Raw genomic sequence first — 57,671 nt, 5'->3', positions numbered from 1 at the left:
GGACTTCTCCCACGATATGACCTTCGTCACCAAATTCCGTCAGGAGGCGCAGTCCGCGGCGGGTTTAGAGCATCCGAATATCGTAAACATCTATGACGTCGGCTCTGAGAACGGCCTTTACTATATTGTGATGGAGGTCGTCGAGGGTGTGACGCTGAAGACCTACATTGAGAAGAAGGGGCGTCTTAACTACAAGGAGGTGATCTCCATCGCCATTCAGGTGGCGCGGGGGATTGAAGCCGCCCACAAGAAGGGAATCATTCACAGGGACATTAAGCCTCAGAACATCATGATCTCCAAGGACGGCAAGGTTAAGGTGACGGATTTTGGCATTGCCAAGGCGGTTTCCTCCAATACCGTGCACGCGGATATGATGGGATCAGTCCACTATACCTCGCCGGAGCAGGCCAGAAATGGCTATGTGACCTATCGGTCCGACATCTATTCTCTGGGAATTGTGATGTATGAAATGGCCACCGGACAGGTGCCCTTTGATGGAGATTCCACAGTCGCGGTGGCCCTGCAGCATCTGCAGTCCGAGATGCCAAAGGCGTCAGCGATTGCGGAGGATCTGCCGATCAGTGTCGAGCACATCATCGAGAAGGCGACCATGAAGAGCCCTGATCGCCGCTATCAGAATATGGAAGAGCTGCTTCTGGATCTGCGCAAGGCTCTGGTGACGCCCAATGAGGATTTTATCAATATCGTTCCGCTGGTTGACGATGATAAGACCAAGGTCATTACTGAGGATGAGTTAAACGAGATCAAGAAGGAGGCCGGCGCATACGAGGAGGACGAGGATAAGGAAGCGGACCTTAACGAACAGAAGGCCGGGGCTCTGCCTGCCGCGGCTGAGACTGGGGCGCTGACCGCTTCCGGGGACAAGAAAAAGGGCAGGAATATTGAGAAGATCATTACGATCGGCGGTGTGATCGCTGCCATTATCATTATGATCATTATGATCTATGTCTTCGGCTCTCTTTTCGGATGGTTCAAGGGCTTCGGCACGAACACGGAGCAGACCAGTCAGATTCGTCTTCCCGATGTGACAGGCAAGAGTGAGGAGGAAGCCAAATCCACCCTGACCAATATGGGTTTGAAGGTCGTCACGGTAAGCGCGACGTCTGATGACTATGATCAGGGGATGGTAGCTGAGCAGGATCCGACGGCTGGTAAGAAGGTGGACAAGGATTCAACGGTGACACTGACCATTTCCACAGGGTCTGACAAGATCAAGGTGCCTGATGTGACAGGACAGACGGAGGATGCCGCGACCAAGACGCTCAAGGGGGCCGGTCTGACCGTCAATGTTCAGTATCAGTACTCCTCTTCGGCGGCCAAAGGGGTCGTGATCAGCACAGATCCGACGGCCGGCAGCAAGCTGGCCAAGAACAGTCAGGTGACCCTGCTTGTCAGCCAGGGGACCAAGGCGGTCCAGGTGCCCAGTCTGACCGGCATGACCAAGGACGAGGCGAGCAGCGCCCTGTCCGCGGCCAAGTTAACGCTGGGGAATGTGACGTCCAGCTACAGTGACAGTGTGGAATCGGGCAAGGTGATTTCGCAGAGTCCCAGCACCGGCCAGTATATCGATCCCGGAACAGCGGTTAATATCGTGATTTCCAAGGGGAAGGAGACGGCGGCATACCGGTTCTCTCAGTCGGTCACGAACAGCACGACAAGTGATGTCACCTACGTCTTAAAAGACACGGCCGGCAAGACGCTTAGGACCTGGAAGGTCGGTGCCGGCAAGACAGAGACCCTCTCTGTGGAGAATATTCAGACGTCGAGCGGAACTCTCTCCTGGTCCGGAGGAGCGAGCGGTTCTACGGCGGTTTCTTTCGCCAAGCAGTAAGATTTCAGACGCCCGGGGAACCGGGCGTCTTTACCATATCAGCGGAGGAAGGAGATGCAAGGGAAGATCATCAAGGGAATCGCCGGCTTCTACTATGTCTATGTCAGAGGAAGAGGGATCTACGAATGCAAGGCCCGGGGAGCTTTTCGCAAGAAGAAGATCAAACCGGTGGCGGGGGACGCGGTAGAGATAGAGATCACAGATCCTGTGGACGCGGAGGGGAATATCGTGTCGATTGCCGAGCGCAGAAGTCTTCTGATTCGGCCGACGGTAGCCAATGTGGATCAGGCCCTGGTGATCTTCGCGGCAAGTAAGCCGATGCCGAATTTCAATCTTCTGGACCGCTTCTTAGTCATGATGGAACAGGCGGAAATACCGACAACGATTCTCTTTAACAAGGTGGATCTGGTCGACAGGGAGGAGATTGAGCGAATCAGACGTATTTACGCGGCCAGCGCTTACCCCATCCACTTCATGTCCGCCAAGGAGAATCTAGGCCTGGATGAGATCCGGCGTCAGCTGTCTAACAGGACGACAACCGTGGCGGGTCCCTCCGGCGTCGGCAAGTCCTCCCTGATCAACCGCCTGCAGTCTGCCACCCGCATGCAAACGGCCGGCATTTCCGTCAAGCTGGGAAGGGGCCGGCACACGACCCGTCACAGTGAGTTGATTCCTCTGGAGGGGGAGCCCTCCGCAGTGGAGGGTTGCTTGAACACAGGGGGAAAAGGAGAGGCAGGGCCCTCTGGAGGGACAGGGGATCCTGTCGGTCGATTCCTGGTGAACAGGCATTTCATCGAGGATGAGGCCAGGGTTCTGGAGGAGGATTCCCCGGAGATGATCTGTGAGGAGATTCGGGGCAGGTACCAGGATGCCAGAGGATTCATCGTGGATACTCCCGGATTTTCCAGTCTCTATGTGCCGGACTTTGAGAAAGAGGATCTGGCCTTTTACTTTCCAGAATTTCTACCCTATATGAATGCGTGCAGGTTTCAGCCCTGCACGCATACCCATGAACCACAGTGCGCTGTGCGAGAAGCCCTTGACAGAGGGAAAATTTCCCAAAGCCGCTATGACTCCTACCTGCAGATGTATGAGGAGTTATCCGAGCGAAGAAGATATTAGACCAGACTGAAACGATAGTTCAGAGTACAGGGCAAGGATCTGCCCCGGAGAGGAGTTCCTGTTGAATTGTTTATCCCCATCTATTTTATCCGCGGATTACGGTCATCTGGCCGACGACATCGCTCTGGTCGATGAGGCCGGGGCCCAGTATATCCATGTTGACGTTATGGACGGCACATTTGTGCCCAACATCACAATCGGAGCTCCTGTCGTCCGGTCGATCCGCAATTACACGGATAAGATTCTGGATGTTCATATGATGGTGGAGGAGCCCGCCCGTTTTGTCCCTGATATGGCGGAAGCGGGCGCTGATATTATTACCGTGCATGCCGAGGCGACAAGGCACCTGGATCGAACGATCGCGGCGGTCAAAGAGCAGAAGGTCATGGTCGGTCTGGCTCTAAATCCTGCCACCTCCCTCGATGTCCTTGAATATGTCCTGCCTCAGCTGGATATGGTTTTGCTCATGAGCGTCAACCCGGGCTTTGGAGGGCAGGAATTTATCCCGTATACGATTGACAAGCTCCAGCAGCTGCGCCAGATGATGGACAGGCAGGGGCTGGATATCGATATTGAGGTAGACGGCGGGATCAACCTGGAAAATGTCACAGATGTCCTGAACGCCGGGGCCAATATCATTGTGGCAGGCTCCGCGGTCTATCGCGGCGACGCCGCCGATAATGTGCAGAGATTCCTGGAGATTATGGGGTAGATAGTTTCATGCGAGTGTGGATTGTCAGCGGCGGAAGCCTGGATGAGGGATTTGTGAGGAAAATCCTCGGAAAAGAGAATAGAGATGATCTGCTGATCGGGGCGGATCGCGGAGCCTGGTTTTTATACCGGCTGGGGCTCCGGCCTGACTATCTGATCGGAGACTTTGATTCGATTGACGATGATGAGCGGCAGGCTCTGGTCAGCTGGCAGCTTCCGCTTTCGGTTCTGCCGACACACAAGGATGATACGGATACGGAGGCGGCCCTGAATCTGGCGCTGCTCTTAGATCGGGAGCACTATCAGAGACTTGATCCGACGGAGCGCAGGATTATGGACCTTAAGGAGCTGCCGAAGGGAGCAGGGGAATATCAGATTGATTTTATTGGCATTCTGGGAGCGACAGGAAGTCGGCTGGATCATGTCTTCGGCGCGGTGGCCATTCTGGGCCAGGCTCTGAAAGCGCGGGCAGGCCGGGGGATTCCCGCCTGTATCTTAGACCCGGACAACCGGATCCGCATGGTGGATTCCGGGCATCCCCTGTCTGTGACCAAGGAGGAAGAGTGGGGACAATATCTGTCTGTGATTCCCTTTGGAGGTCCCTGTCTGGGGGTGACATTACGAGGAGTATCCTATCCCCTGCAGGACGCGCGGATGGACCTCTTTTCTTCCATGGGCGTGAGCAATGAGATTGTCGATCGGGCGGAGATTTCTCTTGAGCAGGGTTATCTTCTTGTGCTTGAGAGCCAGGACTAGGATTTGGCGCGCAAAAAGGGATGGGCTTTGCCCCGGTTCTCTTCCTGTGCTTGAGGGCAGAAATCAGGCAGGTTGCTTCTGCGTTTTTTGAAAATGAGGTGAGATAAGTGCTTGGAATTGTTGATGTCGGCGGAGGAACAAGAGATATCTTTGGCGCGGGGCTTCTGGATTATTTTATGGAGATCGGCCTGCGCGTCGATTACTTTATCGGAGTTTCGGCAGGCAGCGCCAACGGAATTTCCTATCTGGCAGGTCAGAAGGGACGCAATTACAAATTTTACGCGGACTATGTATTTCGCAAAGAGTATATGGGGATGGGACAGCTTCTTCGGAGGGGGTCTATCATTAATCTTGACTACGGCTACGGCAAACTCTCGAACCGGGGAGGGGAATATCCCGTTGACTATCCGGCATTTGCCAAAGACCCCACCCTCTTTGAGGTAGTGGCAACAGATGCAGACACGGGGAAGCCGGTCTACTTCAACCGGAATCATATCTGCCAGGACGACTACGATGTCCTCAAAGCCTCATCCTGTGTTCCCGTGGTCTGCAGACCATACCGGATCGGCAATTACCGTTACTATGACGGCGGTATTTCCGATCCCATCCCCTTTAAGAGGGCCTTTGCGCAGGGCTGTGACCGCATCCTGGTCATCCTGACCCGACCTAAGACATTGATGCGCACTGGAAAATCAGATCGAGGCTACGCAAGATTTCTCAAGTATACGCATCCTAAGGTGGCCAGGAAGCTGGCCGATCGGGGTTATCTCTATAATCGTCAGCTCAGACAGCTGCAGAAAGAGGAGCAAGTGGGAAGAGCTCTGGTGCTTGGGCCGGATGATATCAGCGGGCTGAAAACCCTGACCCGAGATCTGGAGAAATTGGATGCCCTGTATCAGGAGGGATATGCCAAGGGGAAGGTGGCGGAAGAATTCCTGAGGGGAGTCGGCGGAAATCTTCGCGGATGAGAGACGTCCGGTCTTTGTCTGTGTCGACCGTGAAGATCAGGTTCTGGCCTATGCCTGTGTTGACCGTGAAGATCAGGTTCTGGCCTATGCCCGTGTTGATTGTGAAGATCAGGTCCTGACCTATGCCTTCTGTGTGATGAAGGAGACCCGGGGAGAGGCGGTAATGGTCGATTATTTTCTGTCACTAAAAAGAGGAGGTCCCTTTGGACCAGCTGGCCTGCAGCTGCCCTGGGAGGGAACTCCTCTTTTTTGCGCGCCCTACGGCGCGCCCTTCTAATCGCCGATTGTAGATTGAAGAAATTTTCCTGGCCATCGGTTGATGGATCGATAAAATCTTCCTGGCCGCCGATTAGCGGATCAATGCAATCTTTCTGATCGCCAATTAGCGGATTAACGAAATTGTTCTAATCACCGGTTGGCAGGTCGATGAAATTATGCTTTATGACCCGCAGTCATCTTATGACCGCTCCAGATACAGAGAATCGCGGCAATCAGCATGATGATCGCAGTGTATTTATGGCACTTGAAATAGTTCATATTTATTACTCCCTTCCGTCTTCACTGATGACCGGAGTCATACTGTAAAGTCCGATTGCGATGGTAGACATGTTGTGAAACAGAGAAGCTGTGGCCGGAGATAGAAGGCCGAGAGCGCCCAGGGCAATCAAACTGCCGTTAAAGCCCATAATGGTCCGGTAATTCGCGTGGATCCGGTCAAAGAGCCTGCCGGCGATCCGGCGGATGGTAACCAGATTCTCCAGGGACCCGTCAGAGATGACGATATCCGCGACCTCTCTGGCAATTGCGGCTCCGTTGGAGACAGCAAAACCGACGTCCGCCTCCGACAGGGCAGGGGTGTCATTGATTCCGTCGCCGACCATGATAACCTGTCGCCCCAGATTGTGTTCCCTGCGAATGAAGGCGGCCTTATCCTCAGGCAGAACTTCCGCGTAGTACTCGTCGATGTTGAGCCGACTGGCGACAGCGGCGGCCGTATTCTTATTATCGCCGGTCATCATGCAGACCTTGCTGATACCCAGAGCGTGCAGGCGGTCGATCACATCAGCGGCCTCTTCGCGAATGGGGTCGTCTATGCAGAGAACAGCTGCCAGCTGTCCGTCCACGGCCAGATAAAGAGGAGAGTATTCCCGGGGGATATGCTCATAGCGCTTTCGGTCGAGGTCAGAGATCTGGATTTTCTCATCCTCCATGATGAAATGGTGACTGCCGATCACGGCCCGCTTTCCGTCAATGGTGGTCGCGATGCCGTGCGCCACGATGTATTCCACTTTGGTGTGCGCCTCGGCATGGGTGATATGACGGCGTTTGGCCTCCTTGACCACAGCGTTGGCAATGGAGTGGGGGAAGTGCTCCTCCATACAGGCCGCCAGACGCAGGGCCTCTGTCTCATTCCAGTCCCCAAAGGTGACAATGTCGGCCAGACGGGGACTGGCATGGGTCAGAGTGCCTGTCTTGTCAAAGACGATGGTCTGTGCATGAGCAACCGCCTCCAGGTATTTTCCTCCCTTGACAGAGATGTCGTGTCGGCTTGCATCCCGCATAGCGCTCATGACCGCAAGAGGCATGGAGAGCTTGAGAGCACAGGAGAAGTCCACCATAAGAAATGCCAGGGCTCTCGTGACGTTGCGGGTCAGGGCGTAGGTCAGTCCTACGCCGGCAAAAGCCCAGGGAACCAGTCCGTCCGCCAGATGAAAAGCGTTGTTGACCGTATTGCTCTTGAGTTTTTCAGAGTCCTCAATCATCTTGATGATCTGGTCATATTTTCCGCTGCCCATTCCCTTGGTCACAGAGCAGACTAGCTCGCCCTCTTCTACAACTGTGCCGGCGAATACAGTGGAGCCGGCCCTCTTGAAGACGGCAGCCGGTTCTCCGGTCATGGACGCCTGGTTGACACTGGCCTGTCCGGAGATGACCGTGGAATCAAGAGGAATGACGTTGGAGGTCCGAAGGATGATTCGATCACCCGGCTTGATGTCCTTGACAGACATCAGGACTTCATCGCCGTCCTCTGTCTGCACCCAGACATGGTCTACGTGCAGGCTCATCATCTCGGCCAGATCGTCGACAGATTTCTCGTGGGTCCAGTCCTCTAAGATGTCACCGATATGCTGCAGAAAAATGATACTTCCCGCTGTTCCGATGTCTCCGCGTACCAGAGAAGTGCCGATGGCGGCCGCGTCTAAAACGGAGACTTCGATTTTCCAGGACAGGAGAGACTTAAGGCCCTTGATGAAATAGGGGAGAGCATGAATCACTGTGATAGCTGTGTTCAGGCCCACCGGGAAGAAAAGGCTGCGAAAGCCCTTGGCCAGTACGCTCCAGACCAGTTTCTCCTCGTACTTGCGCTGCATGGCTCGGCTGGTGTGCTCGGGGACAAGAGATAAAAATGCCTCGTCCTCATAGTTGAGAGCAGAGAGGAAGTCAATGACCTTGCGGCGGCTGCCCCTCTGATAGGAGATGATGGCATCCCCGGTGCGGTCATAGACCTTGACTGATTTGACGAAATCCTGACTGCGCAGACTGTATTCGACAAGATCTGCCTGATCGAGCGTCATGCGAAAGCGATCGATGTGCACACGCATGCGGCCGGAGGATTCATGCAGGATCTTACAATTCATACCTTATTCCTCAGCGTCAGCTGCGGCGTCCTTGCGGGCGGCCTCGAGCTCCTCAAGGTGTGCTTTGGCCTCCTCGATCTTGGCCTTGGCGTCAACGATGGCCTTCTTCTCAGCTTCGTGAGCCCGCTTTTCATTGATGTCCTGCGCGTCGGCATAAATATCGTCACAGTTCTCCTTGAGGCTTGTGGCGGTCTTCATCACACCTTCCTTACCTCTGAGAGCGGCAGCTGTGCAGTGGGTATATGCCTTCTTTAAATCATCGCTCTTTAAGATGCTGATACCGGCTGTGCCAAAGATCACGCCGCCTACAAATAATCCGATTTTTCCCCAATGAGACATAGGAAATCCTCCTTACATGGAAAATGAGCTTTTTTGCTCAAAATTGATTGTAACGCTCCTATTGTAACACGAGTTTTATGGCAGGCAAGTTCGAATTATCCTATGAGACCGGTACACTGAAATCTGGACAGGAGATAGCTCTTGACAGACGGGGAAAAGCGGATAAGATATATGTTAGCTAAAGCTAACTCTGACACGATAAAAGACATTAAAACCTGTGTCTATGAACTTCAGATTTTGCCATGTGGCCTGCAAAATCGTCAGGGACCTAATATCTGCTTATACCTGTAGACAGGAGAGGAAAATGCCGGAGCGATATCTCATTGAACATTGCGCGCCCACATTGGCCGCAATCAAGACAGGGAATCTCTTTTCCATTTCGGTTTATTCGAGGGAGGAGGCCTATCAGGAGGCAAGGGAAATCAACCGGGTTCTGAGGAGACGGGGGCTTCGGGCCATCCCGGTCAAACGGAGGGGGAATCGAGCGCTGATTTACCTGTACCGGCCGGCATTTCTAAAGCGTGATCTCCTGGACCCGGAAGCCGCGGAAATCCTGCGAAAGCGGGGATATTGCCCGGGAAATACGCAATCCTGTCTGACACAGCTTCTGCAGCATCTGGCAAATGACGAGGACTTTCCCCATGAAATCGGCCTCTTTTTGGGATATCCGCCGGCGGATGTCCGGGGATTCATTCAGAGTCCCAGCCGGGGCGTCCAGTGCGTCGGTTATTGGAAGGTGTATGAGAACCGGAATCGGGCGGAGGAGACATTTCAGAGATACAGACAGTGCTCACTCTGCTATCGACGAGAGTATGAGAAGGGGGTGACCCTGGAACAGCTGGCAGTGCAGTCATAAACCTTGCCGGAAGACAGGGGCCTGACCTTGATCTGGCAGTAAAAAAAGTGGGTGAGACCGAATGACAGTGATAGGATTTCACAATCCAGACGAAAAATACGGCTTTTTAAGCAACTGGTATCTGTCCCATTTCACTGTTCAAGGAACAGAGTTTTTATCTATGGAACAGTATATGATGTATCAGAAGGCTGCCTGCTTCTATGATGAAGATATTGCTTCTCAGATAATGAAAACGGAAGATGTGGCCAAAATTAAGCAGCTTGGCCGTGCAGTCAGTGGATATGATGATCACGTCTGGAATGGCATTAGGCAGATTGTTGTTTATGAGGGGCTAATGGCTAAATTCTCTCAGAATCAGGAACTAAAGGAGCAGCTAATGGATACTGGTGGCGCGATTCTGGCTGAATGTGCAGTCAGGGACAGAATATGGGGCATAGGCTTATCCATGACAGACCCGGATCGCCTTGATAGAAGCAAATGGAAAGGACAAAATCTGCTTGGATATGCGTTGATGATGGTCAGGGACAGGCTCTAAACGCTGTTCCCAAGAATAATTACTTTGAGAAAGAGGAGTTCAACTGCTATACTATGGTAGTTTGTTGGACTCTTCCTTTTTATGCCGGCCATATGAGCGGAAATAAGGGAAGAAAGCCGCGGTGAATCAAACAGTCAAAGGAGAGCGGAAAAAGGTATGAAATTAGGTATCGTAGGACTCCCGAATGTGGGGAAAAGCACCCTCTTTAATTCATTGACCAAGGCGGGAGCGGAGATGGCCAACTATCCTTTCTGCACCATTGATCCCAATGTTGGGGTGGTGTCGGTTCCCGATGAGCGTCTGCGTGTTCTGACAGAGATGAATCACTCCAGGAAGACCATTCCGGCTGTTATTGAGTTCGTCGATATTGCGGGACTGGTCAAGGGAGCCTCCAAGGGAGAGGGCCTTGGAAATCAGTTCCTTGGCAATATTCGTGAGTGCGACGCGATCGTACATGTGGTTCGCTGTTTCGACGACGGCAATGTCATCCATGTTGATGGTTCGGTAGACCCCATCCGGGATATTGAGACCATCAATCTGGAGCTTCTCTTTTCGGACATGGAGATTGTTGAGAGGCGCAGGGCCAAGGTGGGCAAACAGGCCAGAAATGATAAGACCGCCCGCAAGGAGGCGGAATTGCTCAACCGTCTCTACCAGTTTTTAGAAGAGGGGAATATGGCCTCTGCCTTTGAACCCGCGGATGAGGATGAGGAGAAATACTTCAGGCAGTATGACCTTTTGACTGCCAAGCCGGTGATTTACGCGGCCAATGTCTCCGAGGACGACATGGCAGATGATGGCGCGAACAATGCTTACGTCAAGCAGGTGCGCGATTACGCAGGCGAGCACGGGGCACAGGTCTTCGTGGTCTGCGCCCAGATGGAGGCGGAAATCTCCGAGCTGGAAGACGACGAGCGGCAGGCCTTTCTGGAGGATCTTGGCCTGAAGGAGTCCGGACTGGATAAGCTGATTAAGGCTTCCTATGAGCTTTTGGGCCTGATCTCTTACCTGACGACCGGTGAGGACGAGACCCGGGCTTGGACCATCACAAGAGGGACGAAGGCTCCTCAGGCCGCGGGCAAGATTCACACGGATTTTGAGCGGGGCTTTATCGCCGCTGAGGTGGTCAAGTATAAGGATCTGATGGAGCAGGGGAGCATGCATGCGGCGAAGGAGGCAGGACTTGTCGGCCTCCAGGGCAAGGAATATGTGGTTCAGGACGGAGATATCATTAATTTCCGCTTCAATGTATAAGGGAGGATCAAGCTATGAAATGTCCATTTTGCGGCAGCGACAACACCAGAGTAATTGACTCCAGGCCGGCGGATGACAATACCTCTATCCGCAGAAGAAGGGTCTGTGACGACTGCAATAAGCGCTTTACCACCTATGAGAAGGTGGAGACGATCCCCCTGATTGTCATCAAGAAGGATAACACCCGGGAGCAGTATGACCGCAACAAGGTGGTCGGCGGCATTATCCGCGCCTGCCATAAGCGCCCGGTCTCTATAGATCAGATCAACAAGCTGGCGGATGAGGTTGAGGCCGCAATCTTTACGGGAGAGGGCAAGGAAGTCGAGTCGACAATGATTGGCCAGCTGGTCATGGACAAGCTGTCTGAGCTGGATCCGGTCGCCTATGTGCGCTTTGCCTCCGTCTATCGTGAATTTAAGGATGTGGACACCTTCATGAATGAGCTGGCGAAAATGCTCAAGGATGAGAAGAAGTAAAGTTGGCAAAATTTGAGCGCAAGGCGAGGAGCGGAAGATGAAAATCGCAATCGGCAATGACCACGCGGCAACGGCCCTGAAATTTGAGATGATGGATTATCTGGGAAATCTGGGGCATGAACTGGTGAACTTTGGCACAGACGAGGACGCCAGTGTCAATTATCCGGATTATGGAGAGGCAGTTGCCAGGGCGGTCGCAAGAAAAGAGGTGGATTGCGGGGTCTTGATCTGCGGTACCGGTATCGGCATTGCCCTTGCGGCGAATAAAGTAGAGGGAATTCGTGCGGCCAGCGTTTCCGACCCTGTCTCTGCCCGCCTGGCCAGAGAACACAACGATGCCAATATCATCTGCTTCGGGGCCCGCATTGTCGGCCCTGAAATGGCCAGGGCAATCCTGGACGCCTATCTTGGGGCGGAATTTCTTGGGGGCAGGCATGCAGACCGGGTTCGCCTGATTCATGAGATTGAGAAACGCACGATCGAGGGTCGGGAGCTGTGAGCGCAGGGGAGAAGTCGGATTTGTGCGCAGGGAGTGCATCGGCGTCGAGCAGAGATACACCGGTGTCGTACAGAAAATGCACCGATGTCGCACAGAGAAGACGCCGGCGCAGCGCGCAGAGGATAGGCTGCCGTAGACAGAGAAATAGGCCGATGCGCACAGCGGATGGGCTTTGGATGGGCTTGCTTGCGCGTCTTTTGGCTTTTCGCTATAATAAAGTGCAATCTGTGGATTTTTGAGCACGTGTGAATCAAGGGTTCATTTGCATCAAATATAAGGAGGATCATCACAATGGTAACAGCAGGCGATTTCAGAAATGGTGTTACAATCGAATACGACGGCAAGGTGTGTCAGGTTATCGAGTTCCAGCACGTAAAACCCGGGAAGGGAGCCGCTTTCGTCCGCACCAAGCTCAAGGACATCAAAAACGGCGGTGTTGTTGAGACCTCCTTCCGCCCAACGGAGAAGTTCCCCGCTGCGCATATTGACCGCAAGGATATGCAGTATCTCTACAACGATGGAGATCTCTATTACTTCATGGATGTTGAGACCTACGATCAGATCGCCCTTGCCAAGGACGCAATAGGAGACGCGCTCAAATTCGTCAAGGAGAACGAGATGTGCAAGGTGATCTCCTATCAGGGAGAGGTATTTGCCGTCGAGCCTCCTCTCTTTGTTGAGCTGGCTGTTACCGAGACAGAGCCCGGTTTTGCCGGCAATACCGCGCAGGGCGCGACCAAGCCGGCGACAGTGGAAACCGGAGCCCAGGTCCAGGTTCCCCTCTTTGTTTCTACAGGCGATGTCATTCAGATTGACACCAGAACCGGCGAGTATCTGAAGCGCGTCTGAGAGAGCAAGAGCCCTGTATCACAGGTTTGTTATGAGATTGGGAGGGCACTCGGAGATCATCCGGGTGCTTTCTTTAACTGGAAATGTCGCTTGACACTCCAGATAGGCTTATAGTATATTATCCAAGTCGGCGATAGAGCCAACAGGCTGGCGTGGCACAGATGGTAGCGCACCTCATTGGTAGTGAGGAGGTCACGAGTTCGATTCTCGTCGCTAGCTTTGTAACTCGTTATGGACGAGAGAAGAAAAGGGGCTGTTCCGCGGGAAACTGCGGGCGGTTCCTTTTTTCTCACCTCTATTACAGATGAGTTTTTGGGTCAGACTTTGAGAATCTTCTTTGTAGGGAACTTCTTGAAGATGAAGACATCGAATTAAGAGCTGAGCGAGCCTTTTGCAAATGAATCCGAGGAGGTAGACTGATGGATAAGATCCCTTTTTTGACCAGGGAAAAGGCAGAAGAAATTGCGGCCAGGTATCCCACGCCCTTCCATGTATATGATGAAAAGGGAATCCGACAGAAGGCGCGTGACGTGCGGGAGGCCTTTGCCTGGAATCCGGGCTTCCGCGAGTACTTTGCTGTCAAGGCGACCCCCAACCCCTTTCTGATCAAAATTCTGCAGGAATACGGCTGCGGGACGGACTGCTCTTCGCTGAGTGAGCTCATGCTCTCGGACGCCATTGGTCTGAAGGGGCATGAGATTATGTTCACTTCTAATGACACTCCGGCGGAAGAGTTCCGCTATGCCGCTCAGATCGGGGCTATCATTAATTTTGATGATATCAGTCACATTGATTTCTATGAGAGGGAGGTCGGCCCCCTGCCGGATACCGTATGCTGCCGTTATAACCCGGGCGGCATCTATGAGCTTGCCAATGGCATCATGGATAATCCCGGTGACTCCAAGTATGGTATGACTCACGCTCAGATTATAGAGGCCTATCGAATTCTCAAGGAAAAAGGGGTGAAGCACTTTGGCATTCATGCCTTCCTTTGCTCCAATACGGTGACAAACGATTATTATCCGACTCTGGCCAGAACCCTCTTTACCCTTGTCGCGGAGATCTCAAAGGAGCTTGGGATCAGGTTCGACTTTATCAACCTGTCGGGCGGTGTCGGTATTCCCTATTCGCCGGACCAGACACCCAATGATATTATGGCCATCGGCCAGGGCGTTCACAGGGTCTATGATGAGGTGCTGGTTCCTGCGGGCATGGATCAGATCGCGATCTATACGGAGATGGGGCGCTTTATGATGGGTCCCCACGGAGGCCTGGTCACGCGGGCGATTCACGCCAAACACACCTACAAGGACTATATTGGCGTGGATGCCTGCGCGGCTAATCTGATGCGGCCGGCCATGTATGGGGCATACCATCACATTACGGTTTTGGGAAAGGAGAATGCTCCGCTGACCGAGGTCTATGATGTGACAGGTGCTCTCTGCGAGAACAATGACAAATTTGCCATCGACCGCAAGCTGCCAGCCATTGAGAATGGAGATCTGCTCTTCATCCACGATACCGGCGCCCATGGCTTTTCTATGGGATACAACTACAATGCCCGCCTGTGGAGCTCCGAAATTCTGCTCAAGGAGGATGGAAGCTTTGAACTGATTCGCCGGGCCCAGACCCCCAGGGACTATTTTGCGACCTTTGATTGTTTTGATATCCTGGATGGGATGAACTGGGAGGCCGGCAGGTAAGACGAAAGTAAGACTCAGCAGACGACAGGACCTGGTCAAGCTGCCCGCAGACGACAGGACCTGGTCAAGCTGCCCGCAGACGACAGGAGCCTGTGTCAGAATTTGCCTTGCATTCTCTTTCGAGTCTATGATAGTATACTTTTCAGCGGTTCTGCAGAGGGCAGGATCATTCGCAGGAGTGGCGGAATGGCAGACGCAGCAGACTCAAAATCTGCCGGTAGCAATATCGTGTGGGTTCAAGTCCCATCTCCTGCATAGCCAAAGGGGCTGAGAGAACAGAAGGCTGATCACGAGAGATCGCACATGTACTTTGGATGCGGTGCGAAGAGGTGGTCAGCCTTTCTTGTCATAGAATTCCTATGTTTTTTCACAGGCTGATATGGACCCTTGTTAACACGGCCGCATTTTCAGACAGCCCTAATTCTTTTTCTCATGGTCTGATATGGTTGTCGATTTGTTATTGCATGGGGCTGGAAGTGACCTGCCTGCACACGGAGCTGCGGCGACGACATGGTCTGCGTTATAAATGCTACGGAGAGCGACCTATCAGCGCATAGGACAGTGAAAACGATATCGTCTACATTATAGATGCCATAGAGAGTAATCTGCCGACCTATGGGACTGTGCGTTTGACATCAGGTCTCTCCTGAAGGACAATAAGGACGGGAAAATTTATACGGAGGAGGTGAGTCCATTTGAAGTTCAAGAAAATCAGTGATAATGCCATTCGCTGTACGATTACAGCGGACGAGATGTCCAGCTACGACATTCAACTGGACGACCTCTTAGAGGATCGCAAGAAGGCGGAGACCTTCCTCCGCTATGTTTTGGAGGAGGCCAGGGAAGAGGTCAATTTCACAGCCAGTGAAGAGGCACTCTCGGTACAGCTGTCTGTTATGCCCGGAGGGGATGTATCCATGATGATCTCCGGCGGACAGGAAGAAAGCCTCCACGACGTGATAGACCAGCTCAAGGATACCCTGAGCGAACTCGGGCTGAACCCGGATGCCGGGGATGGTCAGAAGGAAACCGAGTCCGGAGAGGGACTATCGCTGACTCAGTCGGCACAGGAACTTGAAAACAGACCTGAGCAGAAGAGCGAGGGCGTCAGCCACGGCAAGGATGCGGCCAGGGCGCCTGCGGTTGCCTCCGCGGAGATTGATATCAGTCAGCGGCCTCCTACGGCGTCGGACATGGTTATGGCCAGAATGGGAGAGGAGATCGCCCGGCAGTCCGTCGGACGAAAGAATCTTCTGGCGCAGTTGGACAAGCCTCTCTGGGCGGAGTTTTCGAGCTTTGAGCATTTGCTGGGAATGCTGACTCATACAGAATTGCCCAGGGAGATCCCCTCTGAACTCTACCGAAGAGATCAAATCTACTATCTTCGTCTCTTCTTTGCGGATCAGGTGGATGTAGTGGCCAAATGCGCCCTGTCTATCTCAGAGTACGCTGATTTTATGTATGCGGAAGAGGAGGGCTTTCTGACCTTCCGGGAGCATGCCGACTTGATTTTGGACAGGGATGCTGTTGCCGCGCTGTACCGCTTGACCGAGTGACTTGGATGCATCAATCGTCACGAAATCCGTCTTGACTTGTGCCCGAACCACTTGTGAAAGTCTGACAGGGGCCGCAATACCATTTCATATTGCGCCTGGGGTTTTCGCCCGGACATCTTGCGGAAATGGCTGGATTTGAAAGAGATTTTCTCTCTTTCACAAGGCCGGATGCCTTCTGTAAAGGGGGGACTTTCTAGTGGATTTGGCAGATTGAACATACAAGATCTGGTAATTCCGCAGACTTTTGACCAAGTTGCTGAAAGTTACAGAAATCATAGATTTAGTGGAATACACAGTGGAAGATTCGCTAGATCTTGTATAAAATAGACCTAACAGGGGTGATAGCTATGTTAGGTATGAGAGAGTTGCGCTTTGACAAGCACATTAATAAGGATGTCGTGCTCTGTGTGTCCACGAATCACAGAGCTTCCAGTTCTACGATTGAGGCCTTGAACGAGGATTCCATTTCTTACTCACTGAATGTGAAGAAAGTACCCTTCTATCGGCGCAAGGAGTATCATGGAGCGTCAACAGTGTGTGTGATTTCTATCAACCGAAATCTTTACCACCGGGCGAGAAGGAGTCTGGAGCGGATAGATCCGATCTATCGGAGAAGATTACAGTTGAATGTAATCTAAGGGGGCCTGCCTGGAGGGATTTCTGTCTGGAGGTGTTTTTGTCCGGCAGATTCCCTGGATGGCGTAATTCTTTTCTTGGAGGGGTTCTTTATCCAACGGAATTCCTTTCCTGTCCAACAGTGCGGATGAGCTGAATATTGTATATTCTAAGGGGCGAGAAGAGATTCTTGGCCCCTTTCGTTATGACAAGAGACCACATGCGCTGCCTGTATTCCGGTTGATTTGAGGGATGAGGGAGATTTGGGAGTGGATTATTGAGGAGAGAAGCATGGAGACGAAGGCTTTATTTTTTGATATCGACGGGACCCTGGTCAATCAGAAGGGCGTTTTTTTGGACTCGGCAAAAAGAGCCCTGAAGCGGGCCAGGGCGAATGGACATAAGCTTCTTTTGTCCACAGGCCGCAATTTCGCCCAGATCTACCCGCAGCTGATTGACTTTGGCTTTGACGGCTATGTCTGCGCCGCGGGGGCCTATGTCAAATGCGACGGGAATCTGATTTATCACGAGACGATGAAGGAGGAGGAGCTCAAGCCCCTGACGGATTTCTTTCTGGCCCATGATATCATGGTGGGGCTGCAGGTGGAGGACGGATCTTACGTTACGCCGCGCGGTCTTAAGCAGATCAGAGAGGGTTTTAAGAAGCTGGGCATTTCCGGGGGAAATATGGACTCTGTCCTGGAAGGCGTCCATGTTGTGGATAATTTTGATCGGGTGAAGGGAGTGGAGAAGCTCTTCTACAACTGGGCGGATGTCACAGTCGACGAACTTGCCGATCAGACCAGCGACTATTTCTCGGTTTTGCCGGCCTCTTTCGCGGATGTCATGGACCAGTACTCCGGGGAGATCACCATCCGGGGAATTACCAAGGCCAGGGGAATGGAACGGGCGCTGGACTACTATGGAATTGACCGGGAGAATTCCGTCAGCTTCGGGGACGCCTTCAATGACCTGGAGATGATGGAATATGCCGGAATTGGCGTGGCTATGGGCAATGCCAGAGATGAGGTGAAAGAGGCGGCTGACTATGTGACGGATCATATTGACCGGGACGGGATTGCAAAGGCCGTGGAGAAGCTGGGACTGGCCTGAGCGCATATTAGAATTGCCCGCCGAAGATCTGTGCCCGGGGAAATACCCGCTGAAAATCCCTGCCGGGGAAATGTCCTTTAAAGATGACTCAGATCAATGGACCGCGGATTACAGGTGCAAGCCCTTTTGGTTATAGATTCGATAAGGGATTGCTATAGACGGGGACAGGCTGATTCATTGCATTAAAGAGGCAAAAACACTAAGATATGAAGCAATAGCCAAACAGGCAGTGGGCAGAGAGAGGAGAGCGATCTATGGATTATAAGATCGGCGTTATTTCCGGAGACGGAATCGGTCCTGAGATCGTCGCTGAGGCAAAGAAGGTCTTAGATGCCGTCGGGAAGATCTATGGGATTTCCTTCAATTACACAGAGATCCTGATGGGCGGCATTTCCATTGATAAGACAGGAAAGCCTCTGACAGAGGAAGCCATTGCGGACGCGAAAGCCTCAGATGCTGTACTCATGGGATCCATCGGCGGAAACACAGCGACCAGTCCCTGGTATCAGCTCCCGCCCAGTCTTCGCCCCGAGGCAGGTTTGCTGGCTTTGCGAAAGGCTTTGAAGCTCTTTGCAAACCTCCGCCCGGCCCTGCTCTATCCGCAGTTAAAGGAGGCCTGTCCCCTGCGCGACGAGATTGTCGGAGACGGCTTTGATATGATCATTGTCCGTGAGTTGACCGGGGGTCTCTATTTTGGAGCGAGAAAGACAGAGGAAATTGACGGACGGATCACGGCGACAGACACCCTGACCTACAATGAGGATGAGATCCGCCGCATCACCAGAAAGGCTTTTGACGTGGCTTCCAGGCGCAGGAAGAAGCTCACATCTGTCGACAAGGCCAATGTGCTCGATTCCTCTAGACTCTGGAGAAAGATTGTAGAGGAAGTGGCCGGGGATTACCCTCAGGTAGCTTATGAGCATATGCTGGTGGATAACGCGGCTATGCAGCTGGTGAAGGATCCGGGGCAGTTCGATGTAATTCTGACGGAGAATATGTTCGGCGATATCCTCTCCGATGAGGCCTCTATGCTGACGGGATCAATCGGGATGTTGGCGTCCGCCAGTCTGAATGAGACCAAGTTCGGTCTCTATGAGCCCTCCGGCGGGTCTGCCCCCGATATTGCCGGTCAGGGGATTGCCAATCCGATTGCCACGATTTTATCCGCGGCGATGATGCTTCGATTCTCTTTGGACCAGGATCGGGCCGCGGACGCCATTGAAGCGGCTGTGGCAGGGACTCTGGAAGAGGGATACCGTACGGCTGATATTATGCCTCAGAGAGAGACCCGGGGAATCCGGCAGGTCTCTACTTGTGAGATGGGAGATTTGATCTGCCAGAGACTGGTGTGAACAAAAGGAGATTGTTATGATCAGCGATAATATGAAAGCAGGCAAGCAGCAGGCTCCGGCTCGCTCTCTTTTAAATGCCCTCGGTTTCACTCCGGAGGAGATCAGAAAACCGCTGATCGGAATTGTCAGCGGCTATAATGAAATCGTTCCCGGTCATATCGATCTGGACAAGATCTCCGACGCCGTCAAGCTGGGAGTCGCGGAGGCCGGCGGCACTTCGGTTGTCTTCCCGGCAATTGCCGTCTGTGACGGCCTGGCTATGGGCCACATCGGCATGAAGTACTCTCTGGTGTCCAGAGATCTGATCGCCGATTCGACCGAGGCGATGGCCATTGCCCACCAGTTTGACGGGCTGGTGATGATTCCAAACTGCGACAAGACCGTTCCGGGGATGCTGATGGCGGCCGCCCGCATCAATATCCCTACGGTTGTCGTATCCGGAGGCCCCATGCTGGCCGGACATGTGAGGGGGGAGAAGACTTCATTATCCTCTATGTTTGAGGCGGTCGGAGCCAACGCGGCGGGGAAGATGGACGATGAGACCCTGGACTGCTTTGAAAACGGGGCCTGCCCCACTTGCGGTTCCTGCTCCGGTATGTACACGGCCAACTCCATGAATTGTCTGACCGAGGCTCTGGGCATGGGACTGCGAGGCAACGGAACCATTCCCGCTGTTTATTCCGAGCGCCGCAAGCTGGCAAAGAGAGCCGGCTATACCGTTATGGATCTGGTCAGAAAGGATGTTCGCCCCAGAGATATTATGACCAGAGATTCCATTTTAAATGCCCTGACTGTCGATATGGCCCTGGGCTGCTCTACCAACTCCATGCTTCATCTGCCGGCGATTGCCCATGAGATCGGCTTTGATTTTGATATCGCCTTTGCCAATCCCATCTCCGAGCAAACTCCCAATCTCTGCCATCTTGCCCCGGCGGGACATCACTATATTGAAGAGCTCAACGAGGCCGGCGGCGTCTATGCCGTCATGCATGAGCTGGCCAAAAAGGGTCTGATCCATGAGGACTGTCTGACCGTGTCCGGCAAGACGATCGGCCAGGCAATTGCGGGCGCTGTCAACTTAAATCCTGAGGTGATCCGCCCTGTCGAGAATCCGTATTCCGAGAAGGGGGGGCTTGCGGTTTTGACCGGGAATATGGCCCCGGACGGCTCTGTGGTCAAGAGATCCGCCGTTGCCCCGCAGATGATGCGTCACGAGGGGCCGGCCCGTGTCTTCGACTGTGAGGAGGACGCGATCAAGGCCATTAAGGGAGGAAAGATTGTATCGGGAGACGTCGTGGTGATCCGCTACGAGGGCCCAAAGGGGGGGCCGGGAATGCGGGAAATGTTAAATCCAACCTCTGCCATTGCGGGCATGGGTCTGGGTGAGTCGGTCGCCCTGATCACTGACGGCCGTTTCTCAGGGGCTTCCAGAGGGGCTTCTATCGGTCACGTCTCTCCCGAGGCGGCTGTCGGCGGCCCGATTGCTCTGATTGAGGAGGGAGATATCATCGAAATTGATATTCCCGCCATGCGTCTGAACGTCAGAGTCTCTGAGCAGGAGATGGCGGACCGAAAGGCCAACTGGAAGCCGAGAAAGCCCTCTGTTACAACCGGCTACCTGGCTCGCTACGCCGCCATGGTGACTTCAGGAAACCGCGGCGCCGTTCTCGAGATTCCCGGGCGGGAGTGAGGACAGGAGGAGACAGGATGATGCAAATGACAGGATCACAGATATTGATCGAGTGCCTGAAAGAGCAGGGGGTCGATACCGTCTTCGGATACCCGGGCGGGGCGATTTTAAATGTCTACGATGAGCTCTATCGCCACAGGGGTGAGATCCGACATGTTCTGACCAGCCATGAACAGGGAGCTTCACACGCCGCAGACGGCTACGCGCGGGCAACCGGCAGGGTGGGAGTCTGCTTGGCCACGTCCGGGCCGGGCGCGACCAACCTGGTCACGGGAATCGCGACCGCTTATATGGACTCCGTGCCCCTGGTCGCTATCACCTGCAATGTCGGAGTCTCTCTTTTGGGCAAGGATTCCTTCCAGGAGGTGGATATCGCCGGGATTACCATGCCCATCACCAAGCACAATTTTATCGTCAAGGACGTGCACCGGCTGGCCGACACCCTGCGCAGAGCCTTTGCAATTGCAAAGAGCGGACGTCCCGGCCCTGTTCTGGTGGATATTCCCAAGGATGTGACTGCGGCCACAGCGGCCTTTGAGAACAGGCCATTGACTCCGCTGTCTAAAAAGAAAGAGAAGATCAGTCAGGAGAGCCTGGAAAAGGCCGCCCGCATGATTCGGGCCTCCAAGCGCCCCTATATCTTTGTCGGCGGAGGAGCTGTGATCTCGGGAGCGGCGGAGGAACTGGCGACATTTGCCGGACTGGTGGACGCCCCGGTCTGTGACTCTCTGATGGGTAAGGGGGCATTTGACGGAGATGATCCCGCCTACTCCGGCATGCTGGGCATGCATGGAACCAAGGCATCCAACTTCGGCGTCAGTCGGTGCGACCTCTTAATCGCGATCGGGACCCGTTTCTCTGATCGTGTGATCGGAAATCCCAAGGCCTTTGCCAGAGACGCTAAAATTCTCCACATCGATATCGATCCCGCCGAGATCAACAAGAATATTGTGGTCAATGCGGATGTCATTGGGGATGTTAGAGAAGTTCTCATGGCATTGAATCGCCTCCTGGAGCCATGTGAGCACACGGACTGGAAGAGGGAAGTAGAAGAGGCCAAAGAGCGCTTTCCTCTGACCTATGACCGGTCCGAGCTCTCCGGCCCCTATCTGGTCGAGAAGATCTGTGAGAAGACGAAGGGAGACGCTATTATTGTGACGGAAGTGGGACAGCACCAGATGTGGGCGGCCCAGTATTACCGCTTTCATCGCCCGCGCCAGTTTCTGACTTCCGGCGGACTGGGAACTATGGGTTACGGTCTGGGAGCAGCTATCGGAGCGCAGATCGGCTGCCCTGACAAGCAGGTAATCAACATTGCCGGCGACGGCTGCTTTCGCATGAACATGAATGAGATCGCGACGGCTGTGCGGGAACATCTGCCCCTGATCGAGGTCATTGTTGATAACCGCGTTCTGGGCATGGTTCGACAGTGGCAGGATCTCTTTTACGGGAAACGCTACTCCCAGACCATCCTTTCTGACAATATTGACTATGTCAAGCTGGCGGAGGCCATGGGGGCGACAGCCTATGCGGCCTCTGCGAAAGAAGAGTTTGATGCCGCGCTCGATGCGGCCCTGGCGGCTAAGGGTCCGGTTCTCATCGACGCCCATATCAACTCCGATTTCAAGGTATGGCCCATGGTTGCGCCCGGGAAGTCGATCTCACAGGCATTCGACAAGAAGGACCTGGACGAGGGAATTGAGATCAAATGAGGGATTGTTTTAATACACCGATCCAGAGAAAGGAAATCAGAATGAGCAGAGTCTATAACTTTTCCGCTGGTCCGGCGGTTCTGCCGGAGGAAGTCTTACGGGAGGCGCAGGAAGAGATGATGGATTACCGCGGCTGCGGCATGTCTGTCATGGAGATGTCACACCGCTCGTCGATGTTTCAGCAGATCATCGACGAGGCGGAGGCGGATTTTCGCTCACTGCTGGGAGTCCCGGATCACTACAAGGTTCTTTTCCTGCAGGGGGGTGCTTCTCAGCAGTTTGCAGCCATCCCCATGAATCTGATGCGGCATAAGAAGGCAGGCTATATTATCACCGGACAGTGGGCCAAAAAGGCGGCTGCCGAGGCCAGGAAGTACGGTCAGGTTGTCGAGCTCGCCTCTTCCGCGGACAAGACCTTCTCCTATATTCCCGATCTCTCCCGGCTCCCCATCACAGAGGATATGGACTATGTCTATATCTGCCAGAACAACACCATTTACGGGACCCGTTATTCGGAACTGCCTGATACCAAGGGGCGTGACCTGGTCAGTGACGTCTCCTCCATGTTCCTGTCTGAACCTGTGGATATTTCAAACTATGCCATCATGTACGGGGGCGTGCAGAAAAACGTAGGTCCGGCCGGTCTTGTCATTGATGTGATCCGTGAGGACCTGATCCGCGAGGACCTGGACGAGGATGTTCCGACCATGCTCCGTTTTGCCACCCAGGCAACTGCCGGATCTCTCTATAATACTCCAAACTGCTGGGCCATCTACATCTGCGGCAAGGTTTTCAAGTGGCTTAAGAACATGGGCGGCCTTGCTGTCATGAAGCAGAGAAATGAGGAAAAAGCCGCTGTTCTCTACGATTTCCTGGACCGGTCGGAGCTCTTTCACGGGACGGTCGCCAGGAGGGATCGGTCGATGATGAATGTCCCCTTTGTGACAGGAGATAAAGATCTGGACGCGAAATTTGTCGCCGAGGCCAAGGGGGCGGGTCTGGAGAATCTCAAGGGACACAGGACCGTCGGCGGTATGAGAGCATCCATCTATAATGCCATGCCGAAGGCAGGCGTTGAGAAGCTGGTCGATTTCATGGAAGATTTCGAGAAGAAGAATCGCTGAGTAAGAATTGCCTATATCAGGAAAGGGAGAATCCTATGTATAATTACGCAACCCTGGATCATATTGCAAAGATCGGGACAGACCTCTTCAGCACGGATTACCGGCGCGTTGAGGAGGTTGAGAGAGCGGACGCAATTTTGGTTCGATCTTCCAAGATGCATGAGATGGCCTTTTCCGACCAGCTTCTGGCCATCGCCAGGGCCGGTGCCGGAGTCAACAATATTCCCCTGGATCGCTGTGCCCAAGAGGGAATTGTCGTATTCAATACTCCCGGCGCCAATGCCAACGCGGTCAAGGAGCTGGTGATTGCAGGCATGCTCCTGGCATCCCGTGACATTGTCGGAGGGATCGACTGGGTCAAGGCCAATGCCGCTGATCCGGATATCAGTAAGGCGGCGGAGAAGGTCAAGAAGCAGTTTGCCGGTCGGGAGCTGACAGGCAAGAAGCTGGGCGTCATCGGTCTGGGAGCAATCGGGCAGAGAGTGGCCAATACGGCTCTGCATTTGGGCATGAATGTACTGGGCTATGATCCTTATATCTCTGTCGGCGCTGCCTGGAATCTGTCCAGAAATGTACAGCACGTCTCCAATGTGGAGGAAATCTACAGAAACTGCGATTATATCACCCTGCACGTGCCCGCTTTGGACTCTACCAAGGGGATGATCTCCAAGGCCGCTGTTCAGCAGATGAAGGAGGGGGCGGTTATCCTAAACTTCGCCAGAGACCTGCTGGTCAATGAGGAAGCCCTCTTAAACGGGATTGCCGCCGGGAGAATCAGGGCCTATGTGACTGACTTTGCCAATCCGACTGTCGCCGGCGCCCAGGGCGTGATTGTAACCCCCCATCTGGGCGCGTCCACTGCGGAGGCAGAGGACAACTGCGCTGTCATGGCTGTCGAGGAGATTCGCAACTATATTGAGAACGGAAATATCATCAATTCGGTGAACTTCCCCCGCTGCGACATGGGTGAATGCTCGGCAGAAAGCCGTCTGGCCGTCCTGCACAAGAACTCCAAGGGAACTCTGGCGGCCATCACGAGCATCGTTGGCGACGCGGATGTCAACGTGGCCGATATGACCAATAAGTCCAGGGATGTCTATGCCTACACCCTGATGGATCTGGATTCCGCCCTGCCAAAGGACCTGGTCGCAAAAATTGACGCGCTGGAGTCCGTGATCAAGGTGAGGGTAGTCAAGTAGATCGAAAGCTTCACCCGCGCGGAAAAATGAGTGCTCATAAGGGATGTGTCAGAGGCAGTCCTTATGAGCGCTTTTTGACGTTTACATTTCTTCGGCTCCTCGTTTTCCCTTCGCTTTTTAGCATTTACATTTTTCCATTCACATTTTTTCAGGCACTGGCGAAAAGCAATCGCTTTCTTTATACTTAATCTGTGTGTTTTCCGCTCTCTGGAGGTGGATATGAAAAACAAAAAACAAAAATTAACTCTGGCAGCAAGCCTTGTCATGGTACTTGTCGTCTTTATCGGTGAGTTGATTCTGCAGATGTGGGAGAAGGATAAAGCATGAATATCAGCGAGCTCTTTGCCGGAGATGTCAGCCCTCAGAAGTGGATCAGTGGGCAGATTCCGGGCATTTTGACCTTCTTCTGGTCCGTTGTAATCGCCCTGATTGTCTGGGGACTGGGAGTCAAGCTGTCCGGTCTGATCCGCAGCTTGATCCGCAAGACCATGAAGCGGCAGAATATTGATACGGGGGCGATTCAGTTTATCGACTCCCTTCTCAAGTGGCTGGTCTACCTGGGCCTGGCGCTGGTTGTCCTCAGGGTCTTTGGCGTGCAGACGGCTTCCGCGGCCGCAGCGATTGCCTCCTTGGGCGTGACGGCGGGCCTGGCCCTGCAGGGGTCTCTGTCAAATTTTGCGGGCGGGGTTTTGATCCTGCTCCTCCATCCCTTTCGGGTGGGAGACTATATTATTGAGGACACGCACGCGAATGAAGGAACCGTCATCGAGATCACGGTCTTTTACACCAAGCTCAAGTCCTTTGACAATAAGATCATTGTGATTCCCAACGGAACGCTGGCCAATACCTCTCTTACTAATGTGACCCATGCCGATAAACGGATGATCAACCTGGTCGTAGGTATTTCCTATGAGGACGACATCAAGAGGGCCAAGGATCTGCTCATGCGCCTGATCAAGGAGGAGCCGAGAGCTCTGGACACGGAACCCTATCGGGTTTTTGTATCGGAACTGTCCGATTCCTCCGTGAAGCTGGGCGCCCGCTTCTGGGTTCCCACAGATGAGTACTGGAATGTTCACTGGGCCATGCTGGAGAAGATCAAACTGACCTTTGATGCCGAGGGGATCCGCATTCCCTTCCGGCAGATGGATATCCATATGGATCGGACCTGATCCCAATAAACTTCGCATTCGTCCAGATGGAAATTGCAGGAGATTCAGATCTCAGTCACCGGCGGAGGGATTTGCTGCCGGAGATGCAATCTCAGCTGTCGGCGGAGGAATTTGCTGCCGGAGATGCAATCTCAGCTGTCAGTGGAGGGACATACTGCAGAGGATTCAAACTTCAGTCGTCGGCCAGGCTGTGGCAAGAGGGAGAAAGCAGAGACTTTTATGACGAAAATCAATGATGCTTATGAGCTTTTAGAGAAGGAAGAACTGGGGGACATCGGCTCAGAAGGGCTGCTCTTGCGCCATAAGAAGTCCGGCGCGACTCTGGTTCTGCTGCAGAATGACGATGACAACAAGGTCTTCTACATCGGCTTCCGGACGCCCCCGGCCGACTCTACGGGCGTCGCCCATATTATCGAGCACTCGGTTCTCTGCGGGTCGGATCGGTATCCGGTCAAGGATCCCTTTGTGGAGCTGGTCAAGGGCTCTTTGAATACCTTTCTCAATGCCATGACCTATCCGGATAAGACGGTCTATCCCGTGGCCTCCTGCAATGACAAGGACTTCGACAACCTGATCGATGTCTACATGGACGCGGTTCTCCATCCGCGCATATACAGCCGGCCGGAGATCTTCATGCAGGAGGGCTGGCACTATGAATTAGAAAACAGAGAGAACCCCATCGAGATCAATGGCGTCGTTTACAATGAGATGAAGGGCGCCTTTTCATCTCCGGATGACGTCTTAGAGCGGCAGGTCATGAACTCCCTTTTCCCGGACACCCCTTACGGAGTTGAATCCGGCGGAGATCCCGCCTGTATCCCGGATCTGACCTATGAGGACTTCCTTGACTTTCACAGGAGATATTACCATCCCTGCAACGCCTATATCTATCTCTATGGTAATTTCAACGCGGAGGACAAGCTGGACTATCTGGATCGTGTCTACCTGAGCCATTATGAGGCGATCGAGCTTGACAGCCGGATTCCCCTTCAGAGACCCTTTGGGCAAATGAGCCGTCTGGAGAAAACCTATCCGATTTCCGCGGAGGAGGATGAGGAGGGCGCCAGCTATCTCTCCTGCAATCTGGCGGTCGCTACGGCCCTGGATCCGATGCTCTATCAGGCCTTTAAAATTCTGGACTATGCCCTTTTGAACTCCCCGGGCGCGCCAGTCAAGAAAGCGTTGATCGACGCGGGCATCGGAAAGGATATCTACGGGGGCTATGATTCGGGAACTTTGCAGCCGGTCTTTTCCATTACAGCCAGGGGAGCGAATCCGGGGGACGAGAAAGCATTTTTGGAGATCATCCGCAAGACTCTGACGGATCAGGCAGAGGGGGGGATTGACTCCAGGGCTCTCTACGCGGCTATCAATATGGCTCAGTTCCATTTTCGGGAGGCTGATTACGGCCGTTATCCCAAGGGCCTGATCTGGGGGCTTCAGCTGCTGGACTCCTGGCTCTATGATGAGCGTCAGCCCTTTTTGCACCTGCATGTCAGCAGGGTCCTGGAGGAGCTTCGCGAGAGGGTCAGTCAGGGTTATTTCGAGCAGCTGATCCGGCAGTATCTGCTCGAGAATACCCACGCCTCCCTGGTAAAGCTCGTCCCGGAGAGAGGGCTGGCAAGCCGCAGGAATCAGGCGCTTGCCGGGAAGATGGCCGCTTATAAGGCAGGCCTTTCTGCGGAGGAAATCGAGGCGCTGGTCGAGCAGACCAGGCATTTGCAGGAGTATCAGGAGAGGGAGGATTCGCCGGAGGAGCTCGCGAAGATTCCCATGCTCAAAAGAGAGGACCTGCGCCGCGAGATAGATCCGATCGACTGCCAGGTGAAAAAGAGCGGCAATTTCACAGTCCTGCACCACAATGTGGAGACCAACGGCATTCACTATCTGACGCTGGTTTTTGCCGCCAGTCACATTGCCCAGGAGGATCTGGGCTTTCTGTCCTTTTTGACCAGGCTTTTAGGACAGGTGGACACGGAGCGGTATCGCTATACTGATCTGACCAATGCCATCAATCTGACAAGCGGGGGGATCAGCACCAGTATTGAGAACTATCCGGGAAGAGACGGGAGCTATCAGCTGGCTGTGGAGGTTCATGCCAAATTCTTCTACGCTGATATGGATCCTGTCGTCCGGCTGATGGAGGAGCTGATGTTGACCAGCTCCTTCGCGGACAGCAGGCGATTGAAGGAGCTTCTTGACGAGGAGATCCTGCGTATGGAGGCCAGACTCATGAGCTCGGGCCATACGGTTGCGGCCAATCGGGCGGGATCTTACTTTTCCACCGCGGGCAAGGTGTCTGACGAGATCGGCGGGATCGGCTATTACCGTTTCCTAAAGGAGACGGCGGAGGACTTTGATAAAAAGGCAGGTCTGGTAAAAGACAAGCTGGTCAATCTCAAACATGCCATTTTCCGCCCGGAAAACATGCTGGTATCCTCCACATCCGGTCAGGAGGGAATCAGGCAGGCGGAGGGCTGTCTGTCCCAGATAGAAGAGAGACTTTTCCGCGACCATTACTGCCTGCCGAAGGCAGAAAAAATCGTGACTTCGGATCCCAACGAGGCCTTCAAATCCGCCTCTCAGGTCAACTATGTGGCCAGAAGCGGCGATTTTGGCAGGGAGGGCTTTGCCTATCAGGGAGCGATGCGTATCCTGGATACGATCCTGGGCTACGACTATTTCTGGAACAATATCCGGGTCAAGGGCGGGGCCTATGGCTGCATGTCCTCCTTCAGCAGAAATGCCCAGCTGGTCTTCATGTCCTATCGGGATCCCAGGCTGCAGGAGACCAAGGAGGTCTTCGATCAAACGCCTGATTTCCTGCGCGCTTTTGACGCAAATGAGCGGGACATGACCAGGTTTATCATAGGAACCCTGTCAGGGATGGATACTCCGCTGACGCCCTCCATGCGAGGCAGCCGGGGATTGGCCGCCTATATGAGCGGCCTTACGGACCGCGTGCTGCAGAAGGAAAGAGACCAGATCATTCATGCCGGGGCGGAGGATATTCGCAGGCTGGCGGAACCCGTTGAGGCGGCTTTACGCCAGGGTTATATCTGCGTCGTCGGCAATGAGGACGCGATTGAGGCGAAGAGGGAGCTCTTTTCCAGGGTAGAGTCCCTTCTGTAAGAAGGGTATATCCTGATCGGCTCACAGCAGTGTTCAGAGTATCAATGGAAAAGAGAGACAGCATGAAAAATCCTGTGACAAAAAGCGGCTTTGTCGCTATGATCGGCCGTCCAAATGTGGGCAAGTCCACCCTGATGAATCAGCTGATCGGGCAGAAGATCGCCATTACGTCCAACAAGCCTCAGACCACGCGAAACCGCATTCAAACTGTTTACACGGATCCCGATCGGGGGCAGATTGTATTTTTGGACACCCCAGGAATCCACCAGGCCAAAAATAAGCTGGGTCAGTACATGGTTGGCGTGGCTGAGCGCAGTATGAAGGATGTGGATCTGATCCTCTGGCTGATCGAGCCCGATACCAGGGTGGGCGGGGGCGACCGCCATATTCTAAAGGAGCTTGAGCAGATTCAGGTCCCGGTTTTTCTGGTCATCAACAAGATCGACATGGTGAAGAAGGAGAAAATTCTTGCGGTGATCGATACCTATCGGGGGGAGTATGATTTCGATGAGATCCTTCCCGTCTGTGCCAGAAGCGGTGATGGATGCAAAGATCTGATCGAGAGCATTTTCTCGCGACTGCCCCAGGGACCCATGTTTTACGACGAGGATACCGTGACGGATCAGCCCATGCGGCAGATCGCGGCGGAGATCATCCGGGAGAAGGCCCTCTATGCGCTGGACAAGGAGGTGCCCCACGGGATCGCCGTCGCCATGGATGTCATGAAGAGACGTCCCGGCAGGAAGCTATGGGATATCGAGGCGACCATCATCTGTGAGAGAGAATCCCACAAGGGAATCATCATTGGCAAGAGAGGGGCCATGTTAAAACGGATCGGATCGGATGCCCGCTATGAGCTGGAGCGGATGCTTTCTTCCAAGGTCAATCTCCGCCTCTTTGTCAAGGTCAAGGAGAACTGGAGAGACAGCGACTTCCTCATCAGGAACTTCGGCTATCGCAGAGAAGATGAGCAATGAGTCAGAGTTTGATTGTGACGGGGATGGTGCTGTCCGCTATGCCCATCGGGGAATTTGACAAGAGAGTGGTGCTTCTGACCCGGGAGCTGGGGGAGATTTCCGCCTTTGCCCGGGGAGCCAGGCGGCCGCGCAGCCAATTGCTGGCAGCAACCGGCCCCATGGCCTTCGGAACCTTTGAACTGTATGAGGGACGCAATTCCTATACCCTGGCCAGGGCCAGTATTGAGGCCTATTTTCTGGAGATTGCCGAAGATTACGACAAGGTATGTCTGGCCGCCTATTTTCTGGAGATGGCTGAGTACTACGGGATAGAGAACAGCGATGAGTCCCAGCGGCTTCTTTTGCTCTATCAGACCTTAAGAGCCCTTGCCAGCGATAAATTCTCACCCCGCCTTCTTCGGATCATCTACGAGATCCGGACGATGGGGATCAACGGGGAATATCCGGATGTCTTCTCCTGCGCAGCCTGCGGCAGGAAGGAGGGGCTCGCCTATTTTCACATGGGAAGGAGGGCGGTTATCTGCAGCGACTGCCAGCCTGTGGAAGGAGGACGGCCCATTTCTGCGTCGGCCCTCTATGCCTTTCAGTTCATCCTGAGCGCCCCCATGAAGAAGCTCTTCTCCTTTCGCCTGACGGATCCGGTGGAAGAGGAGGTCTGGCAGCTTTTGCGGGAGTATCAGGGGAGATACTTGGAACACAGCTTCAAGGCGGAGGCCTTTCTATCATCCCCGGGGAAGGGCTGAGATGTAAGACCCTTTTTTCCGCAATCAAGGGACTTATTTTTCCTCCAAAAGATCAATGAAGGCGAATGGAAGACGGCATGAAGGCGAATGGAAGACGGCATGGAGACGGATGGCGGTCGGATCGCCCCTTTTCTTGCAATAAAAGGGGCTTGTCCTTATAATGACAGAGATTGTGTGAAGGAAGAAGACAGGTCTGCCAGGCCTGGCTGCCCGGCAAAAGAGTAAGAGGTATCTAGTATGGAAAAGACAATGGAGAAGATTGTTGCTTTGGCCAAGGCGAGAGGTTTCGTCTACCCGGGCTCCGAGATTTACGGCGGTTTAGCCAATACCTGGGATTATGGGAACCTGGGCGTTGAGCTCAAGAATAATGTCAAGCGGGCCTGGTGGCAGAAGTTCATCCAGGAGAGCCCGCAAAATGTCGGTATTGACGGCGCCATTCTCATGAATCCGCAGACCTGGGTTGCCTCCGGTCATCTGGGTTCCTTCTCCGATCCTCTGATGGACTGCAAGGAGTGCCACGAGCGCTTCCGGGCGGACAAGATCATCGAGGATTTCGCCCAGGAGCATCAGATCGCCCTGCCCTCTTCCGTTGATGGCTGGTCCAACAAAGAGATGGAGGACTGGATTCAGGAGAACAATGTTCCCTGTCCCTCCTGCGGCAAGCACAACTTCACGGAGATCCGCCAGTTCAACCTCATGTTCAAGACCTTCCAGGGGGTTACCGAGGATGCCAAGAACACCGTCTATCTGCGCCCGGAGACGGCACAGGGCATTTTTGTTAATTTCAAGAACGTACAGCGAACCTCCCGAAAGAAGATCCCCTTTGGAATCGGTCAGATCGGCAAGTCCTTCCGCAATGAGATCACGCCAGGCAACTTCACCTTCCGCACCCGGGAGTTTGAGCAGATGGAGCTGGAGTTCTTCTGCGAGCCTGGCACGGATATGGAGTGGTTTCACTACTGGAGAGGCTTCTGCAGAGATTGGCTCTTGTCTCTTGGCATGAATAAAGACCATATCCGTCTTCGTGACCACGATAAAGAGGAGTTGTCCTTCTACTCCAAGGGGACCACGGATATTGAGTACACCTTCCCCTTTGGCTGGGGAGAACTCTGGGGAATTGCAGATCGGACAGACTACGATCTGACCCGGCACCAGGAGGTCTCCGGCGCCGATATGTCCTACTTCGACGACGCTAAGAATGAGAAGTATATCCCCTATGTCATTGAGCCCTCTCTGGGCGCAGACCGTGTGGTTCTGGCCTTCCTCTGTGAGGCCTATGACGAGGAGAACATCGGGACCGAGGACAAGCCCGATATGCGCACGGTCCTCCACTTCCATCCGGCACTGGCCCCCGTCAAGGTTGGTGTTCTTCCCCTGTCCAAGAAGCTTGCGGAGGGCGCGACAAAGATCTATGAGCGCCTGTCTAAGAAGTTCAACTGCGAGTATGACGACAGAGGTAATATCGGCAAGCGCTACCGTCGCCAGGATGAGATCGGAACCCCCTTCTGCGTCACCTATGACTTCGATTCTGAGACGGACGGGGCTGTCACCGTCCGTGACCGCGACAGCATGGAGCAGGTTCGTCTGCCCATCGAAGAACTTGAGAAGTATCTGGAAGAGAAAATGGCTTTCTGAAGTGCATGATATATGAGCTCTGTAGGATGTGTACCTGCAGGGCTTTTTATATCCTTGAGATTCGCTTCACACCTTAATTAAACAAAACGGGAAAATTACATATTACACACCGCCCAAAACATGGATGGTATTTATTTCAGAAACTGGGCTGGAAAGAGATGGACTGGGAATTTTACAGTGAGTTGGTGGACCATGATCATTGATATTACAAAAGAGTTATTTGTTCTTATATTTATCCTTGGTCTTCTGCTGAGTTGTTTTCTGAAAAAGAGACTGCAATTACAGACAAGATTCTGGGTTATTCTAAGTTTTCTTGTGTATGTGATTTGCCTGGCAAAAATTACTTTGTTTCCTGTTTATTTCTTCCGTGATGAGGACTTGCGCCAGATGAAGGAGGGGGTTGATTCCTATTTTGCTTTCTATCAGCTGATTCCTCTTGCGTCCATACGAAATTACCTGCACGAGGGGGCTTTGCTTCAGCTGATTGGGAATTTTCTTCTCTTATCGCCTCTCTCTGCCTATATTGAAATTTTTACGCGGAGAAAATGGAAAACAGGCAAGAAGATAGCTTTGCTCGCATTCGTGTCTGTTATGATTGAAGCTCTTCAGTTCTTATTTAATGTCGTAAGCGGCTTTCCGGCCAGAACAGCCGATATTGATGATTTTTTCCTGAATACTTCCGGAGCGGTATTGACCCTTGTGATTCTTGTCCTCTTTCGAAAGATGCTTCGAAACCACGAACACTTTAAAGAGACACTTGACTCTCTCTTCTATGATTGATTTTGCGGTTATACCCGCCAGGCGGAGTTCCACTGGCGGGCGTGACTGCAGCGCTTGATGTAATGATGAACATTTTTTATCTACTGAGGTGATCCCATGAAATGTCCTACATGTGGCAAAGAGATGGAGCTAGGAACCATGAACTATACAGGCGCATGGTGTTTAGGTAGTGTCTGGTGGCAGAAGGAGAGGAGTACAGAGACTGTACGGCTTCATGTATATGGGGATGTGGATTATCCGCTTGGAGATAAGGAAAAATGCAGGGGCTACTACTGCCCGGACTGCGAGATGCTGATCCTTCCCAAGGGGAGCCATGACTACCGGGCAAAATAAGGAAAATGTATTTTTACAGGTACAAGATTGGCAGCAAGGGCAAAAATGGGAGAAATAGACTCCCTTTTTGCCCTCATTTTGTACAGATCAGGGTACAGACAATTGACCTTTCGGGTCAGTATGTTATTATTTTACCAGTGCTCAGAGGGAAAACCTCTGGAACATGGAAGTGGCGCTCGATGGATCGGAAAGAGGGCACTTCAGCAGTTAATTTGTAGGAGGAAAATTCAATGGCAAACAAATGGGTCTACAAGTTTACCGAGGGCCGCGCATCCATGCGCAACCTCTTGGGCGGTAAGGGCTGTAATCTGGCTGAGATGACTTACATGGGCATGCCCATCCCTCAGGGATTCACCATCACCACCGAGGCTTGCACCGCTTACTATGACAACGGCAAGGGCCTTCCCCAGGAGGTCCTGGATCAGATCGACGAGAACATCGCCTGGCTGGAGGAGATCAACGGCAAGAAGTTCGGTGATCCCAACGATCCCCTTCTGGTATCTGTCCGCTCCGGTGCCCGCGCGTCCATGCCCGGTATGATGGACACGATTCTGAACCTGGGCTTAAATGACATCGCTGTCGAGGGATTCGCCAAGAAGACCAACAATGAGCGCTTCGCCTATGATTCCTATCGCCGTTTCATCCAGATGTATTCTGATGTCGTTATGGAGGTCTCTAAGTCCCTCTTTGAGAAGGAGATTGATGACGTCAAGGCTAAGAAGGGCATCACCTATGATGTTGAGATGGATGTCGATGATCTGAAGGAGTTGGTTCGCCGCTTCAAGGGCATTTACAAGAACGCGCTGGGAGAGGACTTCCCCCAGGAGGCCAAAAAGCAGTTGCTCGGCGCGGTTTTAGCCGTATTCCGTTCCTGGGATAACCCCCGTGCCATCGTATACCGCCGCATGAACGATATCCCCGGTTCCTGGGGTACTGCCGTGAATGTGCAGACCATGGTATTCGGTAACAAGGGTGAGACCTCCGGTACCGGCGTTGCCTTCACCCGCAATCCCTCTACCGGCGCCAAGGGCATTTTCGGCGAGTACCTGCTCAATGCCCAGGGTGAGGACGTCGTTGCAGGTGTTCGTACACCCCAGCCCATCTCCACACTTGAGAACGCCATGCCCGCAGTCTATAAGCAGTTCATGGAGCTGGCAACCAAGCTGGAGAACCACTTCCATGATATGCAGGATATGGAGTTCACCATCGAGGAGGGCAAGCTCTACTTCCTTCAGACCCGTGACGGCAAGAGAACAGCTCCCGCAGCCATCAAGATCGCCTGTGATCTGGTTGACGAGGGACAGATTGACGAGCAGACCGCGGTAAAGCGCATTGACGCCAAGTCCCTGGATCAGCTCCTGCATCCCTCTTTCGATGCGGAGGCTCTAAAGGCAGGACAGGTGATCGGTACGGCTCTTCCCGCTTCTCCCGGTGCTGCCGCAGGTAAGGTTGTCTTCGATGCGGACGAGGCCAAGGCACAGGGAATCGGCGGCGCAGGTGAGAGAGTCATCCTGGTTCGCCTGGAGACTTCTCCTGAGGATATCGAGGGCATGCATGCCGCTCAGGGTATCCTGACGGTTCGCGGCGGTATGACCTCACATGCAGCTGTCGTTGCCCGCGGAATGGGCACCTGCTGTGTATCCGGCTGCGGTGATATTGTCATCGATGAGGAGGCCAAGGTATTCACCCTGGGCGGAGAGACCTTCCATGAGGGAGATTACATTTCTCTCGATGGTACAACCGGTAAGATCTACAAGGGTGATATCGCCACCAAGGAGGCTGAGATCGGCGGAGACTTCGGCCGCGTGATGGCCTGGGCTGACAAGTACCGCAAGCTGAAGGTTCGCACCAATGCCGATACGCCCGCAGATGCGGCCAAGGCCCGTGAGCTGGGTGCCGAGGGCATCGGTCTCTGCCGTACCGAGCACATGTTCTTCGCTGAGGACAGAATCGCTGCCTTCCGCGAGATGATCTGCTCCGACACCGTCGAGGAGAGAGAGAAGGCTCTTGAGAAGATCGAGCCTTACCAGCAGGGCGATTTCGAGAAGCTCTATGAGGCTATGGAAGGCAATCCGGTGACCATCCGTTTCCTGGATCCCCCTCTTCATGAGTTCGTGCCCAACACCGAGGAAGAGATCAAGAAGCTGGCTGATACCCAGGGCAAGAGCGTACAGCAGATCAAGGATATCATTGCCGGTCTCAAGGAATTCAACCCCATGATGGGTCACAGAGGACTTCGTCTGGCCATTACCTATCCCGAGATTGCCCGCATGCAGACGACTGCCGTTATCCGTGCGGCCATCAAGGTAGCCAAGGCGCATCCCGACTGGAATCTTGTACCTGAGATCATGATTCCTCTCTCTTGCGATGAGAAGGAGCTGGCATTTGTCCGCAACATCGTTGTTGAGACCGCTGACAAGGAGATCGCGGCCGCAGGAGCTGACCTCAAGTATGAAGTCGGCACCATGATCGAGATCCCCAGAGCTGCTCTGACAGCAGATAAGATTGCCAACCAGGCGGAGTTCTTCTGCTTCGGAACCAATGACCTGACCCAGATGACCTACGGTTTCTCCCGTGATGATGCCGGCAAGTTCCTGGATTCCTATTACAGCAACAAGATCTTCGAGTCTGATCCCTTTGCCAAGCTGGATCAGGTCGGCGTCGGCAAGCTGATGGAGATGGCTGTCGATCTCGGCAAGCAGTCCAGACCTCAGCTCCATGCTGGTATCTGCGGCGAGCACGGCGGTGATCCCTCATCCATCGAGTTCTGCCACAGGATCGGTCTTGACTATGTGTCTTGCTCACCTTTCCGTGTGCCCATCGCCCGTCTGGCAGCAGCACAGGCCGCTCTGAAGGATTGAGATAATAGAGAAACCGGCCTGGCGCGTGTAAAAGTATAGTGGATATTCATACGGTCATACCTTTCCTCGGAAGGGTATGACCGTTATTTTCGTGACAACGGGGTGTGCGGTGGGACGAGCGCAGTGAATATAAAATCCCGATGATGCGGAGAGTCGTATCGTCAATGGATATATAAAATAAAGCTACTGGAATTTTAGGAAAAATTTCGAAAATAGTTCTGTATCTTTCCAGTCAAAACCTGTAAGCTTATACATTAGAAAACAGGTGCTATTTATGGATATAATCGCTGAAATTAAAACAATTGCCAAAGAGGATCCGAATCGTCCCGCCTTTGTTTTCCGAAGAGAACAGATCAGTTACGGAGAACTCTGGAAGAGGAGCTGCCGTCTTGCCCTTCACCTTCTCGGGGAGGAGCTTGATCCCAAGCAGCCGATCCCTGTCTATGGGCATAAGAGTGTCTGGATGCCGGTCTGCTTTCTGGCCTGCTCCCTGTCCGGTCATACCTATGTGCCGATGGACGTGAATATGCCGGACGGCCGTATTACAGATATTGTGAATGCTGTGGCAAGTCCTCTTGTCCTGGCGACAGAAGAACTGGCAGAGATCAGAGGGGTTCATCAGATGAACCGGCAGGTACTGGAAGAGATCTGCCTTGGGGATGCCCGGCCAGCAGGAGAGGATATTTCCTGGCCGGGGCTGGCGGCTGACGATATTCACTACATGATTTTTACCTCGGGATCTACGGGAAAGCCCAAGGGAGTCAAGGTGACGCATGCCAATCTGAACGCTTACTTAAGCTGGTCTCCCAGTTTGGTGGAAGGCAGACGGGGGATCTTCTTAAACCAGGCCCCTTTCTCCTTTGACCTGTCGGTGATGGACACCTACACCGGATTGGCAACCGGCTCAACAGTCGTCTGTCTGGACAGAGATTTGATCCGGGATATGACTTCCGCGGTGGAATTCATCCGACAAAATGGGGTTCAATACTGGGTGTCAACGCCCTCTTTTGCAGATCTGGCCATGGGAGAGGCCTGCTTTGACGCGAAGCGCCTTCCTGAACTGAGCCGTTTTCTCTTCTGCGGGGAGCCCCTGACACCGCGAACCGTTCGCGGCCTGCGCGAGCGTTTCCCGGATGCCCGCATCATTAATACCTATGGGCCGACAGAGACCACAGTCTGCGTGACAGCGGCGGAGATCACGGATGAGATTTTAAAGACAGAAAGCCTGCTTCCTGTCGGCTACGCCAAGCCGGGAACAGAGATTTATGCTGCGGACACAGAGGGCAGGCGTCTGCCCGGGGGGCAGGTCGGAGAACTGATCATCAACGGAGATACCGTTGCTGCCGGCTACTATCACAATGACAAACAGACGGCAGAGCATTTCTTCCGGGATGAAGAAGGGATTGCCTCCTATCGGACCGGAGATATGGGATATGTGAGAAAAGACGGCATGGTCTACTGCTCCGGACGCGCGGATGGGCAGGTGAAGCTGCATGGCTATCGGATTGAACTCGGTGATATTGAGAAGAATCTGCTGGCCCTGGAGGGAGTGGATGGCGCTGTGGTGCTGCCCAAGCTGAGGGATGGTGTGGTTCACAGTCTGGCGGCTCTTGTTCTTCAAAAGGAGGGATGGGACAGCTCTTACGCCAGGCGCAAGTATATCCGTCAGAGCCTGGGGGAGCGAATTCCCTCCTATATGGTTCCCAAGAAAGTAGTCCTGTTAAATGCCTTTCCCATGACCATGAACGGCAAACTTGATAGGAAAGCGCTGGAGGAGCTGATCTGATGTCATTATTCGTTGATCAAAGTTTCTTCTTCTCCCTAATTGTTCTGGCCCTGCCGGCTCTGATCCTGGGGTATTTGGAGAAACCCATTGCTCCGTACGGAAGTCTGGTCTCTCTGATCTACGTCTACCTGGCTATGGGGAAGAATCCAGGAGCACTGGCCTTTCTGGCACTCTTTCTGGCTGTCAGCTATGCTCTGGATCGGGGATATCTGGCTGCGCGTCAGCGCTGGGGAAGAAAGACCTGGCTGTATCGTATCTTCCTTTTTGCCTCGATTCTGCCCTTGGCCCTCTATAAGTTCTCCCTGGCGGCAAACTGGCAGATACACCTCTTTGGTTTTTTGGGTCTGTCCTACATGACCTTCAAGTCGACTCAGATTATCATCCAGACCTATGACGGTTCAATTGATCAGGTGAGCTTATGGGACTTTCTCTACATGGATCTCTTCTTTCCGGTGTTGACTTCCGGCCCCATTGATCGAAGTCAGCGCTTTATTGGAGATATGCACCGGGTTCTTCCGCGAGAAGACTATATGGATCTGGCGGGGAGAGGACTGCAGAAGATCCTTCTGGGAGCCGTCTATAAATTTGCTCTGGGAGCTAGTTTTTATCATCTCTATACCAATTTCGGGATGAAGGCGGATCTGAAGCATACCCTGGTCTATTTCTATGGTTACGGCTTCTATCTCTTTTTCGATTTCGCCGGTTATTCTCTGATGGCGGTGGGAGCCTCCTATCTCTTTGGCATAGAGACCCCGGAGAACTTCCGGGCTCCTTTCCGAAGTCTTGATATCATCGAATTCTGGGATCGCTGGCACATCAGTCTCTCGCACTGGTTTCGGGATTTCATTTTCTCCCGTATTTCCATGGGACTGATGAAGACCAAGAGGTTTAAGAAGCGTCTGACTGTGGCAGGGATTGCCTTCTTTATCAATATGGGAATCATGGGCATTTGGCACGGGACGGATTTGCAGTATCTGATCTATGGTCTCTACCATGGATTGCTGCTGACACTGACGGAAATCTTTCACAAGAAGTCCAGCTTCTATAAGAAGCACAGGAAAGAGAAATGGTTTCAACTGGTTTCCTGGGGGATTACCTTTCACCTGGTCTTCTTTGGCTTCTTTATCTTCTCAGGAAGATTTTTGGAGCTGACTGGGCTTAAGTGACTGACGTGAGACAGGGGGTGTCTTCATGAAAGGATCCTGACAGCGCGATAGAGAGGAAGCCTGGTTCGCTTCCGGGAGAATGCAGTACATCTGTATAGAAGAGCGTTCCGAAGGTATATAGAAGTTACAGAGAACAGAAAGCAGGAAAAGATGGAAGAGAAATTACTGGAGATTCTGGCAGAAATTTGTGAGGATGATGTGGTCAAGGAAGAACCCGATATTAATATTGATGCAGAAGGTCTGATTGACTCCCTGGGATACATGGAGCTTCTGGTCGATATTGAGGAGGAATTCGGCGTGGTGATTGCTCCCGCGGAGTACAGCAGAGAGGAAATGGACACGCCAGCTAAGATTATCGCTGTCGTTAAGTCGAAGATGGAGCAGGCATGAGACGAATCCAGGCATTTTTTATGGCGCTGGTTCTCTTTGTCCTCTTTCTGGCCGGTTTTCATCTGATGATGAACCGGATTGATCTGCGGGGAGGAGATGGGTTTCGCTTCTTCTACAGTGACTTCCGAAACAAGTCTCTGGCAGCTCTGACTGACAATATGGATGAGGATACGATGCCCATCTTCGGGTCTTCCGAATTGGGGACTTGGACGGATGAACCCTATCATATCAGTCATATGTTTACCAGACAGCAGGTGAACTCCATGACAGTGGGATATCCGGCAGTGCAGTCGCTGCAGGACGCCATCAGTTTGGGAGCTATTGCCGGGAAGAAATCTCCGAAGAAAGTGACGCTTTTGGCTTCCCCAACCTGGTTTTCAGGAACCGGGGTTACGACAGCTGCCTTCAAACAGCATTTTTCAGACACGGCCTATCTGGCTCTGCTGAAGAATGACCGACTCTCCGCTGAGACCCGGCAGAAAATTGCCGGCCGGGCGATGGAACTTGCGGAGGGGGACGCAGGACTTGCTACACGTGTGAGACTCTATAACAGGGCTTATGCTGCTGAAAATGCCTCTGGAGCCGAGCGGATTGCCGCGGATCTTCTGGCAATGAATCGAGGGGATCAGGAGAATTTTGCCGCAGCGGTGCTCAAGCTGAAGAATGCGAAAAAGGCAGACAAGAATATTGGGCCGGAGGATGCGACCGTTCATTCCTATCTGAAAGAGGATGGGAGTGTGGATTGGGAGAGGATGAAGGAGCAGGCAATCAAGGATACGGCTTCCCAGTCAGATAATCCTCTCTATGTAATGAATGAGACCTGGCGAAAGAGCTATCAGAAGAATTACCAGGCCGGGGATCAGGTACATAAGAATGAGCAGTGGACCTCTGTCAGGGAGCAGGAAGATTTTGAACTCTTCTTACAGGTAGCCAAGGAGTTGGGGATACAGACGCAGGTGATTATTCTGCCTGTCAGTGGTTACTGGTATGACGCGACCGGTATGCCAAGAGCAAATCGCGATCTGGTCTACCAGAAGATTGTGAAGAGCGCAGCCGATTACGGAGCCAAATGCGTAGACTTAAGCGCTCATGAATACACCCCCTATTTTATGGCAGATGTCTACCATCCCTGGTCACTGGGATGGACTTATATCAGCGAGGCAATCTATGATTTTTACAAAGATTAAGCAGAGACTGACTGACCGCAAGTTCTGGAAATATACAGGGATCTATCTGGCTCTGATGGTGGTTCTTTATCTCTTTGCAATTCTGGGGAGCGGTCTGGCCACACCGGGTTTTACTTATGCGGCATTCTGACCCACGAGCCGGAATGCCCCCGATTGTCGTGGATTACAGTGGGGAACACCCGGTCATTGTTTCAGGACTGGTTGAGGGATATGACTACTAATCCTCACAGAGTGTGCGTTCTGTTATGGGCCTATCCCTCAGAAAAAGAATGAAAATCAGAGGGAACTGGATATATTAGACAATTTAGACGGGGAGAAATTGTATATTATTTTGCGCGGAAGAGAAACGGGGAGGCAAAGCAAACATAGAAAGAGAAGATTTTTAGATGTTATGCATAAAAAATGCGAATAAAAACTGTTGACAATGCATAAGCCAAGATGTAAGATACTATTGTTCCGGAGAACAAGACGGGACAGAAAGAAGCAATATCCCCGGTTGTGGCAGTTCCCCTTTCTTTCATGACAATACCCCCTTTTCATAGAGATTTCTTCCGCAACCAATTTTGAATACCCCCCTTTTCGACAGCAGATTTCACAATCGGCTGTCATTTTTTTTGTTAAAAAATGCAGAGGGCAGTCAGATCTTCGGATGGTACAATGTAGGAAACGAATATTTGAGATAATGTTTCTGGATGAGGGGAAAATGGATAGGAAAGCGGTAAGAAGTAAAATTCTGACAGGAAGTTTGAAAGTACTCAAGGAAAAAGGAGCCAGATTTACCATGGATGATCTGGCCAGGTGTCTGTCTATGAGCAAGAAGACCATTTATAAGGTCTTCCCGGATAAGGAGGCCATACTGACGGACCTGGTCGATAATGTCTTTGACCAGGTCGCCAAGGATCAGAAGATTATTTTAGATGACAGGGATCTGCCTGTTGTGGACAAGCTCAGAGGAATTCTCTGTGTGCTGCCGGTTGAGGCCAGGGGGATTAACTTTGCGGAACTCTTTCGCTTCCGGGAAAAGTATCCGAGGCCATATCAACGCATGGAGAGCCGCATAGAGAGCAACTGGGAGCCCACCTTTGAGCTGATCCAAAGAGGGATAGAAGAGAGGCAGCTTCGGCCCGTTAATCCCAGTGTAATCAAGGTGATTTATGAATCTACAATCGAGAGCCTGCTCTATGGAGACAGGGCGGCTGAGATGGAGCTGGACTATAATGAGGCTCTTGAAGAGGTCGCAAGCCTGATCATTGATGGGATTAAGAACTGAGAAGAAGAGCCGGAAGCTGAGAAAATCAGTCGGCAGAAGGAAGCGGGAGAAGGATATGACAGAGAGATCCAGGGAGATTTTTGGCAATGCCATTGCCAGGAGAGATTATCAGAGGGCTGTACATTCCAAGGAGAAATATGCCAGGAAATTTGGCGATGACAGCAGAGAGATTTATCCGGTGGAAATTGAGGACAATCCGGTCATTGGGGAACGGCTGGGCGTAAAGGATATTCGACTGGGACAGGCCCTTCGGTCCGGAGAACAGATCGGGCCCGCGGACTTCGATCACAGAAAGGGACTGATCGTGGGGAATATCCGTATGGGATTCGGCCATTACCGCATCTCCATGGCGATGGCGTCCGCGGCTCATGCGCTTGGCTACACCCCATACTGGATGGACTTGAATTCTTATCCGCAGACGACAGCGACCAAGCTGATCAGCGCCCAGAATGACCTCTATTCTCTGGGCTCTCGTCTGTCCCGTTTCAGGGTTTTTAACAAGCTGGTCTGGGAGCCCATGAATTACGAGGGTTTTCGGGCCCTGACCTACAATGCCTCCGATCAGAAGAAAGCGGAACTGATGGCCCCCCTCTTTCGGGAGATTCCCAAGGACATCCCCCTTCTCGCTACCCATGTGTGGCCGGCTCAGGCTGCCCTGCACGGGGGAATGCGGTATGTGGTCAATGCCATTCCTGACAACTGGCCCATGGCTCTGCACCTGGCGGAGGGGAGCCTTCACACGGTTCAGTGCAACTACGCCTACCAGGGCTACCGCACCCTTTATGGCTTCGCCAAGAAGAAGGTCTTAAGGTCCATTCCGCCGGACCAGCTCATTTATACGGGACACTATGTGGATCATGAAATTGTCGCCAATGTGCAGACAGACTGCCAGGCGAGGATTGAGAGAAAGAAGAGAGGGGAGCCCATGCGCTTTCTTCTGACCATCGGCGGAGCGGGAGCTCAGAGAGATCTTTTTGGCGCTATTATCCGCCATCTGCTTCCGGCCGTTCGAAATCAGCGGGCCGCCCTCTATGTGAATGTCGGAGATTATCGCAATGTCTGGGAGGAGCTGCTCGCGGACATTCCAGAATTGGGCAGGTGCGCGACAGAGCACTTTTTGAATTTTGAGGAGGCCGCGGCGTTTGCGGATGGAGCCCTGACTGACTCCGTCGAGGGGGTTCACGCCTTCTATCACAGAAATATTTTTGAGGCGGTCTATATCACTAATCTGCTCATGCGGTCCTGTGACCTGCTGGTGACCAAGCCGTCCGAGCTGGCCTTCTATCCGGTGCCCAAGCTTTTTATCCGCCGGGTGGGAAAGCATGAGATGTGGGGGGCGATTCACTCCGCGGAGATGGGGGACGGGAGCCTGGAGTGCCGGGATATTCCCCATATTTTGCAAATGACTGACCTCTTTTTAGGAGAGAACCGGGAATTGATCCGCATGTGCGAGAATATACAGAGGAATAAGGACAGCGGTCTGTACAACGGAGCTTATCGGGCGGTTGAACTGGCCATGCATTTGAGGGAGAAATCATGATGGAAAACGAAAAGCAACTGACTGGACGGGAGAAGGCCTCTTATGGCCTGGGCGCGGTCGGCAAGGATATGGTCTATATGCTGTCTGCCTCTTATATTCTCTACTATTTTCAGGATATTATGGGAGTTTCCGCGGCTGCTATGGGGCTTATCCTGCTGGCGGCCCGTGTCTTCGACGCCTTCAATGATCCGATCATGGGGGTCATTGTGGCGAAAACCAGAACCCGCTGGGGCAGGTTTCGTCCCTGGATGTTTTTAGGAACACTGACCAATGCCATCGTCTTATATCTGATGTTTTCCGCGCCGCCCAGCCTGGACGCAGGAGGGATGATTGCCTATGCGGCCATCAGCTATGTTCTCTGGGGCGTGACCTATACAATGATGGATATTCCCTTCTGGTCTATGATCCCAGCCTTCACCAAAGGGGGCAAAGAGAGGGAGGGGCTGACAACTCTGGCCCGGTCCTGCTCCGGTGTGGGGAGCGCTCTGGTTACGATTTTCACCATGATTTTAGTGCATGCCCTGGGAGACGCTTTCGGACATGGATCCGGTTCGCAGGAGGTGGAGCGGGTCGGTTTTCAGATCTTCGCCCTGATTGTCGCGGTTTTATTTGTGATCTTTATTGCCATTACCTGCCTGGCGATCAAAGAGAAGTCTACCGTTGATATGGAAACCGCAAGCCTGGGACAGATGTTTCGGGCTTTGATCTCCAATGATCAGGCTATGTGCGTGGTTGTCACCATTGTCCTGGTGAACTCCGCCCTCTATATCACATCGAATCTTGTCCTTTATTTCTTCAAGTATGATTTTGGAGGAATTGCCTGGTACCAGTCCTACACGGGCTTTAATATGGTCGCGGGCGCGGCGCAAATTCTGGCCATGATGGTTCTCTATCCTCTGCTTCGCCGCTTTGTCAGTTCCATCCGAATCTTCTACATCAGTCTTGCCATGTCCATGCTGGGATACATCATTCTCTTTGCGATCGCGAGCCTGGGGCAGAATCATCTGGCCCTTCTGCTGATCCCGGGCGTCCTGATCATGGCGGCGAGCGGCATGAACAATGTTCTGACTACGATTTTTCTGGCCAATACCGTCGATTACGGGCAGCTGATCAGGGGCAGAAGAGATGAGTCAGTCATCTTTTCCATGCAGACCTTTGTTGTGAAGCTGGCCTCGGGCCTGGCCGCTTTGGTCGCGTCCCTGGCCCTCCAGGCCTTCCGCTTAAGCTCCACGGCCACCAGAAGCGCAGATCAGAGTGTGGATTTCTCGGCCGGTGTCTCCATGGCATCCAAGATGGGGCTTCGCATGGTGATGACCCTGATTCCCATCGCGGGTCTGATGATTGCCTTTTTCTGGTTCCGCAAAAAGTATGTCCTGACGGATGCCAGGTTGGAGGAGATCAGCGAGCAGCTGAGAGAGAAGGAGCGGTCATGATTCGTATCATTGGAAGAGATCGGCCCGTTTTTATCTTAGAGGGCAGGCAAAGCGCCTATATCTTTCGGGTGCTTGTGACGGGACATTTAGAGCATCTCTATTATGGCGGGAAACTGCGGGTGGAAAGGAAGTCCGATCTTGACCCCCTGATTCCCAAGCGGGCATTCGCGCCGGGGAATACGATATTATATGACAATACGCGGCCGGATTTCTCTCTGGAGAGTACTTGTCTGGAGTGGACGTCGCCCGGAAAGGGAGACCCCAGGGAACCCATGATTGAGCTCGTGGACGCCAGGGGAAACCGCAGTGCGGACTGGGTCTATGAGTCCTGCGAGCTTCAAAAGGGAAAGAGCGCGATGGCGACCATGCCGTCCGCCTGGGCAAAAGCCGGGCAGTCGGACGCGCCCGGGGAGCAATCAGATGATGCCGGAGATGAAAGCCGAAAGAGTAAGGAGTCGGACGGGGTTGAGGAGGTCAGGATCACTCTGCGGGACCGGTTGAGCAAAAATCGGCTGGATCTCTACTATGCTCTTTTTTCTGAAAAGGATGTCATCACCCGAAGGGCTCTTCTGACCAATGAGAGCGGGGAGGAGCTTGTGATCCGCCGTCTGATGAGTTACGGGCTGGATCTGAGACCGCGCGCTCTGGATGTCATCGCCTTTGACGGCGGCTGGGCCCACGAGATGAATCAGAAGCGTCAGCCCCTGACCGTGGGGAAATGGTCCATGACCAGCCGTGCCGGAACCTCCTCCAGCCGCTGCAATCCCTTCTTTATGCTCCTAAGCCCGGATTGCGGGGAGGATCGGGGGGAGGCCTATGCCTTTAATCTGATTTACTCCGGGAACCACTATGCTGCTGTTGAGCGGACGGCAGCCGGACTTGTGCGTGTGCTGGCAGGTATTAGTCCCGAGGACTTCTCCTGGCAGCTCTCCCCCGGCGATTCCTTCGAGAGTCCGGAGGGGGTTCTGACCTACAGCGATCGCGGATTCAACGGGATCAGCGCCAATATGCACAGCTTTGTGAGGGAGCATATCCTCAGGGGAATCTGGGCTAAGAAGGACAGGCCCATCCTCCTCAACAGCTGGGAGTCCCATTACTTCGATATCTCAGAGAAAAAACTGCTCAGCCTCGGCAGGGAGGCGGCTCGTCTGGGGATAGAGCTTTTTGTCATGGACGACGGCTGGTTTGGGGAGCGGACAGATGATCATCGATCCCTGGGAGACTGGACGCCTGATCCAAAGAAGCTGCCGGGAGGTCTGAAATCTCTGGCAGACCAGATCCATGGTCTGGGCCTGGATTTTGGAATCTGGGTGGAGCCGGAGATGGTCAATACAGACTCCGACTTCTATCGACAGCATCCTGACTGGACCATGGAATTGCCCTGGAGGAGAGAGAGTCAGGCAGAGGGACGGAATCAGAGAATCCTGGACCTGGCCAATCCGCAGGTCGTGGATGAAATGATCCGTCGGTTGAAGGAACTTTTTTCTTCCGCTGAAATCAACTACGTCAAGTGGGACATGAACCGGATCTTCTCAGATGTTTATTCTCCGGCCCTGCCCTTTGCGCGGCAGCAGGAGACAGGCCATCGCTATGTTCTCGGTCTCTATCGCATGATGAAGGAGCTGACAGAGAGCTTCCCGGAAATTCTCTTTGAGGGCTGCGCCGCCGGGGGCAATCGCTTCGACCTGGGGATTCTCTCTTATTTCCCGCAGATCTGGGGCTCTGATGATACGGATCCGGTGGCCCGAATCGACATACAGAGGGGATACTCTTACGGCTATCCCCAGATCTGCTTCGGATCGCATGTCTCCGCCAGCCCGAATCATCAGACCCTGCGGAGAACGTCTCTGGATACCCGCTTTGCCGTGGCGGCCTTCGGGAATCTGGGCTACGAGCTCAATTTGAGGGATCTGCCCAGGGAAGAGAAGGAGAAGATCCGATCACAGATCAGCCTCTACAAGAAGTACCGCCATATTCTCCAGTCGGGACAGTTCTACCGGGGAAGAGGAGATAATGAGACGGACTGGACGATCGTCTCTGCCGATAGAAGTCGGGCGGTCGGTTTTTACAGCAGAACCGTGAACCGGGCGGGAGAAGATCTCTCCTTCTTCTATCCGAGGGGGCTGGATCCCGCGCGAAGATATCATTTCTTCAACCGGCCCCAGAAGGTGGATGTGAGGGCTATGGGGTCTTTGATCAATCAGCAGACCCCTCTACATGTAAGAGAGGGGGGGCTTCTCCACAATGTGATCGCCGGATTCGTTCAGCTTAAGGGGGAGACAGAGGATCTCACAGCTTACGGGGATGCCCTGATGGCCGGGCTGGCATGCGGGCAGAACTTTGTGGGGACCGGATTTGATGAGCGGGTTCGCTATCTGCCCGATTTTGCCTGCAGACTCTATTTTATGGAGGAAGTTGATTCACAGGGATTTTATTCGTAAGAGGGCCGGGACCGGTATACCTGGCACGCAGACCGATATGTCCGGGGAGATTCCGGATGGCGAAATGGCGGATCGCGTCTGGGATGGCGGAATCTTGCACATTCGAGAAAAAAACACTATGATTATGCAAGTATATTCTCGAGAGCAAGAAACAAGTCGGCGGATTTTTTGTGCAGACACTGATTCGGGAGGCCCCGGTCAGTGTCTTTTTTGGGATTCGAAATGACTTCTTTGGAATGGTTCTTCTCGGGATTCCAAAAGAGATCAAGAGCCCGATCAGGGGTTCAGAAGAGGAGTAAACTTGAAATTTAGTGAATTTGGACTAAAAAAAGACCTGCTCAGCGCGATTCGAAAGGCGGGCTATGAGGAGCCGACGCCCGTCCAGGAAGAGTCCATCCCTGTCATCTTAGAGGGGCGGGATATGATCGGCTGCGCGCAGACCGGCACCGGGAAAACGGCGGCATTCGCCCTGCCTGTTTTACACAAGCTCACGCTTTTAAAGAGACCCAGGGTCAGAGCCCTGGTGCTTACCCCCACGCGTGAATTGGCCATTCAGATCTTTGATAATTTCAAAAAATACGGGAGATATCTGCATCTGAGGACGGTCTGTCTCTACGGGGGCGCAAAGAGGGGACCTCAGATCGGAGCTCTGCGCAGGGGGGCGGATATCCTGGTCGCTACACCGGGACGGCTGCTGGACTTCATGGGCCAGGACCTGGTGGACCTGAGCTCTGTGGAAATCCTGGTCTTAGATGAGGCGGACCGGATGCTGGATATGGGATTTCTCCCGGATGTCAGCCGCATTGTTGAGAGTACGCCATCTAAGCGGCAGACGCTTATGTTCTCGGCCACCATGGAGAAGGAGGTTCGCCAGCTGGCGGATCGGATGCTGAAGGATCCGGCCCAGGTTCAGGTGACTCCAGAGAATGAGGCGGCCGATACGGTCGAGCAGAAGCTCATTTTCAGCAGCCGAGAGGACAAGAGGGAGATCATTGCCTCCCTGCTGACAGACGAGGCGGTGGAGAGCGCGATTGTCTTTACCAGAACCAAGCACGGGGCCGATAAGCTGTCTAGGGAATTAAAGCGTCGGGGAATTGAGTCTGTGGCGATCCACGGGGATAAGACCCAGGGGCAGAGGCAGGATGCCCTGAATCGCTTTAAGTCCGGCAAGGTCAGGGTTATGGTGGCTACGGACGTGGCTGCAAGAGGCCTGGATATCCCCAAGCTGTCCCATGTCTTCAACTATGATGTGCCGGAGGAGGCCGGCGCCTACATCCACCGTATCGGTCGTACCGGTCGCGCGGGGGAGAGCGGTATCGCCATTACCCTCTGCTGTGAGGCGGAGCTGGACGCCCTGCGTGAGGTAGAGGAGCTTTTGGAGAAGCCCATTCCGGAGCTTCAGACGCAATGGTCCCTTCCTCTGGAGAGAAAGGCCAGAAAGGGAAAGGGAGGGCGCACAAGACATGGTCGGAGCGGATATCGGTCCGGAGGCCAGAAAAATGCCGGAAAGAGCGGTCACAAGACCGGCAGCAGGAACCGCCAGGGACACGCAGACCGCAGGCAAAAGGCGGGCGGCGCTTCCGGGAGCGGCCGCGGAAGAAGGCGCAGGGACCAGGGGCCCCGCCCCATGCCCAATATCAATAACGGGCGGTCTGAGAGGGAGAATATCAGCGACGAGTCCAGAGGAAGAGGAGGATATTCCGGCTCTTATTACGGGCAGGGGAGAGGACGCTAATATGTTTTACTTCATTGCCAACATACATTCCAGAAGCGGGCAGAGCATGAAGGCCTGGGAGAAAATCAGTCATCGGCTGAACGAGAGAGAGGTCTCTGCCCAAATCCATATGACCCGGTTCGCGGGCCATGCCGTGCAGCTGGCGGATCAGCTGTCAGACCAGGCGGCCGCTGATTTTGATCGCTGTGGCCTGCGCTCGATCATTGTCGCGGTCGGGGGGGACGGCACCTTTAACGAGGTGATCAACGGTATGCATGACTTCGATAAGGTGAATCTGGCAATGATTCCTCTGGGCAGCGGCAATGACCTGGGGCGGGGACTTGGAATTACCAATAAGGACCCGCTGGCGAGGCTGGAGGACATTCTGACCGATTGTCACGACAGAGAAAGGGCAGCAGAGTCTGAGAGCCGGGTTCGCAGGATGGATCTGGGGCGGGTTGAGCTGGACGACGGGAACAGCCGTCTTTTCGCCATTTCCTGTGGCATGGGCTTTGATGCCGCTGTCTGCAGGGGAGTAGACCACATGTATATGAAGGGGATCTTGAATAAGCTTCATTTGGGGCGGCTGTCCTATCTGACTAAGACCCTGCAGACCATTCTCTCCATGCCCCTCTACCGGGGGAGGGTTTTCTATCGGAAAGAAAAAGGCCGCAGCTGTCTTGAAGTCGAGAACATGATCTTCGTGGCTGCTATGAATCAGGCGGCTGAAGGAGGAGGCGTCCCCATGTATCCCGGAGCAAATGCCTTCGACGGGAAGTTCGGTATCTGTCTGGCGGATTCTGTGCCCCGCCTGCTCGCCCTGATCATGCTGCCCGGCTTTCTCTTTCGAATGCACAAAATCCTGCCCGGCGTGCATCAGATAGAGACGAAGAGTCTGCAGATTCATATGGAAGAAGCCCTGCCGGTTCACTCAGACGGGGAGGATCTTGGCATGCATCGAAAGATCAGAATCACCTGTCTGCCGGGAAAGCTGCGGATTTTTATATAATACTTTGTCTGGTCAGACTTTTTTGCGGCCCGGTCTCAGGGGTCGAGCGTCTGTAAAAAACAGGAGAGGAGGTTATATGGATTCGACTTATGAACAAGTGCTGAGGGCTTATGAGAGCATACGGGATCGCATTCCCTTCACACCCAGGGTGGCTCTGGTTCTGGGGTCCGGTTTGGGTGATTTCGCTGACAGCATGCAGATGGAGGGTTTGATTCCCTATCAGGAGATTGCGGGATTTCCGCAGTCGACGGCGCCGGGGCATGTGGGACGCTATGTCTTTGGCCATGTGGCCGGGACGCCGACCGTCGTCATGCAGGGAAGGATTCATTACTATGAGGGCTATGAGATGGAAGAGGTGGTTATGCCGATCCGTCTGATGAAGCTGATGGGGGCTAAGATCCTTTTTCTGACCAATGCCTCCGGGGGCATTCGCCGGGGCCTTGCTGCGGGAGACCTCATGCTGATTCGCGACCAGATTTCCTTCCTCCTGCCTTCTCCCCTGCGCGGGGCAAATATTTCTCAGCTGGGAATCCGATTCCCGGACATGAGCCATATCTATGATCCCGGCCTGTCCGATCTGATCAGGGATACGGCGGAAAAGGAGGGAATCCGCCTTAAGGAAGGGGTCTATCTGCAGACAAGAGGGCCCCAGTATGAGTCGCCGGCGGAGATCCGCGCGGCCAGTGCCATGGGAGCGGATGCCGTCGGCATGTCTACCGCCTGTGAGGCGGTTGCGGCCAGACACATGGGAATGCGTGTGGTCGGCGTCTCCTGCATTTCCAACATGGCGGCCGGGATCAGCCCTAAGCCTCTGTCGGAGGAGGAGGTTATCGAGGCCGGCAGGATCGTGGCGGAGAAATTCACAAGACTTGTGAAGGGCTCCATTGAGAAAATGTCAAAGGGAAAGAGAGAGGCGAGATGAATATCCGATTTTATAATGCCAGGTTCATGACCTTGGATGATAGGGAAAGGCCTGCCCTGATCGAGGGGGAGCTCTGGGTACAGGGAAATCAGATTGTCTATATCGGGGACGGTCGTGACCGCCGGGCCCAGGAGGTCGCTTCAGAGAAAAGTCCCCTGGTCTGGGAGCGGCAGGAGAACTGCCAGGGCAATCTGCTGATGCCGGGATTTAAGAATGCGCACACCCACACGGCCATGACTTTTGTCCGCACAGTTGCGGATGACCTGCCTCTGCAGGATTGGCTGACCAAACAGATTTTTCCCAGAGAGGACTGTCTGCGGGAGGAGGATATCTACTGGCTGGATATTCTAGGCATCATGGAGTATCTGACGTCCGGGATCACGTCCAACTTCGATATGTACTTCTATCCGCCCATGAATGCCAGCGCCTCTGTTGACACGGGATTTCGCACGGTTTTGGTGCCCGGCTTTAATAACTTCGGCGCGCCGATTGAGACTGTCGAGGAGAATATGTGCCGGGTAAATGAGATGGGGGAGCTCGTCTCCATGGTGGTGGGATTCCATGCGGAATATACGACCTCCATGGAGCGGATGGAAGATGTGGCCAAATTGGCGTCGAAATACAAAAGTCCCGTCTTTCTCCATAATTCTGAGACAGAGAGGGAGGTAAAGGAGTGTATCGATCGCTGGGGCAAGACCCCGACCCAGCTGACAGATTCTCTGGGAATGTATGAGTACGGCGGCGGCGGTTACCACTGCATCTGGTTCTCTGATGAGGATTTTGAGATCTATAAGAGGAGAGGGCTGACTGCCGTCACCAATCCGGCCTCCAACCTCAAGCTGGCCTCCGGGATCGCCCCGATCAGCCGCTTCCTTGACGAGGGCATTTCTCTGGCGATCGGCACCGACGGAGCCTCATCCAACAATGCCCTGGATATGTTTAGGGAGATGTATCTGACAACGGCTCTTGCCAAGGTGCGGGAGAGGGATGCCTCCGCTGTTCCGGCCGAGGACGTTCTCTACATGGCGACAGCCGGCGGGGCGAAAGCGATGGGACTGACGGACTGCGATCGACTGGCTGAGGGCAAGAAGGCCGACTTGATTATGATTGATCTCAAACAGCCCAATATGCAGCCAGAGAATGACATCTTAAAGAACCTGGTCTATTCCGGGAGCAAGCAGAATGTGAAGATGACCATGGTCGACGGAAGGATTCTCTACGAAAATGGGAGCTTCCATATCGGTTTTGATCCGGGGGATATCTACGCCAGGGCTAACGAGATCATTCAGAGAATCAATCGGGAGGCGGGGTTTGGCCAATGATCAAGGTGACTTATATTCAGCACAGCTCCTATCTTGTGGAACTGGATCATACCCTCCTTCTCTTTGACTATTTCCCCCCGGATGCCCTGTCTGACCGCATGGTTTTCGGAGGGAAGATCCCTGCCTTTCCCCAGGACAAGAAGCTCTATGTATTTGCCAGTCACCGGCACAGGGATCACTGGACGCCGGAGGTTCTGGCCTGGCAGAAAACCCGTCACCCGGATATCAGCTATATTTTAAGCGATGATATCCATATCCCGAGGGATCTCTTAGCCCGGCTGGGACACAGAGGGGACAGGGAGTTTAAGAAACGCATTCACAGGGTCTCTCCGGTCTCTGTTTACCGCATCGACGATCTTGTGATTCAGACCCTGCGCTCTACAGACGAGGGAGTGGCCTTTTATATTGAAGCGGAAGGCCTTCACATCTACCACGCCGGCGACCTGCACTGGTGGAACTGGGGCGAGCGGGGGGAACTCTACTGTGAGACCATCGGCCGGGCCTATAAGCACGAGGTCAACCGGCTGGCGGGCAAGCATATCGACCTTGCGTTTGTCGTGCTGGATCCCCGCATGAAGGAGGGCTTCTCCTATGGCATGGACTATTTTCTGGAGCACATAGACTGCGACCTGGTCTTCCCCTGTCATCTGTGGAGAGACTACGATCTGATTGAAAGGTATAAGCGCCTGCCGCAGGCTGCAAATTTCAAAGACAAGATTGTAGACCTGACCCAGGAGAATATGATCTTTGAGATCGAGGAGTGATTCATGCGAGTGACAATTTACACTGACGGGGCGGCCCGGGGCAATCCGGACGGGCCGGGCGGCTACGGAGCGGTCATATCCTATGTGGATGCCAGGGGACAGGAGCACACCAAGGAGCTCTCCTGCGGCTATAAGAAGACCACGAACAACCGCATGGAGCTCATGGGAGTGATTCGGGCTCTGGAGGCTTTAAAACGCCCCTGTCAGGTGGACCTGTGGTCGGATTCCCAGTACGTGGTCAAGGCCTTTGAGGAGCACTGGATTGACAAGTGGCAGAAGAACGGCTGGAAAACCGCCGGGAAGAAAGCAGTGAAAAATATAGATCTCTGGAAGAAGCTTCTAGAGCTTATGGCTCCGCATCAGGTGACTTTCCACTGGGTCAAGGGACACGCCGGACAGACCTATAATGAGCGCTGTGATTTTCTGGCTACAAGTGCCGCGGACGGAGAAAATCTGTGTGATGACGTGGAGTTGAATTGAAGTATTCGATTCACTATAATTCATGACGATGGAATGTCTGCGGCTCGCGCATACGATAGCCGCTGTGTTGTTATGCGTGCATTTGCCCGCTCAATTGGATTAGAGATAAGCCGGTCTGCGGAGTGTTTTCCAGGAACGGTGCATAAGGAGATGTATTTCATGGAAAAATTCGGTGTAAACCAGCTGCGAAGAATGTATCTGGACTTCTTTGAGAGCAAGGGACATCTGGTGATGAAGAGCTTCTCGCTGGTGCCCCACAACGACGACAGCCTCCTGCTGATCAATGCGGGCATGGCGCCCTTAAAGCCCTACTTCACGGGACAGGAGATTCCTCCCCGCCGCCGCGTCACCACCTGCCAGAAGTGCGTCCGCACCGGCGATATAGAGAATGTCGGCAAGACAGCCCGTCATCTGACCTTCTTTGAAATGCTGGGCAATTTTTCCTTCGGCGATTACTTCAAGAGGGAGGCGATTCACTGGTCTTGGGAGTTTTTAACCAGGGTGCTGAAGCTTGAGCCGGACCGGCTCTATCCCACCATTTTCATCGATGATGACGAGGCCTATGAGATCTGGACCCGGGAGGTCGGGGTCGCCCCTGATCACGTCTATCGCTTTGGCAAGGATCCCGAGACCGGCGCCTCGGATAATTTCTGGGAGCACGGCTCCGGTCCCTGCGGACCCTGTTCTGAAATCTATTATGACCGGGGAGAGAAGTACGGCAATGGCCCTGATGATGTTATGGGCGGCGAGGGCGACCGCTTCATGGAGATCTGGAACAATGTCTTTACCCAGTTCAATAATGACGGCCACGGCAATTATACAGAGCTTGTCCAGAAGAATATTGACACCGGCATGGGCCTGGAGCGCCTTGCGGTTGTCATGCAGGATGTAGAGACTGTCTTCGAGATCGACACCATGAAGGCCATCCGGGATGAGGTTTGCGCCCTGTCCAATAAGACCTATGAGGCAAATGCTTCGGACGACATTTCGATCCGCCTGATCACGGACCACATCCGGTCCACAACCTTTATGATCTCCGACGGCATCATGCCCTCCAACGAGGGCCGCGGCTATGTCCTGCGCCGTCTGATCCGCCGCGCGTCCAGACACGGACGCATGCTGGGGATTTCCGGCGAGTTTATGGCCAGACTTGCGGACGTTGTAATTCGCGAGTCCAGGGACGGTTATCCGGAACTCGCCGAGAAACAGGAGTTTATCCGTCGTGTCCTGACGGAAGAAGAGAGAAAGTTCAACGCAACCATCGACCAGGGACTGGCCATGCTGGCTCAGCTGGAGGATCAGCTTTCAGCTAGGGGAGAGAGAGTTCTCTCCGGCGCAGACGCATTCCGCCTCTATGACACCTATGGATTCCCGGTTGACCTGACGGCGGAGATCCTGGAAGAGAAGGGGATGACCTATGACAGGGAGGGCTTTGCGGCGGCCATGGAGGAGCAAAGAGCCAAGGCCCGCGGCGCCCGCAAGGCCTCCAATTATATGGGGAAGGAAGCAACGGTCTACGACGATATCGATAATTCCATCAGCTCTTCTTTCGTCGGCTATGACAAGCTGGAGGCAAGCTCTAAAATCAGCGTCCTGACCACGGAGGTCAATCCGGCAGAGGACAAGTACGGCGAATTGGTTGACGCTCTGACCGACGGCAGCAGGGGAACCGTGATTGTGGACGAGACTCCCTTTTATGGCACCATGGGCGGTCAGCTGGGCGATTCCGGTCTGATTGAGACGGAAGAGGGGACCTTTCGCGTGGATGAGACCATCCATTTGCTGGGCGGCCGCATCGGCCATGTGGGGCAGATGATTTCCGGCATGCTCAAGGTGGGCGACTGGGTGACGCTTCAGGTGGATGCCGACCGCCGGGCCAATATCGCAAGGAATCACTCGGCGACCCATCTTCTTCACAGGGCCCTGCGCGAGGTACTGGGAGATCATGTGCAGCAGAAGGGCTCTTATGTCGATGACAAGAAGCTCCGCTTTGATTTCGTCCATTTCTCCGCCATGTCCACGGAGGAGATCAGGAAGGTTGAAGATCTGGTCAATGAGCGCATCGCGGCTGATATTCCTGTCGTGACAGAGATCATGAGCCAGGAGGATGCCAAGAAGACCGGAGCGATGGCCCTTTTTGGAGAGAAATACGGCGATGAAGTCCGCGTGGTTGAGATGGGAGATTATTCCACAGAGCTCTGCGGCGGAACCCATGTCGGGCGCACCGGTAAGATACAGGCCTTTAAAATCATATCTGAGGTGGGTTCTTCCGCCGGCGTCCGCCGGATTGAAGCCCTGACCGGACCAGCTGTCTTTGCCTATTACGAGGATATCGAGAGAGAACTCAATGAAGCGGCCGCAGCGGCGAAGACCAAGCCTTCTGATCTGGTAGAGAAGATCGGGCACATGCAGGAGGAGATCAAGGGTCTGGAGGCGGAGCTGGAGTCTATGAAGGCAGCCGCCGCAAAAGAGGCCCTTGGCAATGTCGAGGATGCTGTCAAGGAGATCAAGGGGATCAAGTTCCTGGCAAAAGCCCTGGAGGGCGTCGATATGAATGGCCTGCGCGACCTGGGCGATCAGCTCAAGGCCAGACTGGGAGAGGGCATTGTCCTCCTCGCCTCCGCAAATGACGGTAAGGTTGTTCTCATGGCGACCGCAACAGAAGGCGCTCAGAAGGCGGGTGCTCATGCCGGCAACCTGATCAAGGGCATTGCGGGACTCGTAGGCGGAGGCGGTGGAGGCCGTCCCAACATGGCGCAGGCCGGCGGCAAGAATCCGGCGGGGATCCCGGCGGCTCTGGCTGAGGCTGAGCGAGTTCTTGAGGAACAGTTGTCCTAGGAGGGATTTGCCGGATTGCTTCTTGTGCCGGACGCGCTGACAGATATGCCTTTACGGAAAGAGTTTCGGACTCAGGATGATTTCATCAGATGGGATCTTCCTGGGTCCGATTTTCTTTAAGAGATTCTTTCTATCGTTCTCTCTATAGTGGGGTAAAAATAGTTTCGCAAACAAGTGAAAAGTATAAGAGCTTCACAAAAAGAGGATTTCGTATTCGTTGGGTTTTGCTAATAGCATTATAACGTTACGCATGTTATAACTCGTTTAGGAAGAAAAAGCAGAGTTCATATAGAGAAGTAAGAGACAAGTTCAAATAAAGGAATAAGAGACTCATAGAAATCCTTCTGCAAAGGGGAGAGGAGGAAAAGGAAAAAATTATTGAAAGAAAGCCTGCTCCTGCCAAGTGGCTATCGACAGCGTTTTATCGCGGAATACAGATTGTATCTTATCGTGGGACATGGATGTTCTTATGTGACGATTAAGAATCGAATCGCATAGAGAGGGTTTCTATATATGAAAAATGTAAAAAGACTTTTGTCATTTGCGCTTGTTGCCATTATATTTTTCGTGGGTTTTTCTAATACAATGTATGCTGATTCCGATATGGGACTTGGTCAGTCGGATGAGATGGAAATTCGTGAAAAAATAGACAATCTCTTAAGAGAAAGAGCTTCTGTCATGCTGTCTGATGAGAATATCTCATGTAAAAATGTCTTTCGATCACAGAGAAATTTTATGATAGAGCAAAGACAAAGAGTTGAAATAGCTGAATTTAGAAAAAAATTAGAATCTGTGGGTGAGACATATTCCAAAGCAAGAACCATAATAGATATCAATGAAGTAAAAAAGGATTCTG

General features: G+C 53.4%; 49 protein-coding genes and 2 tRNA genes (2 of these 51 running past the window's edge). 49 read left to right on the top strand and 2 right to left on the bottom strand.

What is annotated here, in order from left to right:
* The 6 genes from pknB to HMPREF1508_RS10435 all read left to right on the top strand — a co-directional run.
* On the top strand, window positions 1-1,852 hold the 3' portion of the coding sequence (gene pknB / locus HMPREF1508_RS08500; RefSeq protein WP_006905625.1) for a Stk1 family PASTA domain-containing Ser/Thr kinase. It extends 134 nt beyond the left edge of the window; only the last 1,852 of its 1,986 coding nucleotides appear in the window; the start codon falls outside the window, past its left edge; its stop codon occupies window positions 1,850-1,852.
* 54 nt (window positions 1,853-1,906) lie between these two features.
* Window positions 1,907-2,974: a ribosome small subunit-dependent GTPase A gene (gene rsgA / locus HMPREF1508_RS10600; protein WP_044961148.1), complete on the top strand. Its 1,068-nt coding sequence runs from the start codon at window positions 1,907-1,909 to the stop codon at window positions 2,972-2,974.
* 61 nt (window positions 2,975-3,035) lie between these two features.
* Entirely contained in the window at window positions 3,036-3,686 is a 651-nt protein-coding gene (rpe, locus tag HMPREF1508_RS08490) for a ribulose-phosphate 3-epimerase (RefSeq protein ID WP_006905623.1), read from the top strand.
* 8 nt (window positions 3,687-3,694) lie between these two features.
* The gene (locus HMPREF1508_RS08485) at window positions 3,695-4,441 is read left to right on the top strand and encodes a thiamine diphosphokinase (RefSeq protein WP_044961145.1); all 747 of its coding nucleotides are present in this window, start codon (window positions 3,695-3,697) and stop codon (window positions 4,439-4,441) included.
* A 107-nt stretch (window positions 4,442-4,548) separates the two neighbouring features.
* Window positions 4,549-5,409, top strand: a complete 861-nt coding sequence (locus HMPREF1508_RS08480; RefSeq protein ID WP_044961144.1) for a patatin-like phospholipase family protein — start codon at window positions 4,549-4,551, stop codon at window positions 5,407-5,409.
* Window positions 5,410-5,545: 136 nt separating this feature from the next.
* Window positions 5,546-5,686: a hypothetical protein gene (locus HMPREF1508_RS10435; protein ID WP_198015632.1), complete on the top strand. Its 141-nt coding sequence runs from the start codon at window positions 5,546-5,548 to the stop codon at window positions 5,684-5,686.
* Between the two features lie 265 nt (window positions 5,687-5,951).
* Here HMPREF1508_RS10435 and HMPREF1508_RS08475 read toward each other — a convergent pair whose 3' ends face one another.
* Together HMPREF1508_RS08475 and HMPREF1508_RS08470 are read right to left on the bottom strand one after the other, a co-directional pair.
* A complete protein-coding gene (locus HMPREF1508_RS08475) occupies window positions 5,952-8,048 on the bottom strand; it encodes a heavy metal translocating P-type ATPase (protein WP_044961143.1) in 2,097 nt (698 codons plus the stop codon).
* Window positions 8,049-8,051: 3 nt separating this feature from the next.
* Window positions 8,052-8,387: a DUF6110 family protein gene (locus HMPREF1508_RS08470; RefSeq protein WP_006905618.1), complete on the bottom strand. Its 336-nt coding sequence runs from the start codon at window positions 8,385-8,387 to the stop codon at window positions 8,052-8,054.
* Between the two features lie 304 nt (window positions 8,388-8,691).
* Here HMPREF1508_RS08470 and HMPREF1508_RS08465 point away from each other — a divergent pair, with 304 nt between their 5' ends.
* From HMPREF1508_RS08465 to HMPREF1508_RS08270, 43 genes are all read left to right on the top strand, one after another.
* Entirely contained in the window at window positions 8,692-9,243 is a 552-nt protein-coding gene (locus tag HMPREF1508_RS08465; RefSeq protein ID WP_044961142.1) for a DUF3793 family protein, read from the top strand.
* 61 nt (window positions 9,244-9,304) lie between these two features.
* Complete coding sequence (locus HMPREF1508_RS08460) at window positions 9,305-9,778, top strand: NADAR family protein (RefSeq protein ID WP_044961141.1); 474 nt, start codon at window positions 9,305-9,307, stop codon at window positions 9,776-9,778.
* A 156-nt stretch (window positions 9,779-9,934) separates the two neighbouring features.
* Window positions 9,935-11,032: a redox-regulated ATPase YchF gene (gene ychF, locus HMPREF1508_RS08455; protein WP_006905611.1), complete on the top strand. Its 1,098-nt coding sequence runs from the start codon at window positions 9,935-9,937 to the stop codon at window positions 11,030-11,032.
* A gap of 14 nt (window positions 11,033-11,046) precedes the next feature.
* Window positions 11,047-11,508: a transcriptional regulator NrdR gene (nrdR, locus tag HMPREF1508_RS08450; RefSeq protein ID WP_006905610.1), complete on the top strand. Its 462-nt coding sequence runs from the start codon at window positions 11,047-11,049 to the stop codon at window positions 11,506-11,508.
* Between the two features lie 37 nt (window positions 11,509-11,545).
* Complete coding sequence (rpiB, locus tag HMPREF1508_RS08445; protein ID WP_044961140.1) at window positions 11,546-12,007, top strand: ribose 5-phosphate isomerase B; 462 nt, start codon at window positions 11,546-11,548, stop codon at window positions 12,005-12,007.
* Between the two features lie 291 nt (window positions 12,008-12,298).
* Window positions 12,299-12,856, top strand: a complete 558-nt coding sequence (gene efp / locus HMPREF1508_RS08440; RefSeq protein WP_006905608.1) for an elongation factor P — start codon at window positions 12,299-12,301, stop codon at window positions 12,854-12,856.
* A gap of 146 nt (window positions 12,857-13,002) precedes the next feature.
* Window positions 13,003-13,075, top strand: a tRNA-Thr gene (locus HMPREF1508_RS08435).
* 200 nt (window positions 13,076-13,275) lie between these two features.
* The gene (locus tag HMPREF1508_RS08430) at window positions 13,276-14,559 is read left to right on the top strand and encodes a diaminopimelate decarboxylase (protein ID WP_044961139.1); all 1,284 of its coding nucleotides are present in this window, start codon (window positions 13,276-13,278) and stop codon (window positions 14,557-14,559) included.
* 172 nt (window positions 14,560-14,731) lie between these two features.
* Window positions 14,732-14,814 (top strand) — tRNA-Leu (locus HMPREF1508_RS08425).
* Window positions 14,815-15,254: 440 nt separating this feature from the next.
* Window positions 15,255-16,115, top strand: coding sequence for an adaptor protein MecA (locus HMPREF1508_RS08420; protein WP_044961138.1), 861 nt, complete (start codon window positions 15,255-15,257; stop codon window positions 16,113-16,115).
* A gap of 347 nt (window positions 16,116-16,462) precedes the next feature.
* Window positions 16,463-16,753 carry a hypothetical protein gene (locus HMPREF1508_RS08415; RefSeq protein WP_156923215.1) on the top strand — a complete coding sequence of 97 codons (291 nt, stop codon included), beginning with the start codon at window positions 16,463-16,465 and terminating at the stop codon, window positions 16,751-16,753.
* A 268-nt stretch (window positions 16,754-17,021) separates the two neighbouring features.
* Complete coding sequence (locus HMPREF1508_RS08410) at window positions 17,022-17,843, top strand: HAD family hydrolase (RefSeq protein WP_044961135.1); 822 nt, start codon at window positions 17,022-17,024, stop codon at window positions 17,841-17,843.
* Between the two features lie 254 nt (window positions 17,844-18,097).
* Window positions 18,098-19,195 (top strand): 3-isopropylmalate dehydrogenase, encoded by a 1,098-nt coding sequence (gene leuB, locus HMPREF1508_RS08405; RefSeq protein ID WP_044961133.1) that lies wholly within the window; start codon window positions 18,098-18,100, stop codon window positions 19,193-19,195.
* Window positions 19,196-19,211: 16 nt separating this feature from the next.
* Entirely contained in the window at window positions 19,212-20,885 is a 1,674-nt protein-coding gene (gene ilvD, locus HMPREF1508_RS08400) for a dihydroxy-acid dehydratase (RefSeq protein ID WP_044961131.1), read from the top strand.
* A gap of 20 nt (window positions 20,886-20,905) precedes the next feature.
* Complete coding sequence (gene ilvB, locus HMPREF1508_RS08395) at window positions 20,906-22,597, top strand: biosynthetic-type acetolactate synthase large subunit (RefSeq protein ID WP_044961242.1); 1,692 nt, start codon at window positions 20,906-20,908, stop codon at window positions 22,595-22,597.
* 41 nt (window positions 22,598-22,638) lie between these two features.
* A complete protein-coding gene (serC, locus tag HMPREF1508_RS08390; RefSeq protein ID WP_044961129.1) occupies window positions 22,639-23,721 on the top strand; it encodes a 3-phosphoserine/phosphohydroxythreonine transaminase in 1,083 nt (360 codons plus the stop codon).
* Window positions 23,722-23,756: 35 nt separating this feature from the next.
* Window positions 23,757-24,920, top strand: a complete 1,164-nt coding sequence (locus HMPREF1508_RS08385) for a 3-phosphoglycerate dehydrogenase family protein (RefSeq protein WP_044961128.1) — start codon at window positions 23,757-23,759, stop codon at window positions 24,918-24,920.
* A 323-nt stretch (window positions 24,921-25,243) separates the two neighbouring features.
* Complete coding sequence (locus HMPREF1508_RS08380) at window positions 25,244-26,092, top strand: mechanosensitive ion channel family protein (RefSeq protein WP_044961127.1); 849 nt, start codon at window positions 25,244-25,246, stop codon at window positions 26,090-26,092.
* Window positions 26,093-26,311: 219 nt separating this feature from the next.
* On the top strand, window positions 26,312-29,224 hold the full coding sequence (locus HMPREF1508_RS08375) for an insulinase family protein (RefSeq protein WP_044961126.1): 2,913 nt from the start codon (window positions 26,312-26,314) through the stop codon (window positions 29,222-29,224).
* Window positions 29,225-29,268: 44 nt separating this feature from the next.
* Window positions 29,269-30,201, top strand: a complete 933-nt coding sequence (gene era / locus HMPREF1508_RS08370) for a GTPase Era (RefSeq protein WP_198015631.1) — start codon at window positions 29,269-29,271, stop codon at window positions 30,199-30,201.
* Window positions 30,198-30,944: a DNA repair protein RecO gene (recO, locus tag HMPREF1508_RS08365; RefSeq protein ID WP_044961124.1), complete on the top strand. Its 747-nt coding sequence runs from the start codon at window positions 30,198-30,200 to the stop codon at window positions 30,942-30,944. Before era ends, recO begins: the two co-directional genes overlap by 4 nt.
* Before the next feature lie 237 nt (window positions 30,945-31,181).
* A complete protein-coding gene (locus HMPREF1508_RS08360; protein WP_044961123.1) occupies window positions 31,182-32,579 on the top strand; it encodes a glycine--tRNA ligase in 1,398 nt (465 codons plus the stop codon).
* A 315-nt stretch (window positions 32,580-32,894) separates the two neighbouring features.
* Window positions 32,895-33,359: a VanZ family protein gene (locus HMPREF1508_RS08355; protein WP_198015630.1), complete on the top strand. Its 465-nt coding sequence runs from the start codon at window positions 32,895-32,897 to the stop codon at window positions 33,357-33,359.
* A gap of 96 nt (window positions 33,360-33,455) precedes the next feature.
* The gene (locus HMPREF1508_RS10265) at window positions 33,456-33,692 is read left to right on the top strand and encodes a PF20097 family protein (protein ID WP_156923214.1); all 237 of its coding nucleotides are present in this window, start codon (window positions 33,456-33,458) and stop codon (window positions 33,690-33,692) included.
* Between the two features lie 230 nt (window positions 33,693-33,922).
* Complete coding sequence (gene ppdK, locus HMPREF1508_RS08350) at window positions 33,923-36,553, top strand: pyruvate, phosphate dikinase (protein WP_044961121.1); 2,631 nt, start codon at window positions 33,923-33,925, stop codon at window positions 36,551-36,553.
* A gap of 274 nt (window positions 36,554-36,827) precedes the next feature.
* Window positions 36,828-38,339, top strand: a complete 1,512-nt coding sequence (dltA, locus tag HMPREF1508_RS08345; protein ID WP_044961119.1) for a D-alanine--poly(phosphoribitol) ligase subunit DltA — start codon at window positions 36,828-36,830, stop codon at window positions 38,337-38,339.
* The gene (gene dltB / locus HMPREF1508_RS08340; RefSeq protein ID WP_044961117.1) at window positions 38,339-39,505 is read left to right on the top strand and encodes a D-alanyl-lipoteichoic acid biosynthesis protein DltB; all 1,167 of its coding nucleotides are present in this window, start codon (window positions 38,339-38,341) and stop codon (window positions 39,503-39,505) included. The genes dltA and dltB overlap by 1 nt, the downstream gene beginning before the upstream one ends.
* 150 nt (window positions 39,506-39,655) lie before the next feature.
* Complete coding sequence (gene dltC, locus HMPREF1508_RS08335) at window positions 39,656-39,895, top strand: D-alanine--poly(phosphoribitol) ligase subunit 2 (protein ID WP_044961115.1); 240 nt, start codon at window positions 39,656-39,658, stop codon at window positions 39,893-39,895.
* On the top strand, window positions 39,892-41,082 hold the full coding sequence (gene dltD / locus HMPREF1508_RS08330; RefSeq protein WP_044961113.1) for a D-alanyl-lipoteichoic acid biosynthesis protein DltD: 1,191 nt from the start codon (window positions 39,892-39,894) through the stop codon (window positions 41,080-41,082). The genes dltC and dltD overlap by 4 nt, the downstream gene beginning before the upstream one ends.
* Complete coding sequence (locus HMPREF1508_RS10260) at window positions 41,063-41,212, top strand: hypothetical protein (protein WP_156923213.1); 150 nt, start codon at window positions 41,063-41,065, stop codon at window positions 41,210-41,212. Before dltD ends, HMPREF1508_RS10260 begins: the two co-directional genes overlap by 20 nt.
* A gap of 573 nt (window positions 41,213-41,785) precedes the next feature.
* Complete coding sequence (locus HMPREF1508_RS08325) at window positions 41,786-42,352, top strand: TetR/AcrR family transcriptional regulator (protein WP_044961240.1); 567 nt, start codon at window positions 41,786-41,788, stop codon at window positions 42,350-42,352.
* A gap of 55 nt (window positions 42,353-42,407) precedes the next feature.
* Window positions 42,408-43,892 carry a DUF6937 domain-containing protein gene (locus HMPREF1508_RS08320; RefSeq protein ID WP_044961239.1) on the top strand — a complete coding sequence of 495 codons (1,485 nt, stop codon included), beginning with the start codon at window positions 42,408-42,410 and terminating at the stop codon, window positions 43,890-43,892.
* Window positions 43,889-45,325 carry a glycoside-pentoside-hexuronide (GPH):cation symporter gene (locus tag HMPREF1508_RS08315; protein ID WP_044961111.1) on the top strand — a complete coding sequence of 479 codons (1,437 nt, stop codon included), beginning with the start codon at window positions 43,889-43,891 and terminating at the stop codon, window positions 45,323-45,325. The genes HMPREF1508_RS08320 and HMPREF1508_RS08315 overlap by 4 nt, the downstream gene beginning before the upstream one ends.
* A complete protein-coding gene (locus tag HMPREF1508_RS08310; protein WP_084640319.1) occupies window positions 45,322-47,766 on the top strand; it encodes an alpha-galactosidase in 2,445 nt (814 codons plus the stop codon). Before HMPREF1508_RS08315 ends, HMPREF1508_RS08310 begins: the two co-directional genes overlap by 4 nt.
* A gap of 170 nt (window positions 47,767-47,936) precedes the next feature.
* Window positions 47,937-48,065, top strand: a complete 129-nt coding sequence (locus tag HMPREF1508_RS10650) for a hypothetical protein (protein WP_278244584.1) — start codon at window positions 47,937-47,939, stop codon at window positions 48,063-48,065.
* Between the two features lie 2 nt (window positions 48,066-48,067).
* Entirely contained in the window at window positions 48,068-49,501 is a 1,434-nt protein-coding gene (locus HMPREF1508_RS08305) for a DEAD/DEAH box helicase (protein WP_084640318.1), read from the top strand.
* 1 nt (window position 49,502) lies between these two features.
* Window positions 49,503-50,489: a diacylglycerol/lipid kinase family protein gene (locus HMPREF1508_RS08300; protein ID WP_044961110.1), complete on the top strand. Its 987-nt coding sequence runs from the start codon at window positions 49,503-49,505 to the stop codon at window positions 50,487-50,489.
* A 76-nt stretch (window positions 50,490-50,565) separates the two neighbouring features.
* The gene (locus tag HMPREF1508_RS08295) at window positions 50,566-51,411 is read left to right on the top strand and encodes a purine-nucleoside phosphorylase (protein ID WP_044961108.1); all 846 of its coding nucleotides are present in this window, start codon (window positions 50,566-50,568) and stop codon (window positions 51,409-51,411) included.
* Entirely contained in the window at window positions 51,408-52,733 is a 1,326-nt protein-coding gene (locus HMPREF1508_RS08290; protein ID WP_044961106.1) for an amidohydrolase family protein, read from the top strand. The genes HMPREF1508_RS08295 and HMPREF1508_RS08290 overlap by 4 nt, the downstream gene beginning before the upstream one ends.
* Window positions 52,730-53,497, top strand: a complete 768-nt coding sequence (locus HMPREF1508_RS08285) for an MBL fold metallo-hydrolase (protein WP_049906949.1) — start codon at window positions 52,730-52,732, stop codon at window positions 53,495-53,497. The genes HMPREF1508_RS08290 and HMPREF1508_RS08285 overlap by 4 nt, the downstream gene beginning before the upstream one ends.
* Window positions 53,498-53,500: 3 nt before the next feature.
* Window positions 53,501-53,977, top strand: coding sequence for a ribonuclease HI (gene rnhA / locus HMPREF1508_RS08280; RefSeq protein WP_044961104.1), 477 nt, complete (start codon window positions 53,501-53,503; stop codon window positions 53,975-53,977).
* A gap of 159 nt (window positions 53,978-54,136) precedes the next feature.
* Complete coding sequence (gene alaS / locus HMPREF1508_RS08275; protein ID WP_044961102.1) at window positions 54,137-56,815, top strand: alanine--tRNA ligase; 2,679 nt, start codon at window positions 54,137-54,139, stop codon at window positions 56,813-56,815.
* A gap of 513 nt (window positions 56,816-57,328) precedes the next feature.
* A protein-coding gene (locus tag HMPREF1508_RS08270) for a hypothetical protein (RefSeq protein WP_044961100.1) crosses the window boundary here: on the top strand, window positions 57,329-57,671 show its 5' portion. Its footprint extends 233 nt past the window's final position; the window shows 343 of its 576 coding nt (coding positions 1-343); the start codon lies at window positions 57,329-57,331; its stop codon lies beyond the right edge, outside the window.

Origin of the sequence: Shuttleworthella sp. MSX8B (assembly GCF_000524295.1) — a bacterium.
GTDB lineage: Bacteria > Bacillota > Clostridia > Lachnospirales > Lachnospiraceae > Shuttleworthia > Shuttleworthia satelles.
The sequence above is the reverse complement of the archived record's forward strand: the minus strand, read 5'-3'. Positions and strand labels throughout refer to the sequence as shown.

Bases quoted from the DNA above. Each gene is read 5' to 3' on its own strand.
- rsgA (WP_044961148.1), top strand. From the start codon at position 1,907: ATGCAAGGGAAGATCATCAAGGGAATCGCCGGCTTCTACTATGTCTAT.
- HMPREF1508_RS08485 (WP_044961145.1), top strand. From the start codon at position 3,695: ATGCGAGTGTGGATTGTCAGCGGCGGAAGCCTGGATGAGGGATTTGTG.
- HMPREF1508_RS10435 (WP_198015632.1), top strand. From the start codon at position 5,546: ATGAAGGAGACCCGGGGAGAGGCGGTAATGGTCGATTATTTTCTGTCA.
- HMPREF1508_RS08475 (WP_044961143.1), bottom strand. From the start codon at position 8,048: ATGAATTGTAAGATCCTGCATGAATCCTCCGGCCGCATGCGTGTGCAC.
- HMPREF1508_RS08470 (WP_006905618.1), bottom strand. From the start codon at position 8,387: ATGTCTCATTGGGGAAAAATCGGATTATTTGTAGGCGGCGTGATCTTT.
- HMPREF1508_RS08465 (WP_044961142.1), top strand. From the start codon at position 8,692: ATGCCGGAGCGATATCTCATTGAACATTGCGCGCCCACATTGGCCGCA.
- HMPREF1508_RS08460 (WP_044961141.1), top strand. From the start codon at position 9,305: ATGACAGTGATAGGATTTCACAATCCAGACGAAAAATACGGCTTTTTA.
- ychF (WP_006905611.1), top strand. From the start codon at position 9,935: ATGAAATTAGGTATCGTAGGACTCCCGAATGTGGGGAAAAGCACCCTC.
- nrdR (WP_006905610.1), top strand. From the start codon at position 11,047: ATGAAATGTCCATTTTGCGGCAGCGACAACACCAGAGTAATTGACTCC.
- rpiB (WP_044961140.1), top strand. From the start codon at position 11,546: ATGAAAATCGCAATCGGCAATGACCACGCGGCAACGGCCCTGAAATTT.
- efp (WP_006905608.1), top strand. From the start codon at position 12,299: ATGGTAACAGCAGGCGATTTCAGAAATGGTGTTACAATCGAATACGAC.
- HMPREF1508_RS08430 (WP_044961139.1), top strand. From the start codon at position 13,276: ATGGATAAGATCCCTTTTTTGACCAGGGAAAAGGCAGAAGAAATTGCG.
- HMPREF1508_RS08415 (WP_156923215.1), top strand. From the start codon at position 16,463: ATGTTAGGTATGAGAGAGTTGCGCTTTGACAAGCACATTAATAAGGAT.
- HMPREF1508_RS08410 (WP_044961135.1), top strand. From the start codon at position 17,022: ATGGAGACGAAGGCTTTATTTTTTGATATCGACGGGACCCTGGTCAAT.
- leuB (WP_044961133.1), top strand. From the start codon at position 18,098: ATGGATTATAAGATCGGCGTTATTTCCGGAGACGGAATCGGTCCTGAG.
- ilvD (WP_044961131.1), top strand. From the start codon at position 19,212: ATGATCAGCGATAATATGAAAGCAGGCAAGCAGCAGGCTCCGGCTCGC.
- ilvB (WP_044961242.1), top strand. From the start codon at position 20,906: ATGCAAATGACAGGATCACAGATATTGATCGAGTGCCTGAAAGAGCAG.
- serC (WP_044961129.1), top strand. From the start codon at position 22,639: ATGAGCAGAGTCTATAACTTTTCCGCTGGTCCGGCGGTTCTGCCGGAG.
- HMPREF1508_RS08385 (WP_044961128.1), top strand. From the start codon at position 23,757: ATGTATAATTACGCAACCCTGGATCATATTGCAAAGATCGGGACAGAC.
- HMPREF1508_RS08380 (WP_044961127.1), top strand. From the start codon at position 25,244: ATGAATATCAGCGAGCTCTTTGCCGGAGATGTCAGCCCTCAGAAGTGG.
- HMPREF1508_RS08375 (WP_044961126.1), top strand. From the start codon at position 26,312: ATGACGAAAATCAATGATGCTTATGAGCTTTTAGAGAAGGAAGAACTG.
- era (WP_198015631.1), top strand. From the start codon at position 29,269: ATGGAAAAGAGAGACAGCATGAAAAATCCTGTGACAAAAAGCGGCTTT.
- recO (WP_044961124.1), top strand. From the start codon at position 30,198: ATGAGTCAGAGTTTGATTGTGACGGGGATGGTGCTGTCCGCTATGCCC.
- HMPREF1508_RS08360 (WP_044961123.1), top strand. From the start codon at position 31,182: ATGGAAAAGACAATGGAGAAGATTGTTGCTTTGGCCAAGGCGAGAGGT.
- HMPREF1508_RS10265 (WP_156923214.1), top strand. From the start codon at position 33,456: ATGAAATGTCCTACATGTGGCAAAGAGATGGAGCTAGGAACCATGAAC.
- ppdK (WP_044961121.1), top strand. From the start codon at position 33,923: ATGGCAAACAAATGGGTCTACAAGTTTACCGAGGGCCGCGCATCCATG.
- dltA (WP_044961119.1), top strand. From the start codon at position 36,828: ATGGATATAATCGCTGAAATTAAAACAATTGCCAAAGAGGATCCGAAT.
- dltB (WP_044961117.1), top strand. From the start codon at position 38,339: ATGTCATTATTCGTTGATCAAAGTTTCTTCTTCTCCCTAATTGTTCTG.
- dltC (WP_044961115.1), top strand. From the start codon at position 39,656: ATGGAAGAGAAATTACTGGAGATTCTGGCAGAAATTTGTGAGGATGAT.
- dltD (WP_044961113.1), top strand. From the start codon at position 39,892: ATGAGACGAATCCAGGCATTTTTTATGGCGCTGGTTCTCTTTGTCCTC.
- HMPREF1508_RS10260 (WP_156923213.1), top strand. From the start codon at position 41,063: ATGATTTTTACAAAGATTAAGCAGAGACTGACTGACCGCAAGTTCTGG.
- HMPREF1508_RS08325 (WP_044961240.1), top strand. From the start codon at position 41,786: ATGGATAGGAAAGCGGTAAGAAGTAAAATTCTGACAGGAAGTTTGAAA.
- HMPREF1508_RS08320 (WP_044961239.1), top strand. From the start codon at position 42,408: ATGACAGAGAGATCCAGGGAGATTTTTGGCAATGCCATTGCCAGGAGA.
- HMPREF1508_RS08315 (WP_044961111.1), top strand. From the start codon at position 43,889: ATGATGGAAAACGAAAAGCAACTGACTGGACGGGAGAAGGCCTCTTAT.
- HMPREF1508_RS08310 (WP_084640319.1), top strand. From the start codon at position 45,322: ATGATTCGTATCATTGGAAGAGATCGGCCCGTTTTTATCTTAGAGGGC.
- HMPREF1508_RS08300 (WP_044961110.1), top strand. From the start codon at position 49,503: ATGTTTTACTTCATTGCCAACATACATTCCAGAAGCGGGCAGAGCATG.
- HMPREF1508_RS08295 (WP_044961108.1), top strand. From the start codon at position 50,566: ATGGATTCGACTTATGAACAAGTGCTGAGGGCTTATGAGAGCATACGG.
- HMPREF1508_RS08290 (WP_044961106.1), top strand. From the start codon at position 51,408: ATGAATATCCGATTTTATAATGCCAGGTTCATGACCTTGGATGATAGG.
- HMPREF1508_RS08285 (WP_049906949.1), top strand. From the start codon at position 52,730: ATGATCAAGGTGACTTATATTCAGCACAGCTCCTATCTTGTGGAACTG.
- rnhA (WP_044961104.1), top strand. From the start codon at position 53,501: ATGCGAGTGACAATTTACACTGACGGGGCGGCCCGGGGCAATCCGGAC.
- alaS (WP_044961102.1), top strand. From the start codon at position 54,137: ATGGAAAAATTCGGTGTAAACCAGCTGCGAAGAATGTATCTGGACTTC.